The following is a 57671-nucleotide window of genomic DNA, read 5'->3' on the forward strand; positions in this document are numbered from 1 at the left end:
CGATTGTAGAAGGTCCGAAAAGGATCGATCCCGATCCTTTCACGACTTCGATTCTTTCCATACGATCGATGTTAGGCGTGTAATATTGTTCCGGCGCGGAGTAGGGATTGAGAGAAGTAAAGATTCCGTCTTCTAAAATGAGTACTTTTCTTCCGAGATCGTTATTTACTCCTCGAAAGCCTATATTTAAAATCAAACCCGTATCTTGATAGCGGATCGAAGCTCCGGGAACTCTTCTCAAGACTTCCATGGAATCGACCGGTTTGGTCTGTTCCAAAAATTCCTTTTCAATGATGGTCGCCGAGCCTGGAATTCTTTTGAGGTCGATTTTTCGTCTCCCTATTACCGAGATAACGCCTTTCCCTTCTTTATCGGCGTCTTCTCCGTTGGAGGGCTGTTTGTCTTTTTCGGGCGGATTTTCCTGTGATTGTGCGGGAACTCCCCAAAAAAACAGAAAAAGGAGAAAAATGCAAAAAGGCAGAATTGATTTTTGATTCATTTTGGTTTTTAATTTTGAAAATGATTCTCAATATTTGTCGGTCATCTTTGGAGTCAAGGGAGAATGATGTGAAAAGGTTCCCTTGGAGAGAAAAATTCCGAGGTGTAGTAAGGCGACTTCGAGAGAGTCACTTGTTGAACGAGCGATGTAAGGAGAGATGACACATCACCTTGGATACGAGAAGAACACCTCGTCTGGTAATAACTCAGGTAATTCGCGAAATGGAAAAAGTAGCAAAAGGGGGGTTGTATCTTCAATATTGAAGATACAGGTCAACCTGACATCTGACCCTATCCACTGATCACTAATATATGAGTTGCAATGTGTTAAATGTTTCCTAAATTTTCCCGTGATGGCAGGAAAGTTGTTTTTGATAGGCTCCAACGTACTTTTAACCGGAGTTCCGATCGCCAACGAATTGCATGAACATTACAGCGCTTCCCTGCTTTTGAGCGGAGGAAAACCCTTTCGTTTTAGAACTGAATCTACGGATTGGATTCAATCCAAGGCGATTTTCGTACGTCCTAACGCGGAACAACAGCTCGAAGCTCCTAACGAAGACATATTCATATTTCATTTTGATCCCGACAGTGTTCGTATTCAAGGACCGATCTTGGATTTTGATTCCGAGTATTTGGAATTGAAACCGGAAATATATGCAAAAATTATAAAGTTTTTAACTCCCCCTTCGACTTCCGAAGAAGCCGTCCTTCTCTGGAAAAGGATTCTGGACGAACTCGATCCAAATAGGAACTTCCGAAAACAAAGGGATTCCAGAATCGAACGGGTCGTCCAAAAAATCACCCAGTCCATTCCTGAAAATCTTCCTTTGGAAGAACTGACCCTTTCCACCGGTTTATCCGAAAGTAGATTAATGCATTTGTTTAAGGAAGAGGTTGGAATTCCGATGAGAAAATACGTTCAGTGGCTCAGAATCAAAACCTGCGTGTTTGCCCTTTCCAAAGGAAATTCTTTGACGGTTGCCGCTCACGAAGCGGGTTTTGCGGATCAGGCTCATATGAGCCGAACTTTTCGAGAAATGTTCGGTTTAAAACCTTCTCTTTTTTTAAAAAATAGCAGTTCCGTTCAAGTAATCTTCTGCGAAATCGGGGACGATATGCGACTCTAAAAGAAAGTCGAAGAGCGACTTAAATCTACGATGAAAGGAGTGGATATGAAAACGATCGAAGAATGGCTGAACGAATACGCGGAGAGTCATCAGAATAGGGTCAATAAGAGAATTCACTGGATCGCAGTGCCGACCATTATGTTTACGTTGCTCGGAATGCTTTGGTCCATTCCTTCCGGAAGTATTCAAAGTATCGTTCCCGAATCGTTAGGACAGGCGCGACTTTTTTTAAACTGGGCTACGATCTTCGTTTTGATCGCGGGTATTTTTTACCTCAGACTTTCCGTGGTTATGTTTATCGGAATGATGACAATGGTTGCGGTGATGCTCGCGGGTGTTTATTATATTTCCCTTTCGGGAGTTTCCACTTTGATTGCCGTGTCCGTAGGCGTGTTTATCGTGGCTTGGGTTTTTCAGTTTATCGGTCATAAGATAGAAGGTAAGAAACCCTCCTTCTTTAAGGATATTCAGTTTTTATTGATCGGTCCGGCTTGGTGCCTCAGTTATTTCTATAAAAAAGTGGGAATCTCTTATTAGTACTAGGAATCAGTGCATAGATGTTAGGGATTAGAGGGATTTTTCCTAATAGATGGAATGGACTTTATCAAAGTATGATTTTTCTATTCTGTAAAATCTCTGAAATCTGATTCCTAACCGCTTCCACTATTGGTACGCCAATAGAAGCGAGAACAAATACTTGGATCGTAAGATAAATCTGTCGGAATTACGACAATCCTCCGTGAAAAGCTCTGCGTTGTACCTGTAATTCATTGAAAATCATAAGAAGAGAATTTGACATGCAAAAACTGAACATGAACAGAAAAGAATTTCTGAAATCTTCCGTAAAATTTTTCGTCTTTGCAGGCGCGGGCGGCGCGCTTCTCCCGACCGTTGCGGGATGTAACTCCGACCCCAAGGGAGCCGTGAACAAAAACCTATCTTTTGTTTCCCTTTCCCAGGTTTTGAACGAATTGGAAACATTCAAAAAATTGAATTCAATTCAGGGATACGGAAACTGGGACGCGGGTAAGGTATTTCTTCACTGCGCTCAGTCGATCGAATATTCGATCCAAGGTTATCCGGAAAATAAAAGCGCGTTTTTTCAGAATACGATCGGAAAGCTCGTCTTCTTAAAGTTCGCATTCTCCCGAAAAATGTCGCACGATCTCGAGGCTCCGATTCCGGGTGCGACGGAAATACAAACCGATACGAACTGGAAGGAAAGCCTTTTGGTTTTACGGGAAACGGTTCTTAAGTTTCAAACTTACGACGGAGAACTAAAACCTCATTTCGCTTACGGAAGTTTGTCCAAAGAAGAATACGATCTGGCGCACGCGATGCATATCGCCAATCACTTCAGTTTTTTGAAGTTTCAGTCTTAAGAAAAATAAATTTCGATTTTACGCTTCGGATAAAAAATCTTTTTCCTTTGGTATTTCTCCAATAGAGTTAGTTGTTGAAAAATTAATTCTTCATCTAGTTTCCGTTTTATTGAAACGGGCGATGGAAGCTGTTTTGTTAATCTAAACTATGGAATTTTTCAACAACTCTAGTGAGAAGAATTCCCAACGCTTAGATTTCAACGGGGAATTTTAGAAATTAGAATTTGAAAATGAACTTCCGAGGTAAGGAATCTTCTTTACGAATTATACGGGAAACAAATTCTGGAAAGCGACCGCGAACGGGGGATTAGCTCAGCTGGTTAGAGCGCTACCTTGACATGGTAGAGGTCACTGGTTCGATCCCAGTATCTCCCACCACCCTTCCGCGCAAGGGTAAGTTTTGATCCTGTTCTTTCTCTTACCAAAAGGTCGAACTCGAAAGTTTCGTTCTTTATGTCCAATCCGATTTGGGTATTTTTTGTCAGAACCGCGGATCGTTTAGGAAAAGGAATTAGGACGGCTGCGAGGGACGCTCTTCTTTCGGACGAAACCACGATCGACAATAAGGGTGCGGTTTTCGGTTTTCATAGATCCATGGATACGTTAGGCGCCGTACTCGGACCGGTTTGTGCGCTCGTATTTCTTTACTTTTATCCGGGGAGATACAAGGAATTATTTCTTCTAGCGTTTATACCGGGATGCCTTGCCATACTATTCACATTTACGCATTCGTATATTTTGGAATGGGATTCGGCGAATCCTACTGGGTTCTTTGGATTTCGTTTGCGGGTTACGGGATTTTTGCTTCGTCCACGGAAGGAATCTCGAAAGCCTGGATCAGCAATTTAGTTTCTAAAACGGAAACCGCGACTGCATTAGGAACGTTTAATGCATTTCAAAGCATTTGTATGATTCTAGCGAGTTCGATCACGGGATATTTATGGGTTCGTTGGAACTCTCGCGCGGCATTGGTCGTTTCGGGAGCGGCGGCTTTGATCGCGGGAATTTATCTTTTTTTCTTGGAAGAGTCCAAACAACAAAAAAGCTCCTGAACTTCTTCAGGAGCTTTCCAATTACCGCCGGTTTGGTTTTTCTTTTTTAATTAGCCGTTTATCTTAAAATTCATTCTTATTCCGCAAGAATCACGGAAATCGTGGGCAGTTTAAAACCGAGAACGGACGCCAAATCCTTGCGAATCTGATCTCGAACGTGTTGTTTGTCTTCGACTAAAAGGGCCTGGCGCAGATAGTACTCCGCCGCTTTCAAATCGACTTCACCGAGAGCCATAGAAACACGATAACGGACGGAGGCACTATCGCTCTTGAGCATATCGCAGAGAGTGTAAAAACTTTTATCGGCAACTCTCATGATGTTAACGATGGAATTGAGAAGGGCGGCCTTTGTGAAATCGTTCTTTTCCTTTTCCAAGGTGGAAACGAGAAAGTTTACGGTTTCCTTACGATTCATATATTTCAAACCGTCCGCGGCGGAAGCGCGGATATAATAATTCGGATGACTGAGAGCGCTGATGAGAACGTCTTCGGATTCTTTCGCATAAGGATAACATCCGATGGTTCTTAAAATCTCACCGACTGCGATCACCATCGTATAATCCTCTTTCGAAGTGAAAAAAGGTTCGTCCTTCTCTTGGATGGTGGATTCCAATTTTTTATACTCTTCAATGGTCGGTTTGATGGCGACTTCCAGATCGATTACGGAGAGGGCTTGAGCGATCGTAAATTTGAGATAAGGATGATTTTCAAGAGATTTAGGAACCTTCGGATTTCCTCGAAGTGCGTTTAAAAGAGGACGGACCGCAAGTTTGTTGCTAACGAATTTGAGATAATCGGCGGCGTCTAATTTTTCTTCGTAAGAACCGGATTCGAGTTTTCGGATCTGTTCGAAATACGCTCTATCGGCGTATTCTACCGCCTTATCGGAGGAGAATAAAGGCGAAACACCGAAAGAAAACAGAATGATAGAGATCGAAATATTCTTAAACATGAAATTCCCTCTCCTGTAATATCGGTTTTTGAAATCTTCAGCTTAAAGTTTCAGGCTTCCTTTTCTTTTACACTTTCCGCAATTTTGCGGATTTTTTCGGAAAGGTCTTCCAGAGGAAGATCGGTTTCGGCGGATTCTTCCAGCTCTTTACCGATCTTTTTGAGGTCTTCTTGAATTCTGAGTTTGTTTTCGGAGGCTCTGGTCGCCATATGCGTAAGAAGATCGTCTCTGTATTCCGTCGCCATTTCGAGTTTGAGTTCGCCTAACGAAATCATGGATTGGAGAATTTTTTCCAAACGATCCCGAGTCAGATAACTCGCGCCGATTCCGCCTAACACCAATCTGCCGAACAGGGAGCTAATGTCCTTCCCGGTTTCTCGGATCAGAGCCGAAAGCATGAAGTTTGAAAACTCTTCGTTTCTTTGTCCTAAGGAAACTTTGAGAAAAGTTTGTCCGAGAATTTTCGGAGTGATATCCGAACCGGACATATTGTCGATCACGCGAATTTCCTCTCCGTGGATAATCATCTCCGCGACGTCTTCGAGAGTAATCGTCTTGCTCGTTTCGGGATCGTAGAGCCTTCGATTCGCGTATCGTTTTAGAAGTTTCATTTTAATTGGTTGCGTCTTTTGCGCGTCGCACAATTCTAGAATTCGCCGGAAAAGCCTTCGGTCAAGCAAAATACCCATGACAAGCCTACTGTTCGATTGCCTCTTCCTAAACGGGCTTACAAAAAAGGAAGAAAAACTGCTGTTCTCACTTTTGGATTGGAAAGAAATTTCAATCCGGGAATGGGCGGGAGCCGAAAGATTTCCGGAATCAAAACCGGGACAAATCGTAGTTCGGAAAACGATCGAAACCGATTCGTTACAAACCGCAATCGATTGGTCCAAGCAGCCTTTACTCATCGGGAGAATGGAATCCTCTCTTTTAACGAATCTATTTCAACAAGGTCTAAATTACTTTTTAGATCTTCAAACATCTCGGATCATCGATATCCCCTTGGAAAACGTTCCTCGAAAAAAAGGATTGAATTCGATCGTGATCGGACCCGACCCGCTTTTGTTCCAAAGAATCCGGGCGCACCTTAAAGTTTTAGGATGGGAAACGGTTCCTTGCAGAGAGTTATCCGCGCTCAAGGAAAAATTTAAAGAATACGAACCCGGATTGTTTTTTGTGGATTGGGAAAGACTGAATGTAAAAGAGACTGTGGACCAATTGAAAAATCTTCCCCCGAGAGCGATCGTTCCGCCCGTGATCGGAATCAGGGACGTAAAACGGGAGAATCTTTTTCAGGATCTTACCGCCGGGATCAGGGATTTTTGCGGGGAATTATATTCAGAAAAACAAATATTCGAAATTTTGAATCATTCTATACCGGATTTGGACCACGGGTCCGAAAACGGCAGGCGATTGGTTTTTGAGTTCAGAACCGGAATCCGACCCACCGGAATTCGGGTCGAAAAAATCGAACGGACTTCCGATTCGAATTTGGAAAAAATCAAACTGAAAAAAGTACTCGATTGGATGGGTGAATTACTCTGAAAGGGTTGCGCATAAAGGGACAAAGGCGGGGGCGATTCGCTCGCAAAATACGATCGTATTCAAGGCGAGCGACCGCGCTTTCCGCTCCAATTCCCGCGGCGTTTCCGATCAAAACAAATCTTACTCGGAACAAACAAACGAGCATTTTAATTCGGCGGAAATTTCCGCTGCAATCGCTATCGCAGGGACTGTCGATGATTACGAAGAAAGAATCGTTTTGTTTTGAACGAGTTTTTCGGCGAGTTCAATTTCCACCGGATGAGAGTAGTAATAACCTTGTCCGAAATCGCAATTGAGTTCTTTAAGAAGATTGTGTTGTGTTTCATTTTCCACACCTTCCACAATGATCGCCTTACCCATCGCTTGCACCAAATTTACCATGGAAGTAATCACCGCGCGAGTGGAAGTCTGGAAGTAATTAAAAAGAAATATCTTGTCCAGTTTGATGTAATCAATCGGAAGATGAATGAGCCTTCCTAAAGAAGAATAACCCTTTCCGAAATCGTCGATTGCGAACTTAAATCCGTAATCCTTAAGGGAGGTAATGACCTTGCTGATTTGAGATTCTCTCGAATCGAAAGAATCCTCCACGATTTCCAAAATGATATGGTTCGGTTGAATTTTATAATAATCGCTCGCCTCTTTGAGAAGAGGGAAGATGTTCTTGTCTCCGAGTTGTTTCGGGGATATGTTCAGGGAAAGGGAAATATTCTCGGATTTTAATATTGAATTTTCGTAATATCTAAACGTTTCCCAGATCATCCATTCTCCGATACTTTTGATAAAGCTGGAACTTTCCGCGATGGAAATAAAACTTCCGGGAAGAAGTTTTCCTCTTTCCGGATGATTCCAACGTACCAAGGTTTCCATGGAAAAAAAACGATTTTCCTTTAAATCGATGATCGGTTGAAAATGGATTTCCAGTTCGTTTCGGCTTAATACTTTTCTCAGGTCGATTTCGATTCTGGCTTTTTCGAAACTAGTGGCGATCGCGTTTTGATCGTAGTAAAACAAAGAATTAGGACCGATCAAACAGGATTGATGGAGCGCCTCTTTTAAAATTCCCAACGCGTTCATATCCGAGCCCGATTCCGAATCGAACTTCGTATAACCGACGTTCACGTTGAGATGAAATTCCCTATCTTCGTAAGTGAAAGGAAACTCGAAAAGCATTCGGATACATTCCGCAAGCCATTCCGCTTTGGCTTCGGAATCCACTTGTGCGGATGAAATTAAAAATTTGTCGTTTTCGATTCTGAACAGATGATCGTTTCGATCCAGATATTTTTTCAATCGATCGGCCACTTTGACGAGGATGGATTCGAAGTAAGAATTGTTTTCTTTGGATAGGATCGAATCGGGATTGGATACGGAAATCAAAAACGAAAAATGTTCGTCAAGAGCGGACTCGTCTTCGGATATTTGATTTCCGAAATGATTTAAAAAATATTTTTGATTGGGAAGATTCGTGCTTCGATCCCAATGACCCGTTTCGTATTCTTTTTTAGGAAGAGAGGTCGGTTGGGGTTTAAACCGAATCATATAAGAATCTTCGAAATCGTGGATACTGAGTTGCAGTTGGAAATTCGTTTCGCCTAAAAATGAATCTTCGGGATCTTCGATTTCCTGAAGAAGATGGGACAGGTTCGTTTCCCTTCCTAAACCTTGTTTTTCTTTGGATTTAAGAAGGGGTATTATCTTTTCATAAAGCACTTGGAAGTTGGGGAAGGACCAAAAATTTTGGAATTTATGATTCGCATACACGGTCTTCCAATCGCGATCTACAACAACGATTCCTTCCGTCGACTGATCCGAAAAATACAATAACGATTTCTGCAAGGACGGAGATAGATTCTCTATTTGGGATCCCATACATAGAATTTTAGCGTCAAATCGTTATAATGAAATCTGTACTATAATTCAAAACGTTTTCTATTATAAATTTACATAGAAAGACAAATCCTTCTTTGAAATGGTTCCTATGGAAAAATTATTTCCGTTTGTTTTCCTTATAAAATGAATTCATTGAATTGAAAAGAATTTTGATCCGAATGAAAAAACTTTCTCTATCAAGATGTTAATTCATTTATCTTCGTTTTTAATGGCGAATCGTTGAAAGATTTCGGTTTGAACACGAAAAAGGAATAAGAAGGCTACGACTAAAAATTCTTTCTTGAAATCCTATTGAAATATATGCCGAATCGTTTTTCCTAAAATGAAACGCTTTTCCGGTTTGTTTTAGGCTCCTATTTTCGCATACGAATTTCGAATCTAAAACAAATTAATCACTTGGCCGCAGGATGGTTTTCTTCTTTTTGGAGTTAAGGCTTTTTATCTTTCGGTTTATTTCGGACGGGTTGTAGAAAAAGATTTTCTAAATACAAGGACAAGGTTTTGAACATAGAGTTCTATAAGGTTCAGTACGCCGAAATTCAGAAACTACTGAACGATATCGAAAAAAGATTACTCGGAGAAATTTCCGAAGACGTGGACGAACTTCTACACGAACTTGCCAGTTTTTCGGCGAGGTTGAAACTTCATCTTAACCTGGAGGAGAACTTGATCTATCCCAAGATCAAAAGTTTGCAGATCGAAAATACTTCCTCCCTTGCCGAAGATTTTAAAGGTCGTACGATCGATCTTAAAAACTCCTTTAAAAAATACTATTGCAACTGGCTGCTTCCTTCCTCCATTTTGAAAAACGAAAGTCAGTTCCGGGAAGAAACGGAAAAACTGATTTTTAATTTGAGGAATCGGATTCGAAAGGAAGAAATCGAAATCTACGTTCTCTTTTAAAGACGCCTAACGTTTCTCCATTCGGGAAATACAATCCCTTAAAAGATTTTGCATCGTATCGTATTCCTTGTTTACCGGATATCCGTGTCCCGGCAAAATCCATTCGAAAGAATAATCGTTCAACTTTTTCATGGAGTTGATTTGTTCCGGCCACGAGTACCAACAAACGTTCCTGAACGCGATGAGACGATTCTTTTGCGGATCATAAGCGAGATGATCCCCCGTAAAAAGAAATCGATCTTCCAACAGCAAAACGGCGTGACCTTTCGTATGTCCCGGAGTGGGAATGATTTTAATATCGTTTCCGAGTTTAAATACTTCGTCGGCCTTTAGGATGATTTCGGCGGAAGGAACCGATCTTTGATCGTATTCGTGGATGATTCGATCGCATCCGAATCGTTCCTTAAATTTCTGATGATCGGCGACGTCGTCTTGATGAGTTAAAAAGTGATAACGGACTCCTCCCAGAGATTCCATCTTATCCGCAAGAGAAGGAACGAATCGGGGAGAATCCACCAGCACGTTTCCATTCTCCCTAAGAATCAGGTAAGAAAAGGCGCCGTAGGAATCTTTCGAATGATAACCGCAGTAATATACGTTTGCCTCGATCTTGGACGGAAACGTTTCCTTGGCTTCCTTTAAATCCGTTCTTTCTTCGGTCCCGATGGAAGTGGTGGGACAGGATAATAACGCTCGAAGGGCTTCCACCTTTTCGGATTCCGTTTCCGGTTGTTTCCAAACATAAGAAGCCCCGTTTTTTTCGGAGAACGTGGACGGAGCTATGATTCTACAAGTTTCACAATCGATGCAGGTCGAATCCACGTAGAAGTTGCCTTCCCGATTCTCCGAACGCTTTTTGAGCCGACTTGCCATGTCCTTTAGACGTCGATTTTGCAACGTGATATCTGTGGGAACTACCACATTTTAGGGTCAGATTTTAGAAGTTCGAAATAGGACTTTCAATGAAGGTCCTTTCGCAAATCCGGGATTTGTAATCAAATTGAAACAATTCCCTCATCTGATTGTAATGCAAATGAAATATAGATTTCGATGGAATTACAAAAAGCTAAAGCAGAGAAAGGGGAAGGTTGTAAACCTGCATTTTGAAATGGAAAAGAAAGAGAAACTTAATCAAATAAGTAGAAAGTTACAAATCGGTTTTCAGATTTTTAGTTTAATTATATTCGCGGGAACCGGATTATTTGCGCAGGATAAACCCGTCCCGGTGGATTCCAAATCTACTGAAAAACCGAAAAAGGAATTCTATGAAGACAATGACACGGGCTTGATTTATACGAAGCCGGGTCCGAATCGTACGAAGATCGATTCTTTCGATAAGGAAAGTTTTCCGGAACGCAAGGACATGCAGCTTCCGAATCACTTCAGACATAGACCCGAGAATTTGAACGAAGAGAAACTCGTGATTGCCGCAAGAACTCAGTTCCGAGGAGTCAGCGGGGACCGCAATTCCCCCTTTTCAGGCAACGAAGACTTTCATACCGCCGATGCAAACTTTCGAAGGCTTCGTCTCGGTTTCTTTTATCAAGGAGCGAAATGGTGGGGGTTTGCGACTCAACTTCGTTTGGAAAACGCAATCAACAGTCAGTTTTTAAGAGTCACAAAAAATAAAACCACGGAGACGTTCAGGACGTTACTCTCAACGATTCGCGGGGTTTGATCCACGAGGCCGTGGTTTGGATGAACATTCCCTTTCTCCATTCTCGAGTTACTTTGGGTCAGATCAACGTTCCGTTTAACAGAGAGTATATTCAAAGTTCCGCAAATTTTATTTCCTTGGAAAGATCGATCATTACGAACATGCTTCCCCAGTTCGATACGGGCGCGATGATCGCCATTCATCCTCTCGAAGCGGTCGATAAAAAATATAGGAGATATTTATCCTTTCACGGTTTTATCGGAAACGGTCACGGCGGCGGCGGCGATTACGGTTACGGTAGAAGACAAGACAATACCGCCGCGCGTCAAAATCTTCCGCAGTTGCTCGCTCCGATGTATTACGGAAGGGTTCAATACAACGTCTTCGGCGGTTTGAATAAAAGGGACAATGACATCGGATGGGTGGAAGGCGACGAGATATTCCAGAACGACGCCAAATTGTCGTTTGGCGGCGCGTTCGCTCAGACGACTCAACTCAAAACGTCTCAGCCGGTTCCCGTCGAGTTTCTTCTCAAGGATCAAACTCCTACGAGACTTGCGATTCAACAAACCACTCCTACGGGAGGTATCGATCCGACGGGACTGAAATCCGATTATCTCGCGGATCGAACGATCACAACTCCGGGTCGTCCGAACTTCGGTATCGTCGGTCATACTTACGATATGACTTTTACTTGGAAGGGTTTTTACTTAAACGGGGCTTGGAGTAGGTTTTCGGGTTCGGCCGCCAATCAAGTGATGGGTTATCACGGTACGATCGGTTATAACATTCATCTTGACGGTTCGAAATATATCATGCCCGTTCTCAAGGCCGAATTTATGAAAGGGGATTGGAATCAGAATCAGATGTTCGATCCCGGAGAAGCATATTACATCTACTGGGCCGGAGTAAACTTGTTAGGCGATTATCATCTTTATAAGGTTCAACTTTTTTATCAGGTCATTCATACGAATACCGCAAAGAATTACTTTTGGAATACGACCGACAATCGGGATGCAAGAACGGTTTATCTTCAGTTCCAAGCGAATTTTTGGACGGGAACTTCTTCTCCTGAAAATATTTCCGGCGGAGCGATTTACAGACAGGATTATTGAGCTTAAGAAAACATTGGGCGAATCGCTCCCGATCGCGCTTGAACCCAATGTTGCTTTAGTATTTTTTAATATGCAATTTACGTAAATTCGGTTACGAGTAGGAATCGGTCGTAGAGTTTAAGAATCGATCCGATTTCTATGCTTCCGTTATTGGTGCAGAAAAATGAATAAGCCTGATTGATCGTAAAACCTTCGATTAGATATTTAAAGATCATAAAAATCTCATCCTTATCAAAATCATTCCGAATGTAATTCAAGGTTTGCGCGCATTTTACGATTTTAAGATGGTATTTCCGGTACAATCGGTTGTAGTAGTCGATTTTTTTTTGAAGTTTCTCTTTCGTTAATATTTCGTTCGTAAGAAACTGATAACAAACTCGGTTGAGTTCTTTTTTGGAATGGATCTCCAAAAGAATCGGTTTCAAATATTCTTTCCGAATGGCGACGGAGCTGGTACATTTTCGAAAGAGCGCGCGGGTCGTTTCCAGATTTTTACGGGCCGCGTAATCGATCAAAATGTAGATCAGGTCCTCTTTACTGCTGAAGTATTCGTAAAACGTGCCTTTGGCGAATCCTGCTTGAGAGGTGATGTCTTCCACTCTCGCTTCGTGAAATCCCTTACTTCCGAATACCGTAAGAGTCGCTTCCAATAGTTTATCTCGCGTCTCCGAGGATTTTCTGGATTCTTTTCCGGAAGGGGGGTTATAAATCCCCAATCCGGAACTATTGTCCTTTTTCCCGGATTCGGTTTGACGTTCTACTTTAACGTTTGCAGTCAAAGTTTTTGCTTCTTCTTGGCTTTTTTTCCGTTAAATTTCATCATCAGATCGTTGAACACCGATAAGGTGACCGGAACATACAAAAGACTTCCTAACGTTCCGAATCCCAGTCCCCAACCTAAGGCGAGAGTCATAGGAATCAGAACGGGATCGGAACCTCCGAGGCTATAGGCGGTCGGCAACAGACCCGCGACTGTGGTCAGGGTCGTCAAAAGAATCGGTCTGAATCTTCTTTGGCTCGCTTCGATTAGGATTTCGTCCATACTTGCCTTGGAATCTTTTCGAATGGAATCGATACAATCCACAAGAACGATGGATGCGTTTACGAGAACTCCCGCGAGCCCGATGATTCCTATCATCGCCAAAAAGCTGATGGATTTTCCCGAAAGAGGAAAACCGATTACGATTCCTATAATCCCCAATGGAATCGTGCTGAGAATCAACACGGGTTTCCAAAAACTTCTAATCGTAAGCGCGAGAATTCCGAAAATGCCGAAGATCGCTATAAGACCGGCTTTTGCGAGGGAAGCCATCGATCTTTGAGTGTCTTTTTCTTCTCCGCCAAAGGTAATCGATATTCCGGGATACTGTCTTTCGATCAAAGGTTTAAATTCCGTCGCGACTCTTTGATTTGCGTCGTGCGCCGTGATTTCGTCTAACTTAACGTCGCCGTTTACGGTGATGGCGCGTTCGAAGTCCTTGTGCGCGAGCAGTTCCGGAGATTCGATCAAGTCCATCTTGGAAATCTTTGCAAGATTCGTAATATTCCCGGCCTTGTTTCTAAGAGGAATCGATTTGATTTCGTTCGGATTTTTGCGAAAGTCCTTATCGTAGAGAACTCTTAAATATATTTTCGTCCTTCCCTTGCGGACGGTCCCCGCTCTTTCTCCGTCGTAAGCCGCCCTCAAACCGTTCGCGGCGGATAACGTGGACACTCCCGTAAAACTTTCCAGTCCTTCGTCGAGCTGAATGTACATCTGCTTACGGCCGTAACGATAGTCGTCTCGAACGGAAAAAACTCCGGGAATCGATTTTAAAAAAGTCTGAAGTTCGTTGGAAATCTTCTTTAGAGTTTCGTAATCTTTTCCCTGGATCGATATCGTGATCGGAGCTCCGATCGGAGGAGCGTTTCCGAATTCCTCCAAAAAGATTTCGCTTATCCCCGGCGTTTTTCTCAGATCCGCTTCGATTGAACGAAGAATTTCAGACGCTTTCCTTTCCCGCTTCACTTCGGGAGTGAGATAGATTAGAATCACCGCGAGATTCTCGCCGAAACGGGATAAAGGATCGTCCGGATCGGTTTGTTGTACTCCGATCTTAGTCGAATAACTGACCAATTCTTCCTTGGGAATTTTTTGAACGATACGTTCCATATACTTCATCTTTTCCCTGGTTTGGAAAATTCTGGAAGTGGGGGAGAATTCCGCCTTGATCATGATAATCTCGATGTCTTCCTTCGGAAAAAGAATGAAATCCATTTGAGATATGGCTCCGCAGGATCCGAAAACCAATAAGAGTATGATCGCGAACGAAGACTTCTTGTGTTGAATGTTAAACGAAACGAATTTTGAAAAATTCGTTTCGATGGAGTGGAAGATCGAATCCATCTTGAGCCGGAATCTGCCTTTGATTTTCATCTGATCGGGAGTTTTTGCGAACGCCGCGATCCTTGCGGGCAAGAATAAGAAGGACTCTATCAAACTTGCCGTAAGAGCCACGATTACAACCAAAGGAATTTCCCAGATGAATTTTCCCATGATTCCCGTCATAAACAACATCGGTAGAAAGGCGGTTACCGTCGTGAGATAAGATCCGAAAATCGGAACGATCATCTCCACGGTTCCGCGTAACGATGCCGTGAACGAGTCGTTCTTTTCGGCGAGATACGTGTAAATATTTTCCGAGATTACGATCGAGTTGTCCACGAGCATTCCTAACGAAATGATCAGGCCCATCATCGAGATCATGTTAAACGATACGTCGAAAAACGGAAGGACCGAAAACGTCATCAACATCGAAAACGGCAACGAAAGGGAAGTAAGTGTCGCCGTTCTAAAATCCAAAAACAGGAACAGAATTCCGAAAACGATCGCAAATCCGATCAAGGCGTTGGAAGAAACTACGTTGAGTCGATTTTTCGTTCTTTTGGCTTCGTCGTTTAATATGAAGGTTTTCATTCCGGAAGGATATGTTTTGGACAGTTCGTTTAATCTGGAATGAACGTTAGCCGCAACCTCGATCGCATCCGCTCTTTCTTTTTTGATTACCGAAAGGATCAGTCCTTGTTTTCCGTTTGCAATCGCAAGAAATCTAGGATATTCGAATGTGTCTTCCACTCTCGCGATATCTCCGAGTTTTACGGCGGAGAAAATTTCGTTGGTTCTGGTCGGGATTTTAGCGATTTCGGACGGATCTTTGAATTCTCCGTCGATTCTTAAATCGAATGCGGTTTCCGAATCCACGGAACCGGCGGGAAGATTGATGTTTCTGTTCCGGATCGTATTGATGATGTCGTTCAGATCCAGAGAATACTGCTTTAGTTTATTAGCATTTACTAAAATATGCCATTCTCTATCCCTTTTGCCGAATACGTCCACTCTTGCCACGCCTTGAATTTTTTCAAGTTCTCGTTCTATGAACTCGGCGGTAGTATGGAGTTCGATTTCATCCTTTCCTCCGAATATGGAAAATTCGAGAATCGGAAACGATCCTGATTTTCGTTCGGTCATCTTCGGTTTTTCCGTTACTTGAACCGGGAACTCGGATATTGCGTTGTCCACGGCTCTTCGGATTTCGTTTAATACTTTTTCCGGATCTTTTTCCTCCAAGCTGACTCGGACGTCTATGTCCGAGACTGAGTTTCGCGAAAAGGAACGAATCTCGTCGATTCCGTCGATTTCTTTGAGTTTTTCCTCGATAGGGTATGTGACCCGAAGTTCCACATCCGCGGGAGAGGCGCCCGGAAATTTTGTGGAGATAACCATTTGTTTCAGATCCACGTTGGGGAAGGCGTCTCTTCGTAGGCCTATGAGCGAAACGAGTCCTGATAGTAGGATGAAGATCATTCCCAAATAGAGGAAAAGACGGTTTCTAATGAAGGATTCTATTAGTGATCTCATTTTATTTCTGACTGGCTGGTCAGTTTTTAAAAGCTGAGTTTGCCGTCAAACTTAAAATGCGGGAACTCCCCGCGTTTTATTACGAGCTTATCGAAGATTTTAGCCGGGTTTTGTAAGTAATTTCGGAAACCTATGGGAGTTCCCGCAATTTTGCGATATCGGGGTTCAGGCAGGATCTTTCGAGAGACATAGTCTCTTACACTTCTGTTGAGTTTTTCAGTGTGGACGGATCTCTCTTCCGATTTGGGCTCCTTATATAAAAGTCCAAAGAACTTATTTTTAACAGCGCTGAACCTTTTTGGTTCCCGGCACGGAAATTTTTTTTTCGAAACCCGCAAGCGACACGAAGGGCTTTGGTCCGAGCGTCGTCTCGTTCGAAACAATAACGAAAATAGCCGCCAAACGCGAAGGACCGAGCGGGAAGCCGCGAGCCCGGAGTCGGCGCGGTCCGTAAAAGCGAACTCTCTATCCCATTTCTGTATCAATTTACAATTTTGCCGCTTTTGCGGATGCGGCCAAAAATGGATCTGTGAGAAACTCCTGTAATTTAAAAAGTGAGTTCGGTATTACAAATGCGAAAGCGATTATATGTTGCGACCTATCGAACGACCCATAGGGAGTGAGATTGAGTTCAGAGAGCAACATTGAGTTAAATTCCGAAGGAATTGGAACGAAAAGCCTCTCAATTTCCCAAATTCATGAGAGGAACCAAAGATTACGCTCCGCTATGAAATTTGCGAGCGATTCGCCCAGATATTTTCCTATGCCGAGTCCCGTAATCTAAAAGCTCTAACAAAACTTAGTCATTCGCTACTTGAAATGCGGGAACTCCACAAAAATCTCATTTGACACGGCTCACAGGGAAGAATCTGATCTCAAGAGTGGAAAGAAACCGCCTAGCATTAGCAATCACATTCGTATTAACCACTTTGTCCGTATTGATCGGACTTGTGAATATCTCTTTAGCGACTACAACTTCGAAATATTCTCGCACTACGGGGGGAACCTTTTTCACTACGGCCCCGATCGGCGCGGCGCTGATCAAGGTGGAAGGAGAAATCCACTCGGGACATTCGACCTTCGAATCGACGGGATCCGAAAGTATTCTGCAAAAGCTGAGAGATATAGAACAAAATCCGAATATTAAAGGAATCTTAATCGAAATCAATTCACCCGGCGGAACGGTCGGGGCTTCTCAGGAAGTTTATAACGAATTAATGCGCCTGCGAAAAACAAGAAAGATCGTAGTATCGATGAAGGATATGGCAGCTTCCGGAGGATATTATATCGCTTCGGCGGCGGATAAAATTTTCGCGTTGTCCGGAACGATTACGGGATCGATAGGGGTGATCGCGATGGCTCCGAATATCAAAGGACTTTTGGATCGTTACGGAGTGAAGATGAGGACGTATAAGGAAGGAAAATATAAGGATTCCTTATCTTTATTTCGAGACTCGACTCCCGAAGAAGACGAAATGATTCAGAAGATGCTCTCCGATACTTATAACGAATTCATTCAGGACGTCGCGAAAGGAAGAAACCAAACCGTGAAGTCGGTTCAGAATCTTGCGGAAGGAAGAATTTATTCCGGGCAAGACGCGTTTAGAAATAAACTCGTGGACGAAATCGGCGGAAGAAAAGAAGCCCTTGAGGAGTTATCCAGGCTCTGTCAGTACGAAGGAGAGATTCCTCTTTACGAGGAAGAAGAATCTCCGTTCGACAGATTGTTTATGATGTTGGGTTCTAAAATGGATTCTTTTTCGAGTGAAAGAATTTTTTTCAAAGAATTTAAAAATTCACCGGTGCTCGTAATTCTTCCTCAGGCAATCAGGTAGGAATTTCATTGAAAGATTTATTAAATTCCATTCTCGAGTTATTGGAAGCCGCTCTTTACGAACCGATTCGATTGGAGACGGCGCTTGCAAATCTTTCCGAGAAAAATTTGAATTTGTATTCTTGGATCGTTTTAATTCCGGGCGCTTTGAGCATCTCCGTCGGAGCTACTTATCTTTCACCCCCTTATACCGGAAGTTCAATGAAAATGATCGGGCTGGCGTTTCTTGCAAATTTGTCCATGATTTCGATTCTTCCCACGATCTTAGGGGCGATGATCGATTTTTACGCGCAAAAAAAACAAAGAACGGGTAACGTTCGTTATTCCTACAATCTATGTCGTTTCGGTATGGCGGTATTTATTTTTTTTACTCCTCTTTCCATTTTGTTTCGCGAGATCGGTTTGACCGGTGGAATCGGTTATTTTTTGATTCTTATTTTTTTGATCGGTTACTACGTCGCGATTGTTTCGAAGGGGATTCAGTTCATTTACGATTTAAAAACTTCGGATGCGATTCGTTTTTCCCTAACCGCCGTATTGATTTCCGGCGCATTTCCTTTCGTATTCTATTTTTATATTTCCGGTTCCATCCTTCATTTGATTTTATGAATATTTTAATTACGAACGATGACGGAATCGCCTCTTTCGGCATCAAGGCTCTCGAAGCGGTCCTTCAGAAAGAACATAACACATTCTTAATCGCTCCTTTGCGTGAAAGATCCGCGACCTCCATGGCCTTATCGATTTACGATTCTATGAGAGTAGAAAGAATCAACGACAATCATTATATCGTCGACGGTTATCCCGCCGATTGCGTGAACATCGGTTTGCACGGAGATATTTTTCCAAAGATCGATTTCGTTTTATCCGGCGTCAATCGCGGCGTGAATATGGGTCACGACGTTCATTACTCGGGAACGGTCGGCGCCGCTAGGCACGGAGCGATTCACAATCGACTTTCTTTGGCCGTAAGCTCGGGTAACGTTACTAAAGATTATGATTATATTCGAGAAGCTGAATTCGTTCGAAGTTTCATCAATGAATATTCTTCCCTTTTAAAAGTAGGGGTCGTTTACAACATGAATATTCCGTCCGATTTCGTTTCTTCTTTGGAGAATTTAAAAATTACAAAACTCGGCAAACGTACTTATGAGGATACTTACTCTAAAAAAAATATCATTGGAGGAATCGCGGATTTTTATCTCGGCGGCTCAGAATTAGGTCATTCTGCGGAAGATGGAACGGACTTTACCGCTTTCTTTTCCGGTAATATTTCCTTAACTCCTTTGTCCCTCGATCAAACCGATTCCTCGCTTTTATACGAACTTTCCGCTTCTTTGATTAAGAGTTCGTCCTAAAAATTTAAAGAAATATGCAAATGTGTGGAGTTCCCGCGTTTCAAGGTGCGGGTGGTTAGGGCTTTTAACTCCTGAATTTGTTCATCAAGCAGTACGATTTCTGTGGGAACTCCAGCAAGTTTTTTGGGACAAGTTCTAAAGAAAAGTGCGGGAACTCCCATTTTTTAGCGAATCGTGGGTTTCGTTCAGGTTTTCCTGCGGGCGAGGGCTCTTCGTCTTTGACAAATTGATCGCCAATTTATCTTATAGGTAAGAGTAAAAGGAAAAAAATTAGAGGAAACGTTTGAATTACAAAAGAACTGGGCAAGTTTTGGAGCCTATGTAAAATAACCTATGTAACGTGAGTTTGGTATAACCAAATGCGAACGCGATTATATGTTGCGATCATAGAGCGTTTCACTGAGTTCGGAGAGCGATCAATTGAAAAGCTCTGTGTTTTAGTTTCACTGATTTTGGATGCTGAGAAATAAAACCCAATTTCGCTCCCTACGGGTCGCGAAATAGGTGCCTCATTCTCTATGGATCGGAGTCCGTAGCACTCGAATTTCTTATTCGTACAAGCTTTCTCCATGAATTCGCATTAGGTAGGTTTTGGGGTAATTTTAATCATGTCCAATAAGGATAAAAATAAAAAATCCTTTTCCTCTAAGAAGAGGATTCTACAGGAAATCAATAAGGAAAATTTTCTTTTCGCTCTTACCCTGATCGATCGTGAAATTTCTTCAGGCAACGAAGATCCCGAACTATATTACAATTTTGCAATTTGTTGCGCGAGAACCGATAACTATAAAAAGTGCGTTTCTATTCTTGAAAACCTTCTTGAAAAATTTCCCCGATTCGGAGAACGGGAAAATTCCATTCTTATGATTGTATATTCCTTAATTCAAAATAAAGAATATTCTAAAGCTTTGGAAAAATGTGAGGAACGTCTTAAGGTTCAAGTGGACGATCTGAGAATTCTTTCCATGAAAGCATTTGCTCTTGAAAAGTCGGGTCTAATTGCGGAAGCAATTGAACTTCATAAAAGAATTCTTAGATTGCGTCCTGATTATAAAAATAGCTTGAATTCTCTCGGTTACTTGCTTTTGAATCAGAGAGAGCCAAGTCCGGAAGAATGGAAGTTGGCAGCGGAGTGTCTCAAATCAGTTCTTAAAAATGAACCGGAAAATCCGGCCTACTTGGATTCTTTCGGTGTCCTTCTTTACAAGAGCGGTAAGAAAGAAGAAGCGATTTTAGCATTCCGAAAAGCTCTTTTGAAAGTCCCCACTCATCCTGAGATATTACGCCACATTGAAAAAGTTGTAGACTCTACTTGACAGTGCAGCTGTTTTTAAAAGCATGGAGTCGGAAACGGGATGTAGCGCAGGGGTAGCGCATCTGCCTTGGGAGCAGAGGGTCGTAGGTTCAAATCCTATCATCCCGATTTTCCAATCCTCCAAAGACTCGGTAGCTCAGTTGGATAGAGCAACTGCCTTCTAAGCAGTGGGTCGGGGGTTCGAATCCCTCTCGGGTCACCAAAGGACAAACAGAGATGGAGAACGTAGCTCAGTTGGTAGAGCTCCAGTTTGTGGTACTGGCTGTCGCGGGTTCGATCCCCGTCGTTCTCCCCAGTTTTTGCGGGAACTCCAGCGTTTTTTTGTGAAATCGTGAGTTTATTCTTCGCTCAGCCATATATCTTCCAAACAAAACCCTTTTCTTACATTTGGATTGTTCGGATTTTCTGTAATCCAGGTCCCACTGACCGTCCAGATAAACATTTTCTGCGGGAACTCCAAACTTATTTCCGGTTGATAGTAGGATTTTAAGGGAATCTTAAAATATTTTGATTCTGAAAAACTCAAAACTCTTTCACCTAAAATTCTATCCTTAGGCAACCTAAGTTCTTTATCCATATCGATCGATTCCCTCAGGATTAAACCGAGCTTTAATTTTTCTAGAGTTTGTTTGCAACCTACAACATGAAGAGTTTTCCATTCTGAAATTTTAGGAGTCTTCTTTTTAAGATGATGCGTTTGTCTTAATTCTAATAAAAAATCTTCTTTACCATTTGAATTACGAAGTTTAGTCCATGTTGTATTAGGATTTCGATCCAATAGATGGCCGATCCTGGAATCGCTATTTGAAAGGTAAGAATTCGTAAAATCAAAGGATAAAAATGGAGGTTGGATCGTAAATGCATCGATCTTATTCTTCGTAGTATTGAAAAGATACAGATTTCCGATTATGATTGCGGTTGGAAAAATCCAAGCTAAAATCTTTGATAGTAGGTTTGTGGGAATCATAAAAGCAAAATGCGGGAACTCCGACCTTTGGGCAATCAGGATTCTGGTATTTACTGCCTCCGAAAAAAGAAGTAAAGGTTATTAGTGATGAATATAGGAATTGCCGGTGGAACCGGATTGATAGGAAGAGCTCTTGCACTTCGCTTGCTTGAAATGGGTTTTTCGGTAAGAATTTTTAGTCGCTCCTCCAACATTCCCGTACTTCTTCGAGGTAAGAAAAATTTGGAGATTGTCAGAGGAGATTTTCCAAAATCTGAGAATTTGGAAGGGTTAGATGGTATAGTGAATTTTGCAGGATCACCCATCGCTGGAGTTAGATGGACTCAGAAAGTAAAAGATGAGATTCGTTTTTCCAGGGTGAATTATACCGAAAATTTGGTTTCTTCTATTTCTAAAATTGCGGGAACTCCACCAAAAGTTTTGATTCAAGGATCTGCTATTGGGTATTACGGTTCTTTTGAAAATGATACCGCAAATTTCACGGAAGATTCTTCTCCTGGTCAAGATTATCTCGCATCTTTATGTGTTGATTGGGAAGCTGCCGCCGAGCCGGTTACAAAATTTGGTATAAGATTGATTCAAGCCAGGACTGGAATTGTTTTAAGTCTTTTTGGGGGAGCGCTAAAAAGTATGCTTCCTTCCTTTCGGTTTGGTTTTGGCGGTCCGATTGGTTCTGGAAAACAAATCTTAAGTTGGATTCATATCGACGATTTAGTTGGTTCTATTGTTCAATTAATTGAAAATCATAAACTTTCCGGTCCATTCAATCTTGTCGCGCCGAATCCGTTAAGCAATGAAATATTTTCAAAAACTCTTGCTCAAATATTGAAGCGTCCTGCATTCTTTAGAGTTCCTGCAACATTGCTAAAGTCCCTCTTTGGAGATGGTGCAAATATAATCGTAAAGGGTCAGAGAGTAATACCGGAGAAATTGCAAAAGTCAGGATTCTCTTTTTTATATCCAAGACTTGATGAAGCACTGCGGGATCTCCTAATATCAAGTTCGTAATTTCATAGGATTTTAATGTTGTTGTTTGCGTTTTTTTACAAAATTTACAAAAAAACATTAAATTTTATTCTTACATCGCTCCACGCTGAACTATTGAAGAACCGTAGTAGGGTGTGGTAAACAAAAAACTTAAAAACGAAACATTATCATCGCAAGGGACGCGTAAAATTACTTGTTCCTTTTTGGTTCCTAAGAACTTTTATAAAAGACTTGGGTTGAAAAATCAGAAACAAATCGGAAAAAATTTAGAATTTCTTTTAAAGAAATATAGAACAAAAATACTGAAAAGCCAAAGGATTCATAATAAAACATTTACTTCTTTATATCAAAAAAAAGGGAATGATTTGATAAAACTGAATGTAAGAGTCAATGGTTTCAATTGGGAAGAATTAACCCTACTTTCTCGTTCCCATGGGGTATCAAATTGTTATCTCTACACTCTTTTATTGAATTGGGAATATTTTATCGATTCTCAAAATCCATTTTTAAATGAATTAAATAAATTCAAGAATCCAAAAATTGCATTAGTTTGGTATCTGGATTTGAATTTTGGACTTTCTCAAAGATTGGTTCATATCTTAAAACGATTTCCCGAAAAAATAGAATAATATATTTTTATAATATATCAAGAGTTTGACGTAACAAAATGCGCATGAATTTAATAACTCCTTTATTCCGATTTTTAATTCTGTGAACTCAATGTTGTTCTCTATGTATCGCAACATAATAATCGTTTTCGCATCTTTTATATCGAACACACGTTAATATAATTTGTAATGAACTTCTGTAATAACGGGTATGTTTAATATACTTTTTATGAATTGATTTTTCAAATATATTTAGAGCTTGTCCAGAGCCTTAGAAATGTGGGAACTCCCTTGCTTTTCTTTTCAAGTTTTGGAACAAGCACTGATATTAAAAATTAGTCTGAAACTCTTAAATTCAGCGGCTACTCGTAGATACGGGAAAGAGGATGATGTTTAAGGACAAATTCTAAATCCAAAAATAACAAATAATTTGGTAAAATTTCCGCTTAAGCTTCCGATGAATAAGCTTGTCCAAGTTTATAATTCATTTTTTAAGGGAGTTCCCACAAAACTTTGATCAAAGAAAGAATTCTTCTCGAATAACGGGATGATTCTTGAGAGTATCCAATGCTCTTTGTATCAATTTTTTGCCAATCTCCGTATGATTCCATACGTTCAGCCCCGACGGATGCGGTAACGGGACCCAATCGAGTCGGATTCCGTAGAGTTCACGCGAAAAACTCCTACCGATCACGTCCTCAAGTTTGTACTTCCCGCACTCAAACAACTGATCAATCGCGAGTTTCCCGATCGGAATCAAAAGTTCCGGCTTATGAAAACGAACTTCGAATTCGAGAAACTCGGAACAGTTCTTTACTTCTTCCGCATCCGGTTTACGATCACCGCTCTTCGCTTTACCGGGAAAACATCTACATACCGCGGACATGTTCACTTTACTTCGAAAGACTTCCTCTTCGATTCCGATCTTATTGAACCAGCCGAAAAGTGTTTTACCCGCCGTGTAGGCAAAGGGTCTGCCGAATCTTTCTTCGTGAACACCGGGAGCCTGGCCTAAACTGATGATCCTTGAGGACGGAACACAGCCGTGAACCGGGTTGCCTACCATTTTCGGACATTTCTCGCAGCTCAAAAGACGAGCAATATGATTTGAATATTCTAATTTTCTACTTTTCATTCGACGTAAAATTGAATTGAACGAGATACGGATCGCGTATGTAAACGCGCCTATCGACTCGGATCAAAGATTTTAAAATTCTTTAACTCCGTCGGAGATACGAAACGAGTATAATTCCGGTTCGTTTTCAAATTGTTTAAAGTAACGAATTTTTATTTTATCAAACAAAGTATTCTTTCTACCTACTTTGTCCAGTACCAAAACACAACCGCCAAAACCTCCTCCGATCATTCTTGCACCCGGAGTTCCTTCTAATCTAAGCTCTTCGACTATAAAATCCGTTTCTTCGCAAGAAACTTCGTAATCTTTGGAAAGGGAAAGATGGCATTCGAAAAGGATTTCGCCCACCGCTTTCGCATTACCGCTTTTTAAATTCTCGATCAAATTAAAAGTTCTAAGTCTTTCTCCGATAACGTGTCTTGCCCTTTTTTGTTCGATTTCGGAAAGGCCGAACGAAACGTTTTCCAAATCTTCTAATTCGGCTTGATAAAGAGTTTGGAGGGAGGGTTTGTATTTTTTGATTTTTTGAAACGCGGATTCCACCTCTTTTCTGCGACGATTGTAAGCGCTGTCCTTAAGCGAATGTTTTACCTTCGAATCAATCAGATAAAATTCGTGACCTTCCAAATCCATCTGGTGAAAATCATACCGTAGACTTTCCGTATCGAGAGCGATACAAAATCCTTCCTTTGCGGTGGAGATAACGAATTGATCCATAATTCCGCAATTGACTCCGACAAAGTGATTTTCTGCGTTTTGACTTAACAAAGCGATCTCTTCTCTGGAAAGTTTCCAGTCGTGAATTTCGGAAAGAGCGAATGCGATCGCGACTTCGAATGCGGCGGAAGAAGAAAGTCCGGCGCCTTGCGGAATATTGCCCCAGACGACTAAGTCGAAAAAATCCGAAATGAAACCGAGTTTTCTAAATTCTTCGATCACTCCATAGACATAGTTTACCCAGTGATGATTGGAATCATAAACGATCGATTCTGTTTCGATTTTTTCTCCGGAAGAAATGGAATAAATTCCGAATTTTCGTACCTTATTTTTACGAATTGCGATTCGGATCGAAAAGTCGATCGCAGCGGGAAGAACGATTCCACCCACGTAATCCACATGTTCGCCGATGATGTTGATTCTACCCGGAGCGGAGAAAAAGCGAATGTTTTCCTCGTTTGCAGGAAACTCGCTTTTCAGGATTTTTGTTAATTCATCTTGATTCATTCAATGGCTGATTTGGAAAATCTCGGAAACATTGTCGAAAGGATTGATTCTCGTCAATCCTTCTCCATTTTAGAGTTTGTAAGATCTTACTTTTAAAATAGCGCGGTTTGTGGAGAAAGTTCGGGCGAATAAGAAACTCAAGTCGACTTCCTAAGGGGCGTGTGGCAGGTCGCGAATTTCATAGCAAAAATGCGACCGACCGCGCTTGAACTCAATGTTTCTCCCTACGGGTAGAAACATAATGCTCCAATCAACAAATTGATAGATCGCTCTCAAAGAGAAACTCTTTCGTCATTCCAATTTGTTGATTCCGTTTCAATCGCTTTCGCATTGGTTATATCAAATTCACGTTAAAATACGGGCGCCTCCTTCCGATCTGTGATCACGACGCCGTGGACCCGTAGCGGGAGGGTTTGGCAATAAGAAACATAGGAGGAGTGAGCGAAGTTTGAGTTTTAGGACCGAGCTTTTTTTCGTAACTTCGCCTAACGGTGTTAAAAAACGGAAAGAACTTGTTGTAGTTCCCGCATTTTAGGGTCTGAATTCAGACATTAGCGGACAAGTAAGATTAGTCGAGATGTGAAGCCCTAACTCCCTCGTTACTCGAAACGCGGGAACTCCAGCAAAATTCTAGATCTTCTGTAAAAATCCCCGCAGGCTGCACATGGTTGCGACCCTAAGGAGCAAAATTGAATTCAACGCTGAAAGTAACATGGACTGCATCAAAGCGGATTTTTCTTGCCCGTCGATTTCGTTTTTTCAAACTGTTCAAGCGTTCTCTTTTGGGGAGAATTTGGAACTGCTTTCGCGACAGAAATGTGAAAAGGGAATTTCGTAATAAATTATGATTCGATTAGAAACCAGGTTCGCCACTTCTTTCATACATTCCCGAAAATTCGAATCCTTTTTGACGGAAGCGGAAGCCGCTCGACGTACACTTCATTCTTTCCAAGGAAAAGGAAACGAATATTTAGGATGGTTGAATCTTCCCAAAGAAATGGAAGAATTGGAAATCGAAAGAATCATCCAAGTTGCCCAACGATTGCGGGCCGCATCCGAAGTAATCGTTGTGATCGGAATCGGAGGATCTTATCTCGGATCCCGCGCCGTATTGGAGGCTACTCTTCCGTTTTTCAGAAAATCCTCCAAAGGAAATCCGGAAGTCATTTTTGCGGGACATCATCTCGAATCCAGATATTTGTCCGAGCTGATGGAATATCTCGAAGATCGGGATTTTTCTGTGAACGTCATCTCAAAGTCGGGAACGACCACCGAACCCGCGATCGCGTTTCGTCTATTTTGGGAACTTCTTCGAAAAAAATACGGAACCTCCGCGGCTTCCAGAGTTGTCGCGACTACCGATGTTTCGAAAGGCGCCCTGAAAACGTTTGCGGATGCGGAAGGATTCGATACGTTTACAATTCCGGATAACGTGGGAGGAAGGTATTCCGTTTTGACTCCCGTAGGATTGTTTCCGTTGGCGGCGGCCGGGATTTCGATTCGCAAATTCATATTAGGATTTCAGAATATTCTGAACGATCTTCACACCGAGGCCGATCCGGTGCGGAATCCGGCCGTATATTATTCCGCGTTAAGGAACTATTTCTTATCCGAGGGACGATACGTAGAAGTATTAGCGAACTTTAATCCTTCACTCCGATATATTTCCGAGTGGTGGAAACAACTGTTCGGGGAAAGCGAAGGAAAAGAGAATAAGGGAATTTTTCCCGCCTCCATGGATTTTACGACCGATCTTCATTCTCTCGGACAATACGTTCAGGAGGGAAAACGAATATTATTCGAAACGGTCCTAAGTCCGTCCGAGGTTCGTTCGAACCTGACTTTGAAGCCGACTCCCGATAATTTGGATTCTCTCAATTTCCTATCGGGGAATACGCTCGGGTACGTGAACGAACAAGCCAGACTCGGAACCATGCTCGCACATGCCGACGGAGGAGTTCCCTGTTTGGAACTTGTCTTTCCGGATATATCGCTCGAATCTCTGGGAGAAGTGATGTATTTTTTTGAATATTCCTGTGCGATTTCCGGTTACGTTTTAGGCGTCAATCCCTTTGACCAACCCGGAGTGGAAGCGTATAAAAAGAATATGTTCGCCCTTTTGAATAAGGCCGGTTTTGAAAAAGAAGGGGAGTCCCTTCGGAAAAGAATTTTGGGAAACTAAAGACCTTCTTAAAATCTGTCGAGCGCCAATAGAAGCGAGACACTTTAGTTTCACAAGTGTGGGAACTCCTGCAAATTTCCCTCACAAACTCTAAAAAACTTCGAGCCGTTAGGCGATATGATTTCGGACAAATAGAAACTTCGGAAAAGAATTATGGGTGACTAAATGTTCATTTTGTCTAAGGACAAAATCTGAAAATTCATTTTCCTGCTTGACATCTTTTAAAATAAAAAGCCGGATGAAGGCGTGAAGGGACGCAGAAACAAAATCGGCTTTCAACTAACGATTTTTATCCTGGCGTTTTTGTTTCTATCCATTTCAGTCGTTCCTTCCGGCAATCTTCCCGGGAAGTTGCATCCCCACAAACAAACAATAGACGGGGTCGAATCCGAATACAAAGAGCCGGTTCAGTTGGAGGAAGAGTTTGAATTCCTACTTAGTTTCCTCTCTTTAACCCATAAAAATATCCTATTCGTATTCAAAGGCAAAGTAACTTCCCTCCAGGATAGGTTCCAATTCCATTTCTGTAACTTCCAAACTCTAAATCTGCTGAATTTACCTCCTCCTTCTCTCGCCTAACTAGTCTTAGTTTCTAGTTTTGTCCTTGCGGGGGAAATATGTCTTACAAAACGTTTTTAGCCGTTTCCGTGATATTCAATGCGCGTCGTTGGGACTTTTAATCCGTGCCTTCGTCGCCGTTGAATTTTAGTTATGTTCTTACACTGTTTGCAACTTACGGATCTCCAAATTTTGCCAATCCCGATCTTTTGAGAATTTACTCGTAGGTCGGGGTTGGCATATTTTTTTTCGTCGAGTCGAATTTACGACGGGGCTTCGAAAGAAATAGATTTCTTAAATTCTAAAGTTCGCATATACCTTTTCTTTTTCCAAAGCGAGCTAAAAATGGGTTTTCTTTCCCGAAAAACTCAGATAGTTTTACTTGAGAATTTTTTCTCAAGAAAAATGGACCAAGAATTTAAAAGATGGACCCGTCTTCTCAGGGCGATCGAAACCGGAACGCGGATCGAACTCACGGGATATGTACTCAACGATTCTTTTCGACGGAATCTGGAAAAGTTCCTAAAACTCTGCCTCGAAAACTACAACAAAAGCGATCTGGCTCCGGTCGTTTATTCGGTAATTCAGGAAATGCTTTTACACGGCGCGATGTCCAACCTGAGGGAATACTTTTATCAGGAGGAGGGGATCGATTTTTTGGATCAAAACGCGTTCGAAACCAGCGAGGAAGAATTTAGAAAGTTCTTAAATACCTTCGACTCAAACGCCGTGCGAAACGCGTTAAAGACGAAAGGTTTGTTTTTGAAAGTGATCATTCGTCATAATCATACGGGGATCGCCGCCGAAGTATTAAATAATTCTAAAGTGATTCCTTTTATTGAAGAACGCCTTAGAAAATATCTCGCATCCGCGATGGAATATAAGGATTTAATGGATTACTATGATTCTTATCCCGAAGACGAGGACGGCAGGGATATAGGACTTGCGTTTTCGATCCTTATTCTTCGGGAAACCGGACTAAAGCCCGAGTTGCTCCGAATCAGTGTCGGAGAAAAAGTCCATACTTCCAGATTGGAGGTGCCCTTCGGAGAGGAATATAGAAGTATTCGTAAAAAAAATCGGAACTACGAGGGGGTTTTATCCTTTCCGAAAGAAAGTCACGAACAGGAAACCGAACTTCCTTGGAAAACAAATCGTTGCAGTTATTGCGGAAGAACCGTGGACGATCGGATTTTTTTTTCCAAAATCCCGGACGATGTTCCGATCAAAGGGATTCCCGAACCGGTTCGAGCGGGAAACGGGATCTGCGCTTGGTGTCTTTCCTCTTATCTCTGAGTAGGAAGTCGGCAAAGTTCCAAAAATTCTTTCCAACGGGAACCTAAACGTTCCGAAAAATTTTCTTCCTTTAGAGAAAGATAATATTCCTTTTCTCCCAAGTCGACCGCTTCTCCCGGAAACAATTCTCCGGCTAACATTTGTTTGGCGGAAAGTTCCTTAAAGATATGGGAAAGATCGAAGTAGGTTTCCGGTTGAATTCCTTCCAGAACTCGGCTGTTCAACACTGCAATACCTATGTAAAATAGATTTCCCTTCGTGAAAAAGACCTTTTTGTCGGTAAGACCTAGTCCCGTATAACCCGCGGACTCCGGTTGAGGCAAAAGATACAATAGGCAATCGTTTTCCGAAAGGGAGTTCGGCATTTGGAAACGGTTTTCCGGAAAGTAGAGAAAGTCCGGATTGATGATCCCGATCGTTTCTCCCATCCAACCCGCTTTTTCCAAACCGGTTCTGATTCCGCCCGCAGTTCCTAAAATTTCTTTTTTTTCCTCCGAGAAGATCAAAGGGAAGAGGGAAAATGTTTCGAGTTCTTTACGGATTTTTTCCCCCAGATAATGGGTGTTAACGACCGCACCTTCCGCGTTTTGTTTCCAAGCTTGAAATAAGGAATAATATACGAGAGGAATTCCGTTTAACGGAAGCAAAGGTTTCGGAACGTCTTTGGTGAGTTCCTTCATTCTGGTTCCGAAACCCGCCGCGGGAATAAAAAATTTCAAAACGAATCCTTTGGAGTTTTCATCGTTTGATTCCTTTCATAAAGGAGGAGTTGGATAAGAGTTCTTCCTTTAAGAGATAAAAGAACACGTAGAGTTGATCCGGAAACAAACCAGCCTGAACGATTTCCAAAAGATTATCGAGTGCGTTAAGAAGGCTTTCCCTGTACTTATCCATTTTTTTGTCGGCTACCAAATAAAAGTAAGAACCGAGCGCCTTGTAAGAACGTTGAAGACACTGGATGTAGTGGCATTCCTTGGATCTCGGAAAATTCTGCTCGCTGAGTTTTAGAAAAAGCTGATATAGTCCCTGTCTCATTCCGAACGGAATCGGCCTATAGGCGTCGTAAAGAATACTTGCAAGATCGTAAAACGGAGTTCCCATCCTAGCGTCCTGAAAATCGATCATACAAATTTGATTTTCCGAATTGATCAAAAGATTTCTTCCGTGAAAATCCCTGTGACAAAAAACTTTCACGGGGTATTCGGCCAGAAAGGCGGAACATTCCTCGATGAAAATCATCACTTCGCTTCGTAATTGGGTTTTGAGGCGGAACTCTTTTTGGAGCTTTAAATAATTAGAATATGTGAATGTACTTTCGAAATCGAACTTTTCCAAGTCGAATTCTCTCGAACTTACGGGAGGGATCGGATTTGTCCTCTGCAATTTGACCAGGATTTCGATCGATTTTACGAGCCATTCCCTATATTCCAAATCGTCGGCGATCGAGGTTAGATCCTTTTCTCCGCCGTCGGTCATTAGGATCAAAAAATGAATCAGATCTTTTTTGAGAATTTCGGGAACTACGAATTGTTCGTGACTTAGGAAATCCGCGATTTCGACGAAGTCGTGTTGAAAACGAACGTCCTTACAAAGAACGAGGGTTCGGTCGGGATAAACGACACGAAAGTATTTTCGATCCGAGGCTTCTACGGTGATGGGGTAGATTTTCTGAGGAAGTTTTCCGGAAAACTCCAGAAATTTCAATTCCTGATCCGTTAACGAGACGGAAGAGTTCATCATGTCGTTCATACCTTGTCCGGAAAAACCAAACGGAATTCCGATCCTGAATTAAGCTCCGATTCGATTTCGATTTTGATTCCGCGTTGATCCGCGATTTCCTTAGCGACGAACATTCCGAGTCCCGTTCCTTTTCCGATTCCCTTTGTAGTAAAATAAGGCTGATAAATTTTTCGAATCACTTCTTCGTTCATTCCGATTCCGTTGTCCAAAATGGAAACGACCGGATGATGATTTCTCGTATATATGGAAATTTGAATGTTTCCTTGATTGCCGGTTGCGTCGGCGGAATTTAAAATGATATTGGAAAGTAAAAGTGCAAGTTGGTCCTGGTCCGATTCCACCATCACCGGAGTCGGCTCCGGTTTAAAATGGATTCGGCAATTTTTGAGTCTGGAGGTTTTTTGAAAAACGTCGATCACACTTTCCACACATTCGTTTAGATTGATCGATTCCGAGGACTTCCTCAAACTTTCGCCGGGTTTTCCCAATTGTAAAAGATTGTTTGTGAGAGTTTTTAACTTAATCAATTGGCTCCAGGTGATCTGAATCGTTTTTTGACGGATTTGTTCCGTTGCGTCCGGAAGTTTTGCGATTTCGATATGGCCTTGAATCGCGGTCAAAGAATTGTTGATCTCGTGTCCGATACTCGAAGCGAGAATGGAAAGAAACGCTCGCCTTTCCGCGTCTATGAGTTTTTCCGAAATTAAAAGTTTGTTCGTGATGTCCCTTGCGATTCCGGTGTAATAAGTCTGGCCTTCGATGTCGTAATAACAAACGGAGATTTCGTAGGTTCTCACGTCTCCGTTTTTGCTTTTCAGATCCGCGCGATTCATCCTCGCAATTTGTCTTTTGTTTTTTCTTTTTAAGAGTCGAACCACCCTGTCCATGTAAAGCGTTTCTTGTCCGGGAGGACTCAGAACGTTGAAGGATTTTCCGACGATTTCCTCTTCGGTATATCCGAACGCGTCCAAAGCGGCCCGGTTTAAACCGGAGAATCTAAGATCCCGATCCAGAGTGATCACGCAGTCGCTCGTTGCATTTAGTATATTATAATTTTGTAAATAAAGATCTTTGGCTCTTTGCGCCAGTTTGGTGTTTTCCGTTTCCGATTTGATCAGGTTTTCCGCGCGTTTGTCGCGGGTTTCCTTTTCTATTTTAGCTTTTTCTATAACTTCCAGAATACTTTTACGACGGATCGGTTTGGAGATATAATCGAACGCGCGATTGCGAACCGCCTCTTCGGCGGTGGTGAGATCCGGGTTTCCGGTCATTAGGATAACGGGAATGTTTTCGTTGATTTTACGGATTTCTTTCGTGACTTCGATGCCGTTTTTACCGTTCATAACGATATCCGAAATGACCACGTCTATCTTTTGGTTTCGGATGATTTCAAGAGCGGAATCGGAATCCTTGGCCGATAACACGCGATATCCTTCTCTGGAAATGACCCTTTCCAGAACCGTACGAATTTCGGATTCGTCGTCGATAACGAGTACTGAAGTAGATTTTGATTCCATAAACTAACGCCAAACACTATTTTACCACAAAAACCTTCCTATATAGGAAGGCGAATCAAAACCCTAGTTCCGTTTCCGGGTGAAGATTCCAGGAAGATCGTTCCGTCGTGTTCGGAAATGATCCTTTGGGAAATGGCAAGGCCCAAACCGGTTCCTTGTTTTCCTCTTCGGGTGGTAAAAAGAGGAAGAAAGGCCTTATCCAAAACGTCTTTTGTCATTCCGGGACCGTTGTCTAAAATTGTAAAAAGAATCGAGTCCCGGTTCAAATGAAATTCTTTCCGAACCGTAATCGAAATTTTCGGAAATGCAGGTTTGACTTCCATTTCGGAGATCGCATTGATCGCGTTCACCAAACAATTGATCAGAACTTGTTCGATTTCCTGCCAGGCCACTCGAATTTTAGGAAGATCGGGATTTGCGATCCGTTTAAGTTCGATTCCGTTCTTTTTGCAGGAAACTTCGATCAACTCGCAGGCTCTGAGAAGAATGTAATAAGGAGACACGAGTTCTTTTTCTCTCGCGACGGTTCTTCCTAAATCCAGGAGGGACTTGATGAGATCCCGGATTCGAACGCTCGCCGCTTCGATTCTTTTATAAATTTTCAGTCTTTCCGCAGGATCGGATTCCTCCGTTTCGATGAGTTCTTCGAGGTAGAGTAGGCTGGCTTGAAGCGGATTGTTCACTTCGTGCGCGATTCCGGCGGCGAGTTCTCCTATGGAGGCGAATCTGGCAGTTTCGTAGAGTTGTTTGTCCAAAAGTTTGGTCTGGGTGATGTCCGAAAAGATCAACATCACGGCCTCGCCGTTCTCCCTATATTTTTTAAGAGGAAGAATTTTGATCGAAAAGAAATTTTCCTCCTCTTCGATGAACTGAATCGGAAGATCCAGAAATACGGCTCTGTGGGATTCGAGGCAGTTTTTGATTCCCGTCTTGATTTCTTCGGAAACTTTCGGGGCAAAGAGCGGAAATAAATTCTCCCCCGGATTTACATTCAAAATTTGGAATAAAAGAAATTTGAGAATCGGAGCCACTTCCAGAACGATTCCTTCCGGGGTGAGGATTACGATTCCGTTGTTCATAGCGGAGAATAGGTTTCTGAGTTTGATTTCGGAGGACCGGATCAGCTCCTCGTTTTTTTTCTGCTCGGTGATGTCGAGCAGAAGGAGGATCGTTCCGATCGAGTTTCCGTATTCGTCCCTGATCGTCGAAGAGGCGAGGAGCATCGGGACCTCTACGTCTGGAAAAACTTTCATTTTGATTTCGGTTCTGAATTCTTCCTTGGAGAGTTTGTCTAAAATCGCGGGGCTCAGATTTAGGAATTTTGCGATCGGAAGGTCTATGAAATCTTCTTTATAAACTCCTAATATTCTTTCAAGGCTTTTATTTCCGTAGGTGATATAACCTTCGTCGTCGGTGGAAATGAGTGGAACCTCGATGGAATTGAGAAGCGCTCCTTGGAACTGCAGTTTTTTGGAGTTTTCGATTCTTGTTCTTTCGGTTTTTGCGTTTTGAAGGGAACTGTGGACGTCCGCGATGATTTCTTCGTAGAGAAAATTTTCCCCGGAATCGAAGGCCATTCCTTCCAAGGATAGGATTTCGATTCCTCCCAGGAGTTTTTCCTTTTCCCGGATTCCGATCGAAAGACTTCTACGGAATTTATGATCCGCAAAAACAGATTCCCATTCGGGATATTTTCCGTTTCCGAATTCGTAAATGACGAAATTATCCTTCGTGTCGATCAGATTCCTCATCGGGAATGGAATATTAGAAGAAATGAATGAATGAATTTTGAGTTTTAAGTCCGGATTCATATCCTTTTGTCCCAGCACCTGAAGCTCTCCGTCTTTGAAAAAAAAGGCCCAGACTAAAAAGTAATGCGGATTTTCCTTGAGAGTATCGCATAGTTTTTGAAAGACGGAACTTTCCGAAGTCAAGTATCTCAGATTTTGCCTTAAAAGTCTTAAGGTTCTTAAGATACTTTGCATATAGTAAAGTCTGAGTTCCGTTTGTTGAATTTCGGACTGATCGGTGAAATAAAATAACAGCAAGTCCTGTCCGGCAAAGTTGGTTGTATTGATCGTAAAATTGACGAGTTTTCTTTCCCCGCTTTTATACCGGAGTTGCCAATAGACTTTTAAGGGTTCGTTGCGTTTGATAGTAATCGCTTCCCTCGGATATGTGGAACTGGAAAGAATGACGTCGATCGATTTGCCTTCGAGTTCTTCGGCGGGATAACCTAAAATATTTTCAAGAGCCGGATTCAGATAAAGGATGGTTTCCGTTGCCATGTCTAAGGCGAGAACTCCTTCCTGAATCGGATGGAAGAACGAATAGAGAACGGAAAGTAAAGAGTCTGGCATCCTGATCCCGGGTAAAACCTTAAGTGAGTTTCGACTTACTTTCCATTCTTTGCAAGAACTAATTCCGGATCTTGTTTTTACCGGTTCCGGAAAAACGTTCTCGGTCAAAAATCCTTTGAAACTGCACGTGCGATTTCAGTCTTGATAGGATTCGGGTAAGTTGTCGATCATCCGAAATACTCTTTCGGATTCCGGTTCGCTAAGTTTTGAGACGGATAAATCCGGTTTTACAAAAAGTTAGAACAAAACGAAATAGAGAATCTGCACTTATGAAGTCGATGTACGGATTATTCCTGAATTACTATCAATGGAAAAAGAAAAAATATATGAAAGAGATTCTCGGGTTTCGAGATCTCGAAGTGGACACCGGAGGGAATTCGATTTATTTTTTGGAAAAAAATCCCGAAAAAAATAAAACCATTCTTTTGATCCACGGTCTTTTGGATTCCGCAACGGGGCTTAGAAAAGTGGCTCCTAAAATCCGACAGGACTACCGGGTTTTGATTCCTGATATTCCCGGATTCGGAAAGAGCAAACTTCCGCCGCTGAAATATCTGTACCAAGTGGACGTATTCGGAGATTTGATCTACGAAGCCGTTCGTAAACTGAATCTCACCAAACTCGTATTAGGCGGTCATTCGATGGGAGCCTTGATCGCGATGCATATCGCGCTCCGAGATCGGGAAAAAAGAATTTCCAAGTTGGTTCTCGTATCCCCCGGAGGAATTCCTCATCGCCAAAGGGACGAGATGAAGGAACTTCTGTTCCCTAAAAACGAAGACGGTCTTTTGAAACTCATCGAAGCGTTGTATTACGAAACTCCGGAGCTGCCCGGAAAAATCGCAAGAAAGGCTCTGATTCAAGCTTGGAACGAGCTTCCGAATCAATTTTTGACGATCAATACGTTGGAAAGAGAGGAGGAGATTTTTCTCGGAAAAAAACTGGGGGGAATTAAGATTCCGGCCTTGATCGTTTCCGGTAAGGAAGATCCGATCACGGACGCGGCGATGACGAAGGAACTCCATTCTTATCTGAAAAAGAGCAAACTCGTTCTGATTCCCGGTGCGAAACACGCGATTCACATGGAAAAACCGGAAGAGCTTTCTTTGGAAATCAATCGTTATTTGGATTGAAAGTGGAGTTCGTATTAGGGGCCAGCATATTAGATGTTAGTGGATAGAGGTCAGATATCAGGGTTAAAATTTTTCCGATTGGATCCGTAACGGTATGGAAAAGATCCGGGTTTTGCGGTAAAGCTTAGAAAAGCTTCGATAAAGCCCCGCGCGAAGGATACGAAGGGTTTGGTCCGTTAAAAGGAAAATATCTCTTCTTTTTAAGGAAGAAATCGGACCGGAGCGAAGCGGAGCCCGAAGTAGCCTGACCCGAGGTCTTCCGATCTCATTTTGAAGTCTCTGAATTTCCGAGGGGCGCGCCCGTTTCGAAAGCGATCAAAGCCCGTTGAAAATTTCTTTGACCGCTTTGATTACGTCCTGAACGTCTTCGTCCTTCATACCCGGAAAAAGAGGGATCGAAAGGGATCTGGAATACATCGCGTTTGCGTTGGGAAAAAGTTCTTTCTTAAATCCGAAACGAGAATCGTAAAACGGATGTTCGTAAAGAGGAATAAAATGAAGGCTGGAACCTATATTCCGTTTTTTTAATTCGGATGCGAAGATGTCCCGATCCATTTTGGAAGAAGCTCGATCCACTTCCACTCTGAAGAGATGCCAGGAATGTTCTCCGTCCGGCGCGTTAAGAGGAAGGTGTAAAAACGGAAGGTCGGAGAATTCTTTTTTGTATAACTCGGCAATTGAAATTCTTCGTTTCCAAAGTTCGTCCGCTTCGGAAAGTTGAACGATTCCGAGAGCCGCGGCGATGTCCGTCATATTGTATTTGAAACCGGGAGAGACCACTTCGTAATACCAGCCGGGACGATCGTAGGTTTCCCGATTGATTCCGTGCAGACGCATGAGTTTGATTCTTTCGGCAAAGTGCGAATGGTTGGTCGTCACCATTCCGCCTTCTCCGGTTGTGATTCCCTTGGTGGCGTAAAAACTGAAAACCGTAAAATCTCCGAAGGTTCCGATCTTTTTTCCTTTGTGAACGGCCGGGAACGCGTGAGCCGCGTCTTCTATTACGTAAAGATGATATTCTTTAGCGATTTCTAATATACCTTCCATGTCGCAAACGACTCCAGCGAGATGAACGGGTAAGATCGCTCTTACGGTTTTTCCGGTCTTTTTGTGGAACAGAGTTCCGTTCCGATAAATACATTCTCTTTCGATCGTAGTGCGAAGAGTTTCGGGGGTCATCAGGTTGAAGATGGGGTCCACGTCGGTGAGAATCGGCTCCGCGTCGAAGTAGCAGATCACTTCCGCGGTTGCGGTGAACGTCACGGCGGGACAGATGGCCGCGTCCGCACGACTCATTCCGATCGCTTCCAGGGCCAAGTGAAGTCCTGCGGTCGCGGAGTTCAAAGCGAGAGCGTAGTCTGCTCCGGTGTAACGCGCAAATTCCTCCTCGAACTCTTTTACTTTCGGTCCCGAAGTGATCCACCCGGAACGAAGGACGGAGGAGACTTCTTCGATGGCTCTTTCGGATATACAAGGTAAGGCGAAAGGAAGAAAGGTTTTGCGTGTTGTGATCATATCGGACATAACCCCCGGTGCTCTTTTAAACTTCGGCAGATTGTCGTTTTTCCTGAGCGCTAAATCGGTGAGAAGTGCGGAAGCCGCCGCAAAAATTTTTACGGCCGCATCCCGCGAGGAGATCCGATAGTGGCAAAACGTTTTAGTTTTTCGGCGCGGGACCGCGCCACTCCGGGCTCGCGGAGTCCCGCTCGGTCCTTAAAGCGGTTTGTGAAACCGAAATGTCCTTGAGTTACCGGACCAAGCCCTGCGTGTCGCTTGCGGTGCGGGAACTCCCGCATTTTTTTAAACGAACGATAAAACTCGGATCTCTTCCGTGCCGTTACGATAAAATCGGAAAAGTTTTAACCTGACATCTGACCCCTATCCACTGACCCCTAGTACGAACTCCCCGTTTTGAATCAGAATTGAAATCTTTTCCTCGAAAATATATCTTGTCTTGGTGGCTTTAACTTTTGGAGAGATTCTAGACAGAATTCGGATCATCGATCGGGATGTAACCGAACTGAGCCGGTTGAAGTCTAGACTTCCCGCAGATCGGCCCTATTCGTCTTCCTTACAAATTTCTTTCGATAAACAGATCAACGAACTCTTGAACGAAAGAGTGGGTTTGATGGAACTCGAAATTTTGGACCCTCCGGCCTGGATTCTAGGAGTTCCCACAACAGGAATCCCACAGGAAACGCCGGTTCCGATCAAAGGGCTTTTTCCCTCCGGGGATCTTTCCAAGGAAAAACCGGACGATCAAGACGTAATCAACTTCCTCCGGGAACTACCCAAGACCGAAATTCACCTCCATCTCGAAGCTTGCGTCAACAAAGACACGATGAAACAGTTGATGGCAAAGAACGGGATCGGCATATCGGACGAAGAGTTCGAAGCTAAGTTCAACTTCAAAGATCTCAACGGATTTATTCAGGTATTTTTTTTCATTCAATCACTCGTAAAAGAACCCTCCGACTTTTCATTCTTTGTGGGAAGTCTCGCGGAATACATGAGAGCCAACAACATCGTCTACAGCGAAGTGTTTTTTGCTCCGTCGAAGTTCATCCAGAACGGACTCGATTTCGAAGAGATGACGAACTTTCTCGTAAATCGAATCCGGGAGGAAAAGGAAAACGACGGAATCACCATACGCTTGTTAGTCGACGTGTCCCGTTCTTTCGGGCCGGAAAACGCGATGAAAAACCTCGACCGGGTTTTAAAACTGAGACATCCGGAAGTGATCGGGATCGGACTCGGAGGCGCGGAACTCATGGGACCGGCGAGAGATTACCAGGCCGTTTTTCAAAAGGCGAGAGAAGCCGGTCTCAGAGTGGTGGCACATTCCGGAGAAGACGACGGTCCTTGGGCGATCTGGGAAGCGGTGGAACTTCTCAAAGCCGAAAGAATCGGACACGGAACCTCCGCAATCCAAGACCCCGAGCTGGTAAAATATCTAAGGGAGAATCGTATCCCGATCGAGATCTGTGTGACGTCTAACGTGTTTACGGGAAAATACGTTCGTAAGGAACAGAATCATCCGGTTCGTTATTATTACGATCAGGGGCTTCCGCTCAGCATCAACACGGACGATCCCGAAATATTCAACGTAAATCTTACATACGAATATTATAAACTATGGAGATTCCTGGATTTCTCCCTGGATGAGATCGTAGATCTGATTCGTCAGGGAGTTTTCGCGTCCTTTCATCCGAACAAAGAATCGCTTTGGAACGAAATGGAAAAGAAGATTCATCTCGTAAAAGCAAGATACGGCCTGAAACGATAAAATTTTTAACCGAAGTTTTCGAATGTTTTAACCGAATGTTCAATGAGCGAAGTTTTTGAAAACGTTCGATTGGATTCCTTGGAACGTCCGAATTTCTTTTCTATCGAACCGAATTTTACTTTTCGAAACGTTCGATTGCGGGAATCTGAGTTAAAAACTTTTTATATTGACTCTCCTTACTTATTCATATAAGGTAAGGATATGAAATTAAGATCCAAAATCACTTCCAAATATCAAATAACGATTCCGAAGGAAGTTCGGGAATCCTTAAAACTTTCCATGGAGGACGTCATCGAATGGTCTATCGACGAACAAGGGATTCGTATAGAACCGGCTAATAAACCCTTTCTTAAATATAAAGGTTTTCTTACCGAAGGCGCGGCGGATATAAAATCGGATATTCAAAAGGCTTGGAAAACTCGCGCGGAAAGATATTCGAAATGAGATTGATCTTGGACACGAATTGTTATATATCGTTTTTGAATCGAAGAAATCCGCAACAACACGATAAGATGGTTTCACTCTGGGAAAAGGTTTCTCGTTTGGAATACGAAGTGATGCTTACATCCCACAATATTACGGAAATCGTATTTGTTTTCAAAACCGTATATTCCGTCGAACAAGGTAAAATCAATCGAATCATTAAAGACTTAATGATAAATCCGGGAGTCGGTTATGATTCGGCTTATTTTCCCGAATTCATTTTACAATTATGGCCCAAACATATCAAGGATTACGGAGACGCAGTTTTAGCGGCCGCTTGCCGGTTTTTAGAGGCGCAAATGGTGACCTTTGATCGGGATTTTTCTAAATCGCTGAGAAAACTCGGCTTCTCCGTTCTGAATCTTTAATGTTATGTTTATTCCCTATCGAACCGAATTTTACTTTTCGAAACGTTCGATTGCGGGAATCTGAGTTCCATGCAACCACGAATCAATATGATTACTCTCGGCGTTAAGAACTTGGAAGAGACGGTTCGTTTTTACGAGGAAGGTCTCGGATTTCCTAAAATGAAATTCGAGGGAAACATCGCCTTTTTTACGTTAAACGGAACTTGGTTCGCTTTGTATCCTTGGGAGGAACTTGCGGCGGATGTGGGCGTTTCCGATAAAGGAAACGGTTTCAGAGGATTTACTTTCTCTTACAACGGACAATCCAAAGAGGAGGTGGATCAAGTGATCGCCAAGGCGGAACTTGCGGGAGCGAAAATCGTTAAACGACCTCGGGACGTTTTTTGGGGAGGTTACTCCGGTTACTTTGAAGATCCGGAAGGATATTATTGGGAAGTCGCTTGGAATCCGGCTTTTTACCCGGGCCCCAAAGACTCTTGATCGACATCGACGTTTTCTTTTTTGCAGAACACTTGGACCGTTCTTCGAGTATAAATTCCGCCGATCGTCCAGTGGATGACGTTGTCCCAAAAGTTCCTTCGGATTAAAATCTCGGGTTCCCCTTCGGCGCATTGGATTTTCGGAGTTTCAAATGCGTCGATTAAACCGAACAAATAACCGCCCTGTTTGAACGTTTGATTGGGCTCCGATTCCGCCGAAATTGAACTCGACGTATTATGAATTTGTAATGTGGTATTGTAACAAACCGTCGTGGTCGAGGTTATAAAAACTAGAAAAACTATTTTAAAAAATTTCACGGTTAAAACTCAATTATAACAGATTAGATTTAAGGTTCTCGGAGAATACATTCCGAGAGTCAATTGTTCATAGAGAGAATCTAAGAAAGTTGAATATTGAAGAGTTTCCTTGATTCCGTTCGGACAATAGACGGCCATATCGACTTGCCGATCTTCCGGAACCATCCCCCAAAAATAAAAAGGCTGAGGGACCACGTGTACCCGAGGAGGTTGCGCGTTGAGCCTGGTCCTTTCCTCCCTATCGTTTTGACACTGTCTCCTAAGAATAGGCGGTCGACAGGACACGGGAGGATTTTGGGGAAAACTCACCCGTACGTTCTGGCAGTCCGGATATAAACTCAAAATCAAAAATAGGATCGAGATCTTAACGATTGAATTGTGTTTCGACATTTACATAACCCTTTCCGAATATTCCTACAAAAAGATTGAAATTGGATTCGTTCGTATTCGTGTTTTTATATACGACCGGTTGGTAGCGGCCCTTTTCCAAGGATTGAATTTCGATCTTGCAGGAATATGTGTTTCCTAAGCGCGTATTCGTACATTCCCTCTTCGAGTCGAAAAGTATCCCTTTTTTTATTAGGCGGACCCTCAGATCTGGATCGGTGGAATCGACTTGAACGATTCCCAACACATTTTCGGACTGTTTAAGAGTAAATTCATAATTTTGAATGCTCTTTTGCGGATCGATTCTCCCATAAACGACGGACTGAAGGCGAACTCTTCCGTTTTTTTCGTTTTGAATAAAAACGAGTCTTTCGGAATTTCCGTTTTTCCGACAGGAAACAAATACGGCGAACATACAAGTCGTTATCCCGAAGAGGGTTATTAATAAATTTTGCATATTATTGATTCTGTTGTCTGTAAACTTTGACGGGTCGACCTTTTTTACCGGCGCTTACATAGACGTAGTCCGCGTCTGAACTTTTTACGGAGATACCCGAATAGATCTCTTGATTGGTTGTGTCTCCTAAGCCGTTCCCTCCCACCGGTTCCCAAACGTTCGAAGCGCTTCCCGGATTTTGAAGATTGGTTCTCCAGATTTGGATTCCGTTTTCGTTGTCAAACCCTACGTAGAGATAAGATCCGCTCGCCACCAACATCGTCATACTGTGGTTGGAAACGTCTCCGAAATTCGTAAACCCGTTTCCGTCGTCTCCAACAACGGACCAATCGTCGGCGTCGCAAGCGGTTTTGTTTCCGCTTAGAGCCGGATCGCATTTCCAAAGTTGAGGTCTTCGATTCGTATAACTTCCGTCCGTACAGCCCTCGACGGTTTCTAATTTTTTTCTGAGCCCGGAGTTGTCCTCAGGTGTCACACAGATCGTTCTTGTAAGGTACATTTTTCCGTTAAACTCCGCTCCTTGCGAGAACGCCTTATCGGCGGGTACCAAATCGCTATAATTGACGAGTTCAAGAGAAAACCAATTGTTATGGGGAGAGTTATGCCATTTCGGATTGGATCTGGGCGCGATGTCTTCCCAGTCGGAACACTGATCGGTTTGCTCGCAAGGAGCCGGGTTGTCGCTCGTGGAACGTATTATACTTCCGTTATGTAATGAATTTGGAAACCCTCCGTTTGCGGCGTAAAGTTTTTCGTTAAACACGAAGAGAGAGTCCACTCCCACGTAAAAACCCCAGTTGATGGACGAGTTGTTGAGTTTATTCAGTCTATTAACTTTTTTCTCAACTTGAGTCTTGCCGACGGGAGCTAAGCCCAGACTCATTCGAGGGAGACGTTTTATATTCGCATTATTAGGAGTGAAGTCCAAGCTCATTCGAGGGAGAGGTTTTATATTCGCATTATTAGGAGTGAAGTCCAGGCTCCCTCCGCCGAAATAAGGCATTCTATCGATTCTAAAACGATGTCCGCGATAACCGTCGTACGTGTCGCAATTGTTCCCGATTTTACATCGAGTCGAATCGGAAGTATTGAACGTGATTTTACCGAAATCGGGTGCGTTAGAATGATCGTTTTTCTTGGCAAAACCGACGTAAACTCGATCGTTGAAAAGGGCGATGGAGGAAGTTCCCGCGGTCGCTCCCCCCGTGATCGTTGCCATATCGATGTATTTAAAATCAAGACCGGCGTCGGTGTTCGAAGAATAGTAGAGATAGTCGAAACCGTTGATGGATTTGGAACCCGCTATGAACATATGAGGTGTTTTGCCTAACGATCCCGTTGCAAACACGCCTCGTCCGTTTTCGTTATCGGGACCGCATCCGGTCGTTATGTCCGAACTGTTGGGAACACATCCCGTATGACCGATCGTAGCGTAAGGAGGAGAATCGAATCTCACGTTTATCGACGAGTTGGAGGAGATCTGCGGATTTTTAGGATCATCGAAAAAGGATCCCTTCGCAATTTTGCTTAGGTCGGTTGTGTCCTTGGTAAAAGTGAAAAAAACCGATTCCGGTTGAGCGCCGTCGTAATTAAAACGAATCGCTTGGTTTCCGTTCGCGTTCGGACCGAGATAGATGCGGTCGTTATAATCCGTGAGGGAACCGAAAGAGGAATCGTCCCCGAAAGGATTTGTCGCAACGGGGCCGTCCGTAAAGTTTACGGGAGAATCTCCGCATCCTATAAAGTTCGTTCTATCTTTCGGAGAGGATTGTAAATCCTCCTGATCGGACCAGTCGCGGATCGCTCCCCAAGAATTGTCGTCAAAACCGTCTCCGTCCGAACGGTTCGCGGCGATCACGGTGTATTGACCGCCCGACTGAAGAAGCGTGTGCGTTAGGCACACTTTGGAATGATCCGCGGGTGCTCCGTCGCAAACGATTCCGTCCAAAATTTTCGCACTCGTAATCTTTCCCAAAGAGGAAACTCCCGCGAATTTATATCTCGATTCGCATTGCGACGGGTTCGAACATTCCACGGACTTGGAGATATCCATTCCGTCGTACAAAGGTTTTGAAAAAGAAACGATCACTCGGTTTACGGAATTACAAACCGCTCCCGTAAGTTTGAGTTGTTCCTTTCCCCTAAAATTCGCATTATTCGGACAACTTAAAGTATTCGATGTAAACAAACGGTCGTGAATCCCCGTTTTGTTTACTACGAGAGTGTAAGCTTTGTCGGCGATCTGCGAATGCGAAAGTGTGATCGTAAAAAGATTCTGGTTTTCGCTTATACTACTCAGGGAAAAATCTCCGGTTTGAGAATTGTCGTCGAAGTTCGTGTTATCGGAACAGTTTCCGCTCAAAGAGGAAGTATCCACGACCTTGTAGTTGGATAGAGTCAACGCTTCCTTATTGTTTACGAATTTCGAATATATGATATGAATCGTTGTGGGCGATAAGGACCAAACCCAGGCTATTTTCGGAGGGATCGTTTCGCTCTTGTTTATCGTAAGATTCGTGTTTCCCGATACGGAGCCGTAAGTAGCGACGATCTTCGAAGTTCCCGCTAAAATTCCGGTAACCAATCCTTTTGTTCCCGATGCGTTACTCACCGTTGCCTGTGACGGATTGGAACTGGACCAAGTAACCGAAGAAGTAAGATCCTTCTTGATGCCGTCCAAATACGTTCCTATCGCGAAGAATTGTTTTGTCGAGGTCGTGTCGACGGTCGAATTGGTGGGAGATACCGCGATTGAAGATAGGGGCGCCGCGCCGACGTTTACGTTGGTACTTCCGGTAACGGATCCGAATCTGGCCGAGATCGTATATGTTCCGATTTTCCAGGCTCTCGCCAATCCGTTGGATACGGTCGTCCTGTTGTAAACAAAAACGGATAGGAAATCGGAACTGCTCCAACTGACCGAATCGGTGATATCTTGAACGGAACCGTCCGAATAAACGCCCGATGCGGTGTATTGTTGAAAAAATCCTTTGATAATCGTGCCGTCCGCGGGACTTAGTTGAATGGAAACTAACGTGGCCGGACTTACGTTAAAGCGGATCGGTTTACTGTTGACGGAATTATAAACCGCCGAAATATCCGAGTGCCCTCGGAAAGAGCCTTTACTAAACCCTTTTTACCGTCCGCGTTACCGACGGGAGCGATTTTAGAATCCGAGGAATACCAGGTTGCAAGATCGGTAAGGTCTTGTCTTGAATTGTCCGTAAAAAGCCCCTCGGCGACGAACTGTTGAGAAAGACCTTTTGCTTTCGACGTAAGGTCGGGGGTAATGACGATCCTTTCCAATTCGGCGGCGGTAACCTCCATCGGAGTCGGAGCGCTCCGAATAGAATTGTAGAATGCCGTAATATTCGAATTTCCTAAAGTGGAGGCGAATGCGATCCCTTTTTGACCGGCTTCGTTTTCGATCGCGACCTTGGAGGGATCGGAGGAAACCCAGGTTGCAACCGAAGTCAAATCTTGTGTGGAGTTGTCGGAATAGATTCCGGTCGCTGCAAATCGTTTTGTGAGACCTTTGGCGACGGAGGAAAGGCTCGGAGTCACTTCGATAGAGGTAAGAATCGCGGAAGTCACATTCAAAGCGGAAGAACCGGAAATGGCGCCTAACGTTGCAGTAATGTTCGTGTTTCCGGCGGAGATTGCGGTCGTCAAACCTTCCGAGTTTGCCGCGCTGCTAACGGCCGCTTTTCCGGGATTGGAAGAAGACCAGGAAACCAAATTCGTAACGTCCTGGGTGGAATGATCGGTGTATGTTCCCGTTGCCTGAAACCGTTGTTTTAAACCTTTCGCAACGGAGGCACCGTTCGGAGTCACTGCGATCGAAACGAGTTGTGCCGGAGTTACTGTAAAGGCGACGCTCGGACTTGTAATCGAACCTAGGGCGGCGGAGACGTCGCTGGATCCTGCGGCAAGCGAGTTTGCAACCCCCTTGTTTCCGACTGCGTTGACAATTTCTGCTACTGCCGTATCGGAGGAACTCCAAGTGACATGTTCCGTAAGATCCTGGGTTGAGTTGTCAGTAAAAACGCCGGTAGCCTTAAAATTCTCCTTAAGGCCTTTCGCTTTGGAGGAGGAAGATGGGGTGATTCCGATCGAAACCAGTTCCGCTGCGGTTACGGATAACGTGGATATCGCGCTGCCGATGTTTCCCAATGTCGCTTTAATATTCGTGGTTCCGATCGTGTTTCCAGAGGCGACCCCTTTACTATCTACCGCGTTGGAGATTGCGGAAACGGAAGAATCGGATGAAAACCAGGTCACGGACGAAGTGATATCTGAATTGGAATGGTCCGAGTAGATTCCCGTGGCGGAAAATTTTTTCCTTAAACCTTTTGCGAGAGAAGGGTTGATCGGGCCGATCTGAATCGAAGTGAGAATTGCCGGAGTTACGGTTAACGTTGTATTCCCGGAAACCCTTCCCAAGGTCGCCGTAACGGTCGTATCTCCTATCGAAAGAGTTTTCCCCAAACCTTCGTTTCCGGATACGTTAGACACGCTTGCCGCTCCGGAAGAGGAAGCCCATGTGACCGAGGAAGTGATATCCCGTTTGGAATGATCCGTAAAAGTTCCAGTCGCCGTAAATTGTTCGGTTAATCCTTTCGCTTTGGAAGGAAGGACCGGAGTGACGGAGATTGAAACCAGGGTCGCCGGAGTGACGGAGAAGTCCGTAAAACCTTCAATGCCGCCGACGGAAGCGGTAACCGTAACCGCACCCTGATTGACGGCAGAAGCTAAACCGTGACTTCCGCTTGCGTTGGAAACGACGAGGATGTTTGTGTCCGAAGAAGTCCATGTAACCTGATCCGTGATATCTGAATTAGAATTATCGGAAAAAATGCCGGTCGCGATAAAAGGCTGATTTAATCCTTTGGCCGCGGAAGAATTTACGGGAGAGACCGAGATGGAAACCAAGGACGCGGGTGTTACGGTTAACTTTGTCGAACCGACCTTGGAACCGAAGGAAGCCGAAACGACGACGGGACCCACATTAATAGTTTCTAATAAACCTTGAGGTTGTATCGAAGCGATCGTATGATCCGAAATGTTCCAGACGACCGAAGCGGAAATGTCCCTATTTGAGTTATCGGAATAGATTCCGGTGGCGGTCAATTGCTGATTTTTTCCTAAAGGAAGATTGGGATCGGCGGGAGTAACTTGAATCGAAGAAAGAGTCGCCGCCGATACGGTCAAGGAAGAGGAGCCTTGTTTGGAACCGAAGGATGCATGAATATGAGCAATTCCTAAATTAATACCCGAGACCGCGCCGGATGCGTTTACACGCGCCAAAGACGAATCGTTGGTCGACCAAATCGTCAGCGGATCGTTGGAAATATCTTGATGAGAACCGTCGGAAAAAATACCGATTGCGGAGAACTGACGATTCGAACCTTTCGGTAAGGGTCCGGAAACCAAACTGTCGACTTGGATCGAATTTAAAACCGCAGGCGTCACTTCGATTTTAAGCTGAGTATATAAACCATTGTACTCGACTTGAAGCAGTGAGAAACCCGGAGAAATTCCCCTGACTCTGTTTTCCTGAATCGTAGCGACGGATTGAACTTCGGAAATGACGGAAGCGGAACTCGTAATATCGCTGTTTGTTCCGTTATCATAGATCGCGGTAACTTGAAAAGCCGCGCTCATACCTCGAGCGATGGAAGTATCTTGGGAACTGAGTTCGATTCGAGTGATTACTGGATCGGAACTGCGTAAGAAAAGCGGAAGGAGTGAAACACTATCGCCTTTTTTGCCGACGGCCAAACCTAACGTTCCGGTTAAAAGGGGCCAAGCCGTACAACTTTGAAAAAATAGGGAAAGAAAGATCGAAATGGAAAGGATATTCTTCATGAACTCGCCTTACTGTATTTATTCTTTTTGAAGTTTCCATTTTCGTATATCCAACATTCTGCTTCTTTTGAAGTTAAATTGAGGTTGATAAGAGAGACGACTTTGTAAAGAAAAATTTTAAAACAAAATATATTTTCTTTAATATAATAAATATTGAATACTTAAGTAACGTTATTTTAGTGCAGGGGCTTCGGGAGAATAAGACGCTAAACGTCGTTGTCTGCCGAGCGATCCACGGAAATTGATACATCTTAACTCTTGTGTCACTCTAAACTCAGAGGAACACTTTCTAAGTGACGCTGTTTCTTAGTTTCGTTAAGATCCAATCGCTTTCGCATTTGTTACACAGAATTCACGTAAAAGAAGATCCGTAGTTTGACTTTCCCTATAACCGATTGAATTTTAAAATTATAGCGGTCGATACAAGAAACTTGATGGGATTTTAATGAGAAGTAGGGAGCGGCGACGTCATGATGTTCGGAGCGTACGGATTTGTAGGTCGTTATGTATCGAGTCGAACAATTGAAAGATATGTGAACTTCTTAAGAATAGAATTGTTGAAAAATTCAATAGTCTCGATTAACAAAACTGCGTCAATCGTCCATTTCAATGAAACAGAAACAAATGGAGAATTAATTTTTCAACAACTCTGGTAAAGAACCGTCGGCGGATACAATGGCAGATAACGTGTACTTCTAAAGTAACGCGCTACTCAAAAGTTTTTTACAGCCCAAACGCCGACGAACGCAAATCCGATTCCGCCGAGGATACTCAAACCGACATATCCTGAAAATAAAATGAAATGACCGGATCTTAACATTTGAAACGTTTCGTATGAAAAGGTCGAAAAGGTTGTGAATCCTCCGCAAAGTCCGGAGGCGAGCAAAAACTTCCATTGCGGGTCTAAAATCGGAAACCGATCGAAAAGCGCATATACGATTCCGATTATAAAGGAGCCGAGTAAATTTGCGGTTAAAGTTCCCCAGGGCAGAGTGAGCCCGAGGAAGTTTCCGAACCAATATTGCAACAAGTAGCGGAATATACTTCCGATCGCGCCGCCCAGGCCGATCAAGAGAAGTGTTCTTTCAAAATTCATAATATAATGTCTTTTTAATCCTATTTTGGCGTTCTTTCGGAATTTTCAAAGGCATCCTTCGAATGGTCCGGTTTGACGGAGTCGGGAGTTTTTGAGGAATTTCTTTCCTTAAAGTAACGATAGATCTGATAGACTCCGACGCCTAACGTAACGATGGAATCGTCCACGGGTCCGGGCAGAAGGTTGGGTGCGATCCAATAAAGGAGAATGACGAGAACGGGCCAAAAGATTCTCAGAGTTTCGACCGGCTTTGAATCCTTGATTCCGAACGCCATACCGACGAGCAACGCGATAATGACGCTGATCGCTATTCCTGCAAAAAGAAGAACGTGTTTTCCCACGAGCAAGCCCCAATCCGCGACTGAATGTGCGTTTCCGTAGTCGTCTTTTAAAAGTAAAACTGTCACACCGACGGAAGCAAAAAACGTAAAAAAGGGAATCAGCATTCCCCATAAACAACCGTATTTGATTTTGCCGGAAATGATGGACATATTCAACTCTCCTAATGTTTAAATATTCGTATGGTCTTCATAAACTCTCAAAAAATAAGAAAATAAATTCATACGAAAAACGACAAGTCTCGGGACGACTTCCGATATGGCGCAGGCTTCAAGAAAATATCGAACTCGTCAAAGATAATAAAAAACGGTCACCGGATGAAATTATCCATTTGTCTCCAATGGGTTTCGTTTAGAAATCCGAAAATCTGATGGTTTGCATAAGGGATGGGAATGAATTTTGCGTTGGGAAAACTTTTGCTGAGTTTTTCACCCATGAAATAAGGAACGGATGTATCTTTTTTTCCATGAACGATATAAGAACGGAAACGCCCATTTCGAAAAGTTTCGCTCCTATATGAGACATTCCTTATATCGTTCCGTGTTGCCCGTGAAAAACGACCGCAAGTTTAGGTCCGTTTTGACTGAAGTAAGAATAAACGATTCTGCCCTCGTTCGGAATTTCCAGAAGACGACCCTTATAAGACGGAAGAGTATCTTTTCCTCTGGGCATGAAGATCAGCTTTCGAGAGACAAAACAACCGAAAGACTCCAGTAAAATGCAGACAATGCATAAGCACTTTAGGAATTTATACATTAAGAAATCTTTATTGGATAATGATCTTAAAGCGTTTTCAAATAAGCAAGGATGAAAGGTTCGATTTCTCCGTCCATCACCGCGGCGACGTTTCCGGTTTCATGATCCGTTCTGTGATCTTTTACGAGATTGTAAGGATGGAAAACGTAACTTCGAATCTGAGAGCCCCAAGAGATGTCTTTTTTCTCTCCGGATTTTTTTTCCAATTCTTCTTTTGCTTTTTCCTGTTCCATCTCATAGAGTCTCGCTTTTAACATCTTAAACGCGGTGTCTCTGTTTTTGATCTGTGATCTTTCGTTCTGACACGCGACTACGATTCCGGAAGGCATGTGCGTGATTCGAACCGCGGAGTCTGTGGTGTTGACGTGCTGACCGCCGGCACCGGAGGAACGATAAACGTCCACTCGGATGTCTTTCTCTTCGATCTTGATGTCGATATCGTCGTCTATCTCCGGGCTTACGTGAACCGAAACGAAGGAAGTATGTCTTCTTTTGTTTGCGTCAAAGGGAGAAATTCTCACGAGTCTGTGAACCCCATTCTCACCTTTCAAAAATCCGAAAGCAAAGTCCCCGACTACGTGTATCGTTGCGTTCTTAATTCCGGCGCCGTCTCCGGCTTGAATGTCCACTAATGAATACTGATATCCTTTCTTTTCAAAGAATCTCATATACATTCGGAGAAGCATCTCTGCCCAGTCTTGGCTTTCGGTTCCACCCGCTCCGGGATGGATGTTGATGAACGCGGGTTTTATATCTTCCGGATTTTTAAGAGCGCCCAGCAATTCCAGTTCTTCGAACTTTTCTTGAAGACGATTGTATTCCGTCGATAATTCTCCGACTCCGTTCTCTCCCTTTTCGTCGAGAGTAAGATCCACTAAATCAGGAAAATCTAATATATCTTGCTGAATTGTAAACCAAGGAGTGAGTTTTTTTTCCAACTCGTTCTTTTTTTGGCTTACGATTCTCGCCTCCTCCGGATTGTTCCAAAGGTCCGGATCTTCCGCCTTTTCGCTAAGCGCCTTGAGACGGTCTTTTTCTTGTTCCAAATTCAAGAGTTTCCAACGATTCAGAAAATTTTCCTGTAATTCTTTGGAGACTCTTTTAAGTTCTTTTGCTGACTTTACTTCCATAATATTTGCTTTCGATTGATTTGATGAATTTCCAAACGTTAGACTCGCTTGGATTTATTGAAAAAGAAAGTCTTCTTTGCTTTCTCTTTCTTGTTCCCAGGAAAACACGGTATCCCTGAGTTGCGGAGTATTTCCTTCCACAGTGGCGACTAAAATGTATTCTTCTTTTTTTCTGAATTCTTCCGGATTCTTTTTTAAGATCAGTTTGCCCGAACGGATCAAGTCGAGAATATGCAACAAAAACGGATCCTTTTCCGTTCTGGAAAGTTCTTTCATTGCGGAATAAAACGGAGTGATTCCTTTGTGGAACCAATCCACGATTTCATTTTTACCGGTGGGCCAGAGTTGGCTCAGTTGAATCGTTTCTTCTCGAAGGAGGGATTTTCCTTGAAACGGTTTTTGAAGATGTCTGCACTGGAAATAGAGTTCGTGATTGATTTCTCTCGGAAACGTTTTTCCGTAACCGGAGCCGATCCATTCGATCCACGCTTTTTTTTCTTTGGCGGGAAGGGAAGGTATGAGTGCGAATAGATAATTCTGATTTTTGAATATTCTAGAAGTGGAAAGATGATCCAAAACTTCGTAAGGAATCATATATTGACCCCTTTGCCATTCCAAAACCAGCGGAATTTTTTCCACTTCAAGATATTCCGCGGGAGTTTCCGCGCTGACTACGTCTCCGAATTGAGTCAGAATGTAGATGAAGGAAAGAAGTTCTTGACGATTCATCTTTCGGATCAGCGCATCCGGATCCAAATTGCGATGTAGAGCGTGTCTTAGCAGATTGTATTGTTCGACGGGAAATTGAACCGGAGAAAGAATAATTCCGAGAAATTTTTCCATTTTCTTGAGGCTACGTCTCTCCACGAGATCCAGATTTCCAGAAATCAAAAATGGCATAGGTTTAAAGGGCTCTGTGTCCGATGTCTTTTCTATAAAACGTTTTGGGAGCCTGGATTTTTTCCAGGAAGGAATAAGCTTGGTTGACCGAACTCTTTAGGTCGGCGCCTTGAGCTACTACACCGAGAATTCTTCCCCCGGATGAAAAAACTTTTCCATCTTTTTTTAGAGTTCCCGCATGAAAAAGATAAGTGTTTTGACCAGACGTTTCCGGAAGGTTCAAAGGAATATTTTTTTCATAAGAATCGGGATATCCTTGCGCAGCAAGGACGACAACGGTCGCCGCGCCTTTTTTAACGGATGTTTGTACGTCAGAAATCTTACTCGTGGAAGCCGTATAAAGAAGTTCTAATAGATCCCCGTCCAACATCGCAAGCACACATTGTGTTTCCGGATCGCCGAATCTACAATTGAACTCTACGACTCTCGGTTCTCCATCCGAAGAAATCATAAGACCGGCATAGAGTAGTCCTCGATACGGATGTCCTTTTTTACGAAATACTTCAAACATCCGATCAAAGACTCTTTCTTTCACTTTTTCTAATATAGAATTTGTCACCACAGGAGCCGGGCAATACGCACCCATTCCTCCGGTATTCGGCCCGTTGTCTCCGTCATACGCTCTTTTATGATCCTGCGCCGCGGGAAGAAGGAAATAAGATTCTCCGTCGGAAACGGCGAAGATGGAAGCTTCTTGTCCGTCCATAAATTCTTCGATGACCACTCGGTTGCCGCTTTCTCCGAATTTTTTATCTTCGAAGATTTCTTTTAAGGCTTGGATCGCCATTTCTTTCGTGGTCGCGACCGTCACACCTTTTCCGGCGGCGAGTCCGTCGGCTTTGATTACGATCGGGATTGATTGTGACTCTAAATACTTTAAAGAAGATGAATATTCGGTAAACGTTGCATATTTTGCGGTGGGGACGTTCGCTTCCACCATCAAGGACTTTGCAAAATCCTTGGAGCCTTCCACTTGGGCGCAATAGGAATCGGGTCCAAACGTGGGAATTTTGAGTTCCGCCGCCCAATCCGCAAACCCCGCGACGAGAGGATCTTCCGGACCGACAACGATAAAGTCGAAAGGATTTTGTTTTAAAAAGGATTGAACCGATTCTTTGGACAAAACATTCAATACATCGGCCGGAAGGATTTCGTGATCGGGAAAACCGCCGTTTCCGGGGAATACTTTCAATTCGTTTAACAACGGAGATTTACGAAGATGAAACGCGATCGCGCTTTCTCTTCCACCCGAGCCGATGAGAAGAACTTTCAACTTAGCCTGCAAGATTCTGAATTCCCTTTTTGAGACTTTCCACTTTGTCGATGAGGTTCTTTAGTTTTTCTCTTTCTTTTTCCACTACGTCCGCAGCGGCTTTGGAAAGAAATCCGGGGTTTGCAAGTTTCGTTTCCAGTTTTTCTTTTTCGATTTCCGATTTTTGAAGTTCTTTGTCCAAACGCGCTTTTTCTTTTTCAACGTCGATCAGACCTTCCAAAGGAAGAATGATTTCTCCTTTGGTAAAATGAGAAACGGAATCCGTTTTCTGAATTTCATACGCGGCGTCCGTTTTGATAGACTCTAAACGAGCGAGTTGTAAGAGAGAAACTTCGTTTTCTGCGATCGCGGAACGAGCGAGGTCGTCCGAAGATTTTACGATCGCCTTACACTTCTTATCCGGTGTTACTCCGTTTTCGGAGCGCATAACGCGAATTTTTGTGACGATTTCCTGCAGTAGATTGAGTTTTTGAACTCCGAGTGCGTCAGACGAAATCGGATACGCTTTCGGATAGGGAGTCGTAGCGATGTACTGATCCGAAAAAACGGAATGAACCTCTTCCGTTAAGAACGGCATAAAAGGATGCAAAAGTCCTAATGCACGAGTCAACACGTCCGAGAGAACTTGTTTTGCCACTTCCGCGGAGCGCGGAGAAACTTTTCCATAAGCTCTCGGTTTTACGAGTTCGATATACCAGTCGCAAAAGTCGCCCCAGATGAATTCGTAGATCGCCGCGGTCATTTCGTAAAAATGAAATTTAGAATGTGCCTTGTCGTATTCTTCCAAACAATGATTGAATCTGGAAAGAATCCACTGATCCATCGGTTCCAGATCTTTTTCAATTTCCGGAGTGATTCCGGTCGGAACGAAGGATTCTTCCAAGTTCATAAAAATGAACCGGGAAGAATTCCAGATCTTATTACAAAAAGAACGATAACCGTCCAGACGAGATTCGTCGAAAAGAATGTCCTTTCCTTCCGGAAGAGTCGCAGCAAGGAAAAATCTAAAAGAATCGGTTCCGTATTTTTCCATCATAACGAGCGGATCGATTACGTTTCCGACCGACTTGGAGAATTTCTTTCCATCCTTGTCTCTTACCAAACCGTGTATGAGTACTTTATGAAATGGTGGAACTTGCATGAACTTCATACCCATCATGATCATCCTGGAAACCCAGAAGAAGATGATGTCGAAGCCCGTAACAAGAACGGAAGTCGGATAGTATTTCTTTAGATCTTCCGTTTGTTCCGGCCAACCCATCGTAGAGAACGGCCAGAGTTGGGATGAAAACCAAGTGTCTAAAACGTCCGGATCGGGTTCCACTTCCTTGGAACCGCAGGAAGGACAAGTAGTCACGGAAGTTTCGGAAACTTCCACGTGTTTACAGGTTTTACAATGATACGCGGGAATTCTATGACCCCACCAGAGTTGTCTGGAAATACACCAATCCCGAATGTTGTTCATCCATTCGAAAAAAGTTTTTTCCCACATCTTCGGAACAAATTCGACCTGACCGGTTTGAACAGCTTGCACCGCGAGGTCCGCAAGAGGTTTGATTTTTACAAACCATTGAGTGGAAAGATAGGGTTCGATTACCGCTCCGCCTCTCGAGTTGTGACCGACCGCGTGAACGTGATCTTCGATCTTTTCGATCAATCCTTTGGTTTCCAGATCCGCGACCACTTTCTTACGAGCCACAAAACGATCCAAACCTTGATAGGCTCCGGCGTTTTCGTTCATCGTTCCGTCCGGATTCATGACAAGAAGCGGCTTGAGTCCGAGTCTTTGTCCCGCTTCGAAGTCGTTCGCGTCGTGTGCGGGAGTGATCTTAACAAGACCGGAGCCGAATTCTTTATCCACGAAAGAATCGAAGAGAAGAGGAATTTGTCTGTTTGTAAGAGGTAATTCTAAGATAACGTCCTTCAAAGACGCATAACGTGCGTCTTCCGGATTGGCGCAGACCGCGACGTCGCCGAGCATCGTCTCGGGTCTCGTCGTAGCTACGACTAAGAATTGATCCTTCTTGCCGTGAATCGGATATTTGATATGATAGAGTTTTCCTTTTGTTTCGCGGAACTCGACTTCGAGATCGGAGATCGCGGTTTGAGAAGCGGGACACCAGTTGATGATTCTTTCTCCGCGATAGATCAAACCTTCGTCGTAAAGAGATTTAAAAACTTTGAATACGGCTTTGGAAAGACCTTCGTCGAAAGTAAATCTTTCTCTGGACCAATCCACCGATTCTCCCAAAAGTTTTTGTTGACGGGTGATCATTCCACCGGAGTGGTCCTTCCATTCCCAGACCTTGTTTACGAATTCTTCTCTTGTAAAATCGGTTCTCTTCTTTCCTTCTTTCGCGAGTTCTCTTTCTACGACCATCTGAGTCGCAATGCCGGCGTGATCCATACCGGGCAGCCAAAGAGTGGACTTTCCTTTTTTACGTTCGATCCGGATGAGAATGTCTTGAATGGTATGATTGAGTGCGTGACCGATATGCAACGATCCCGTTACGTTCGGAGGAGGGATGACGATGGAGAAAAATTCTTTGGAATTAGAATTCGGTACAAAGGACTTTTTCTCGTCCCAGAGTGAAATCCATTTACTCTCGACTTCTTTGGGTTCGTAACGATCGCCTATCTGCTTTTTCATGGCCGTAAAAAAACAGGTTTTCCTGCTTTTTCCCGGGGTCAATTGGTTTCTTTTAGGATACGATTCTTGTTAGAATTTCCTCAACTTCAGTCCGTTCGAAAATCGAATCGGACTCCAAACGTCTTGGGCGACCACTCTTTGAATGGAATTAAAATCTCGTTTGCATCTTTTTAGGAGGATCTTGAATTTTTTTTGGAGGATTTCTTTTCGCCATCCGACTTCGTTTTAGATTTCAAAATCGATCGAATGGAATTTTCAACTTCCTTACAGGGAAAAGGCTCCTTATCGGCAAAGTTCATACGAGCCTTGTCGTCTACGAGGGATGGAAATTTATTTCTGATTATTTTTAGAGATCCGGATTGGCAGAGATAAATCGAGAGACTGTTTTTTTGAAAACCGATTGCCACCCAGTTTCCGTTTAAATGATATGTGGGCCTTTTTGATTGCATCGATTCCAGAATTTCGGGAAAGGATTCCACGATCCAGGAACGAAGAGCGAGCATTCTTTGCCTTCTAATTTCCGGTTGAGAATAGAAAAAGCGGTGAATTTCCGAAGACATAATGAACGTGGGAACCGGGATAAAGGAAAAGAGATACATATGCGATTCGGTTAAAAATAAAATTTCGAAAGAATTCTATTTCGCCTTTCCTCCGTTTGAAGACTCAAGAGAATTCTGTTTCATGCAGCTTTTGCTTGGATTTTGTTTTTCAAATTCTAAGGAGAACTTTCGAAAATTTTCGACGGAAGACTGTATTTCTTCCTTCGAAAACGAAAATTCGAACGGATCTTTGATTTCGAGTATGGATGAAAAAAGAGAATAAGAATTCTTTTTGTTCTCATAAATCAAATTCGGATCCATATCGTCGTTCATACCGAGAGTATAAAGCGCAAATCTTTCGTTTTGAACGTTGCACATCGCCACGATCGATTCCGCTAAAAATTCGGAGGGCAACATGGTCAAAAATGATCCGTCGTTTTTTCCTTCCGTGATGAGTTCTCTCAAAAAGGTTATATCCCTTTTGGAAATTTCTCTTTCGAGTTTCGCTTTGAGAGAGCAGTTTTCCGGGAGATAGATTGCCTTCAAAAAGAAGAACATCGTCTCGGGATTTTTTTTGACCCTGTCGAAATGAAGCTCATGAACTATTTTAAGTTTATCTAATGTATTTTTCGGATTTCTTACTTCCACTGCCGTGAACATTTCGCGGGTCATTTCGTCCGACATGGACTTGATTAACTCCATTAGAAGTTCTTCTTTGGAATTGAAGTGGTGATAAAAAGTTCCTTTAGCGATTCCGAGTTTGCCTATGATATCGTGGATGGAAGTCGTGTCGTAACCCTTGGTAAAGAAAAAGCGGCTTGCGCAGTTTAGGATGTCTTCTCTTCGTTCCCTTCCTTTTTGTTTGTTGAGATTTTGTTTTTCCATTGCCAAAACCGACCATTGGTCGGTTTATTTTTCATGTTTTTGATTGAATCGGTCAATCAGAATTTTTTTCCGGGGGATTGAAGAAATTTCAAGATTTTTTGGTGTTCATAAAGAAAATTTGATCTGCAATTTCCAGTTTAAAAATGTGGGAACTCCCATTCTAATGGATAGATTTCAGGGATCAGATTTCAGTAAATTTACAGAAGAGGAAAATTAAC

The 57671-nt window shown here is 43.1% G+C and carries 47 protein-coding genes, 4 tRNA genes and 4 pseudogenes; 27 read left to right on the top strand and 28 right to left on the bottom strand.

The features are described from left to right. A partial coding sequence (locus tag LEP1GSC194_RS10535) for a TonB-dependent receptor plug domain-containing protein (protein ID WP_020773589.1) occupies positions 1-499 on the bottom strand: 499 nt, incomplete at its 3' end. Positions 500-623: 124 nt separating this feature from the next. Between LEP1GSC194_RS10535 and LEP1GSC194_RS23595 the strand changes: the two are divergent. The 7 genes and pseudogenes from LEP1GSC194_RS23595 to LEP1GSC194_RS23030 all read left to right on the top strand — a co-directional run. Beyond that, positions 624-740, top strand: a pseudogene (locus tag LEP1GSC194_RS23595) (transposase); the annotation flags it as partial. A 129-nt stretch (positions 741-869) separates the two neighbouring features. Beyond that, complete coding sequence (locus LEP1GSC194_RS10540; protein ID WP_020773608.1) at positions 870-1628, top strand: helix-turn-helix transcriptional regulator; 759 nt, start codon at positions 870-872, stop codon at positions 1626-1628. Between the two features lie 45 nt (positions 1629-1673). Then, entirely contained in the window at positions 1674-2165 is a 492-nt protein-coding gene (locus LEP1GSC194_RS10545) for an Mpo1 family 2-hydroxy fatty acid dioxygenase (RefSeq protein ID WP_020773583.1), read from the top strand. 260 nt (positions 2166-2425) lie between these two features. Then, positions 2426-3010 carry a DUF1569 domain-containing protein gene (locus tag LEP1GSC194_RS10550; RefSeq protein ID WP_020773600.1) on the top strand — a complete coding sequence of 195 codons (585 nt, stop codon included), beginning with the start codon at positions 2426-2428 and terminating at the stop codon, positions 3008-3010. A gap of 301 nt (positions 3011-3311) precedes the next feature. Further along, positions 3312-3388 (top strand) — tRNA-Val (locus LEP1GSC194_RS10555). 75 nt (positions 3389-3463) lie between these two features. Next, positions 3464-3859, top strand: a complete 396-nt coding sequence (locus LEP1GSC194_RS23025; RefSeq protein WP_020773618.1) for an MFS transporter — start codon at positions 3464-3466, stop codon at positions 3857-3859. Beyond that, positions 3754-4062: an MFS transporter gene (locus LEP1GSC194_RS23030; RefSeq protein WP_231384475.1), complete on the top strand. Its 309-nt coding sequence runs from the start codon at positions 3754-3756 to the stop codon at positions 4060-4062. Before LEP1GSC194_RS23025 ends, LEP1GSC194_RS23030 begins: the two co-directional genes overlap by 106 nt. A gap of 76 nt (positions 4063-4138) precedes the next feature. Here the strand turns inward: LEP1GSC194_RS23030 and LEP1GSC194_RS10565 are convergent, their stop codons facing one another. Continuing rightward, complete coding sequence (locus LEP1GSC194_RS10565) at positions 4139-5014, bottom strand: HEAT repeat domain-containing protein (RefSeq protein WP_020773597.1); 876 nt, start codon at positions 5012-5014, stop codon at positions 4139-4141. A 50-nt stretch (positions 5015-5064) separates the two neighbouring features. Beyond that, positions 5065-5625, bottom strand: a complete 561-nt coding sequence (locus tag LEP1GSC194_RS10570) for a polyhydroxyalkanoate synthesis regulator DNA-binding domain-containing protein (RefSeq protein WP_017809811.1) — start codon at positions 5623-5625, stop codon at positions 5065-5067. Positions 5626-5701: 76 nt separating this feature from the next. Between LEP1GSC194_RS10570 and LEP1GSC194_RS10575 the strand changes: the two genes are divergently transcribed. Continuing rightward, entirely contained in the window at positions 5702-6559 is an 858-nt protein-coding gene (locus tag LEP1GSC194_RS10575; protein WP_017809810.1) for a hypothetical protein, read from the top strand. Between the two features lie 198 nt (positions 6560-6757). Here LEP1GSC194_RS10575 and LEP1GSC194_RS10585 read toward each other — a convergent pair whose 3' ends face one another. Beyond that, positions 6758-8431, bottom strand: a complete 1674-nt coding sequence (locus LEP1GSC194_RS10585) for a GGDEF domain-containing phosphodiesterase (RefSeq protein WP_017809808.1) — start codon at positions 8429-8431, stop codon at positions 6758-6760. Between the two features lie 522 nt (positions 8432-8953). Between LEP1GSC194_RS10585 and LEP1GSC194_RS10590 the strand changes: the two genes are divergently transcribed. Continuing rightward, on the top strand, positions 8954-9355 hold the full coding sequence (locus tag LEP1GSC194_RS10590; protein ID WP_017809807.1) for a hemerythrin domain-containing protein: 402 nt from the start codon (positions 8954-8956) through the stop codon (positions 9353-9355). A 6-nt stretch (positions 9356-9361) separates the two neighbouring features. Here LEP1GSC194_RS10590 and LEP1GSC194_RS10595 read toward each other — a convergent pair whose 3' ends face one another. Continuing rightward, entirely contained in the window at positions 9362-10228 is an 867-nt protein-coding gene (locus LEP1GSC194_RS10595; RefSeq protein WP_021064453.1) for an MBL fold metallo-hydrolase, read from the bottom strand. Positions 10229-10463: 235 nt separating this feature from the next. On the opposite strand from LEP1GSC194_RS10595, the pseudogene LEP1GSC194_RS10600 reads away from it, so the two are divergent. Next, positions 10464-12127, top strand: a pseudogene (locus LEP1GSC194_RS10600) (hypothetical protein). Between the two features lie 77 nt (positions 12128-12204). On the opposite strand, the gene LEP1GSC194_RS20850 reads toward LEP1GSC194_RS10600, so the two are convergent. Together LEP1GSC194_RS20850 and LEP1GSC194_RS10610 are read right to left on the bottom strand one after the other, a co-directional pair. Further along, positions 12205-12906 (bottom strand): TetR/AcrR family transcriptional regulator, encoded by a 702-nt coding sequence (locus LEP1GSC194_RS20850; RefSeq protein WP_020773627.1) that lies wholly within the window; start codon positions 12904-12906, stop codon positions 12205-12207. Then, positions 12903-16025: an efflux RND transporter permease subunit gene (locus LEP1GSC194_RS10610; protein ID WP_036042262.1), complete on the bottom strand. Its 3123-nt coding sequence runs from the start codon at positions 16023-16025 to the stop codon at positions 12903-12905. Before LEP1GSC194_RS10610 ends, LEP1GSC194_RS20850 begins: the two co-directional genes overlap by 4 nt. Positions 16026-16906: 881 nt before the next feature. Here LEP1GSC194_RS10610 and sppA point away from each other — a divergent pair. The 7 genes from sppA (at position 16907) to LEP1GSC194_RS10650 (ending at position 20827) form a co-directional block, all read left to right on the top strand. Then, complete coding sequence (sppA, locus tag LEP1GSC194_RS10620; RefSeq protein ID WP_036042265.1) at positions 16907-17860, top strand: signal peptide peptidase SppA; 954 nt, start codon at positions 16907-16909, stop codon at positions 17858-17860. A gap of 8 nt (positions 17861-17868) precedes the next feature. After that, entirely contained in the window at positions 17869-18468 is a 600-nt protein-coding gene (locus LEP1GSC194_RS10625) for a hypothetical protein (protein ID WP_020773616.1), read from the top strand. Then, on the top strand, positions 18465-19217 hold the full coding sequence (surE, locus tag LEP1GSC194_RS10630; RefSeq protein ID WP_020773594.1) for a 5'/3'-nucleotidase SurE: 753 nt from the start codon (positions 18465-18467) through the stop codon (positions 19215-19217). Before LEP1GSC194_RS10625 ends, surE begins: the two co-directional genes overlap by 4 nt. 608 nt (positions 19218-19825) lie before the next feature. Then, positions 19826-20533: a tetratricopeptide repeat protein gene (locus LEP1GSC194_RS10635; protein ID WP_020773605.1), complete on the top strand. Its 708-nt coding sequence runs from the start codon at positions 19826-19828 to the stop codon at positions 20531-20533. Between the two features lie 35 nt (positions 20534-20568). Continuing rightward, positions 20569-20640: transfer RNA gene (locus tag LEP1GSC194_RS10640), tRNA-Pro, on the top strand. A gap of 17 nt (positions 20641-20657) precedes the next feature. Continuing rightward, a tRNA-Arg gene (locus LEP1GSC194_RS10645) sits at positions 20658-20734 on the top strand. A 17-nt stretch (positions 20735-20751) separates the two neighbouring features. Continuing rightward, positions 20752-20827 (top strand) — tRNA-His (locus tag LEP1GSC194_RS10650). Positions 20828-20869: 42 nt separating this feature from the next. Here LEP1GSC194_RS10650 and LEP1GSC194_RS10655 read toward each other — a convergent pair. Next, positions 20870-21499, bottom strand: coding sequence for a hypothetical protein (locus LEP1GSC194_RS10655; protein WP_020773617.1), 630 nt, complete (start codon positions 21497-21499; stop codon positions 20870-20872). Between the two features lie 87 nt (positions 21500-21586). On the opposite strand from LEP1GSC194_RS10655, the gene LEP1GSC194_RS10660 reads away from it, so the two are divergent. Together LEP1GSC194_RS10660 and LEP1GSC194_RS10665 are read left to right on the top strand one after the other, a co-directional pair. Next, the gene (locus tag LEP1GSC194_RS10660; protein ID WP_020773582.1) at positions 21587-22507 is read left to right on the top strand and encodes a TIGR01777 family oxidoreductase; all 921 of its coding nucleotides are present in this window, start codon (positions 21587-21589) and stop codon (positions 22505-22507) included. Positions 22508-22620: 113 nt separating this feature from the next. After that, a complete protein-coding gene (locus tag LEP1GSC194_RS10665; protein WP_020773629.1) occupies positions 22621-23115 on the top strand; it encodes a DUF1564 family protein in 495 nt (164 codons plus the stop codon). Between the two features lie 496 nt (positions 23116-23611). On the opposite strand, the gene LEP1GSC194_RS10670 is transcribed toward LEP1GSC194_RS10665, so the two are convergent. Together LEP1GSC194_RS10670 and galK are read right to left on the bottom strand one after the other, a co-directional pair. Continuing rightward, positions 23612-24229, bottom strand: coding sequence for a uracil-DNA glycosylase family protein (locus tag LEP1GSC194_RS10670; RefSeq protein ID WP_017808234.1), 618 nt, complete (start codon positions 24227-24229; stop codon positions 23612-23614). 72 nt (positions 24230-24301) lie between these two features. Next, a complete protein-coding gene (gene galK / locus LEP1GSC194_RS10675; RefSeq protein WP_020773619.1) occupies positions 24302-25453 on the bottom strand; it encodes a galactokinase in 1152 nt (383 codons plus the stop codon). An 844-nt stretch (positions 25454-26297) separates the two neighbouring features. Between galK and LEP1GSC194_RS10680 the strand changes: the two genes are divergently transcribed. From LEP1GSC194_RS10680 to LEP1GSC194_RS10690, 3 genes are all read left to right on the top strand, one after another. Continuing rightward, complete coding sequence (locus LEP1GSC194_RS10680; RefSeq protein WP_020773599.1) at positions 26298-27635, top strand: glucose-6-phosphate isomerase; 1338 nt, start codon at positions 26298-26300, stop codon at positions 27633-27635. A gap of 246 nt (positions 27636-27881) precedes the next feature. Then, positions 27882-28214: a hypothetical protein gene (locus LEP1GSC194_RS10685; RefSeq protein WP_017807653.1), complete on the top strand. Its 333-nt coding sequence runs from the start codon at positions 27882-27884 to the stop codon at positions 28212-28214. Positions 28215-28598: 384 nt separating this feature from the next. Further along, the gene (locus tag LEP1GSC194_RS10690) at positions 28599-29489 is read left to right on the top strand and encodes a hypothetical protein (protein ID WP_036042279.1); all 891 of its coding nucleotides are present in this window, start codon (positions 28599-28601) and stop codon (positions 29487-29489) included. Here the strand turns inward: LEP1GSC194_RS10690 and LEP1GSC194_RS10695 are convergent. The 4 genes from LEP1GSC194_RS10695 to LEP1GSC194_RS10710 are packed head-to-tail and all read right to left on the bottom strand — an operon-like array spanning position 29480 to position 35106. Then, complete coding sequence (locus LEP1GSC194_RS10695) at positions 29480-30208, bottom strand: sugar phosphate nucleotidyltransferase (RefSeq protein ID WP_020773607.1); 729 nt, start codon at positions 30206-30208, stop codon at positions 29480-29482. The genes LEP1GSC194_RS10690 and LEP1GSC194_RS10695 overlap by 10 nt on opposite strands. A gap of 19 nt (positions 30209-30227) precedes the next feature. Beyond that, on the bottom strand, positions 30228-31226 hold the full coding sequence (locus tag LEP1GSC194_RS10700; protein ID WP_036042281.1) for an aminoglycoside phosphotransferase family protein: 999 nt from the start codon (positions 31224-31226) through the stop codon (positions 30228-30230). Between the two features lie 8 nt (positions 31227-31234). Next, the gene (locus LEP1GSC194_RS10705; RefSeq protein WP_020773612.1) at positions 31235-32746 is read right to left on the bottom strand and encodes a hybrid sensor histidine kinase/response regulator; all 1512 of its coding nucleotides are present in this window, start codon (positions 32744-32746) and stop codon (positions 31235-31237) included. Between the two features lie 38 nt (positions 32747-32784). After that, positions 32785-35106: an ATP-binding protein gene (locus tag LEP1GSC194_RS10710; protein ID WP_036042286.1), complete on the bottom strand. Its 2322-nt coding sequence runs from the start codon at positions 35104-35106 to the stop codon at positions 32785-32787. Between the two features lie 269 nt (positions 35107-35375). On the opposite strand from LEP1GSC194_RS10710, the gene LEP1GSC194_RS10715 reads away from it, so the two are divergent. Continuing rightward, positions 35376-36239, top strand: a complete 864-nt coding sequence (locus tag LEP1GSC194_RS10715) for an alpha/beta fold hydrolase (protein ID WP_020773624.1) — start codon at positions 35376-35378, stop codon at positions 36237-36239. 315 nt (positions 36240-36554) lie between these two features. Here the strand turns inward: LEP1GSC194_RS10715 and LEP1GSC194_RS10720 are convergent, their stop codons facing one another. Continuing rightward, positions 36555-37763 carry a DegT/DnrJ/EryC1/StrS family aminotransferase gene (locus LEP1GSC194_RS10720; RefSeq protein WP_020773626.1) on the bottom strand — a complete coding sequence of 403 codons (1209 nt, stop codon included), beginning with the start codon at positions 37761-37763 and terminating at the stop codon, positions 36555-36557. Between the two features lie 433 nt (positions 37764-38196). On the opposite strand from LEP1GSC194_RS10720, the gene add reads away from it, so the two are divergent. The 4 genes from add (at position 38197) to LEP1GSC194_RS10740 (ending at position 40856) form a co-directional block, all read left to right on the top strand. After that, entirely contained in the window at positions 38197-39525 is a 1329-nt protein-coding gene (gene add, locus LEP1GSC194_RS10725; RefSeq protein ID WP_036042289.1) for an adenosine deaminase, read from the top strand. Positions 39526-39726: 201 nt separating this feature from the next. Further along, complete coding sequence (locus LEP1GSC194_RS10730) at positions 39727-39969, top strand: AbrB/MazE/SpoVT family DNA-binding domain-containing protein (protein ID WP_017808730.1); 243 nt, start codon at positions 39727-39729, stop codon at positions 39967-39969. Beyond that, positions 39966-40376 (top strand): type II toxin-antitoxin system VapC family toxin, encoded by a 411-nt coding sequence (locus tag LEP1GSC194_RS10735; protein ID WP_020773603.1) that lies wholly within the window; start codon positions 39966-39968, stop codon positions 40374-40376. Before LEP1GSC194_RS10730 ends, LEP1GSC194_RS10735 begins: the two co-directional genes overlap by 4 nt. 69 nt (positions 40377-40445) lie before the next feature. Next, on the top strand, positions 40446-40856 hold the full coding sequence (locus tag LEP1GSC194_RS10740) for a VOC family protein (RefSeq protein WP_036042270.1): 411 nt from the start codon (positions 40446-40448) through the stop codon (positions 40854-40856). Here LEP1GSC194_RS10740 and LEP1GSC194_RS10745 read toward each other — a convergent pair. From LEP1GSC194_RS10745 to LEP1GSC194_RS20855, 13 genes and pseudogenes are all read right to left on the bottom strand, one after another. Continuing rightward, a complete protein-coding gene (locus LEP1GSC194_RS10745; protein ID WP_017808732.1) occupies positions 40832-41173 on the bottom strand; it encodes an LA_3781 family PerA/PerB upregulated protein in 342 nt (113 codons plus the stop codon). The two genes, LEP1GSC194_RS10740 and LEP1GSC194_RS10745, sit on opposite strands and share 25 nt — an antisense overlap. A gap of 9 nt (positions 41174-41182) precedes the next feature. Further along, positions 41183-41563 carry a Bor/Iss family lipoprotein gene (locus LEP1GSC194_RS10750; RefSeq protein WP_020773598.1) on the bottom strand — a complete coding sequence of 127 codons (381 nt, stop codon included), beginning with the start codon at positions 41561-41563 and terminating at the stop codon, positions 41183-41185. After that, positions 41538-41975 (bottom strand): LIC_10463 family lipoprotein, encoded by a 438-nt coding sequence (locus tag LEP1GSC194_RS10755; protein WP_020773611.1) that lies wholly within the window; start codon positions 41973-41975, stop codon positions 41538-41540. The genes LEP1GSC194_RS10750 and LEP1GSC194_RS10755 overlap by 26 nt, the downstream gene beginning before the upstream one ends. A 43-nt stretch (positions 41976-42018) precedes the next feature. Further along, a pseudogene (locus LEP1GSC194_RS22640) lies at positions 42019-47885 on the bottom strand (Ig-like domain-containing protein). A gap of 712 nt (positions 47886-48597) precedes the next feature. Beyond that, positions 48598-48981 carry a fluoride efflux transporter CrcB gene (gene crcB / locus LEP1GSC194_RS10765; protein WP_017809602.1) on the bottom strand — a complete coding sequence of 128 codons (384 nt, stop codon included), beginning with the start codon at positions 48979-48981 and terminating at the stop codon, positions 48598-48600. Between the two features lie 20 nt (positions 48982-49001). Continuing rightward, entirely contained in the window at positions 49002-49190 is a 189-nt protein-coding gene (locus tag LEP1GSC194_RS23035; protein ID WP_231384477.1) for a hypothetical protein, read from the bottom strand. A gap of 440 nt (positions 49191-49630) precedes the next feature. Continuing rightward, a pseudogene (locus LEP1GSC194_RS23040) lies at positions 49631-50076 on the bottom strand (hypothetical protein). A 26-nt stretch (positions 50077-50102) separates the two neighbouring features. Beyond that, positions 50103-51206, bottom strand: a complete 1104-nt coding sequence (gene prfB / locus LEP1GSC194_RS10785) for a peptide chain release factor 2 (RefSeq protein ID WP_020773592.1) — start codon at positions 51204-51206, stop codon at positions 50103-50105. 54 nt (positions 51207-51260) lie between these two features. Further along, on the bottom strand, positions 51261-52106 hold the full coding sequence (locus tag LEP1GSC194_RS10790) for a hypothetical protein (protein WP_020773609.1): 846 nt from the start codon (positions 52104-52106) through the stop codon (positions 51261-51263). Positions 52107-52110: 4 nt separating this feature from the next. Next, positions 52111-53391, bottom strand: coding sequence for a phosphoribosylamine--glycine ligase (purD, locus tag LEP1GSC194_RS10795; protein ID WP_020773596.1), 1281 nt, complete (start codon positions 53389-53391; stop codon positions 52111-52113). Continuing rightward, on the bottom strand, positions 53381-56029 hold the full coding sequence (locus LEP1GSC194_RS10800; RefSeq protein ID WP_036042301.1) for a valine--tRNA ligase: 2649 nt from the start codon (positions 56027-56029) through the stop codon (positions 53381-53383). The genes purD and LEP1GSC194_RS10800 overlap by 11 nt, the downstream gene beginning before the upstream one ends. 170 nt (positions 56030-56199) lie before the next feature. Then, positions 56200-56532 carry a DUF1801 domain-containing protein gene (locus LEP1GSC194_RS10805; RefSeq protein ID WP_232424461.1) on the bottom strand — a complete coding sequence of 111 codons (333 nt, stop codon included), beginning with the start codon at positions 56530-56532 and terminating at the stop codon, positions 56200-56202. Positions 56533-56664: 132 nt separating this feature from the next. Then, positions 56665-57453 carry a TetR/AcrR family transcriptional regulator gene (locus LEP1GSC194_RS20855; RefSeq protein ID WP_020773590.1) on the bottom strand — a complete coding sequence of 263 codons (789 nt, stop codon included), beginning with the start codon at positions 57451-57453 and terminating at the stop codon, positions 56665-56667. Positions 57454-57671: the final 218 nt, after the last annotated feature.

The organism is Leptospira alstonii serovar Sichuan str. 79601 (assembly GCF_000347175.1).
Taxonomy (GTDB): Bacteria; Spirochaetota; Leptospiria; order Leptospirales; family Leptospiraceae; genus Leptospira; species Leptospira alstonii.

Excerpts from the sequence above, each read along its gene's own strand:
- LEP1GSC194_RS10790 (WP_020773609.1), bottom strand. The coding sequence starts at position 52,106 with ATGCCATTTTTGATTTCTGGAAATCTGGATCTCGTGGAGAGACGTAGC.
- LEP1GSC194_RS10715 (WP_020773624.1), top strand. The coding sequence starts at position 35,376 with ATGAAGTCGATGTACGGATTATTCCTGAATTACTATCAATGGAAAAAG.
- galK (WP_020773619.1), bottom strand. The coding sequence starts at position 25,453 with ATGAATCAAGATGAATTAACAAAAATCCTGAAAAGCGAGTTTCCTGCA.
- surE (WP_020773594.1), top strand. The coding sequence starts at position 18,465 with ATGAATATTTTAATTACGAACGATGACGGAATCGCCTCTTTCGGCATC.
- LEP1GSC194_RS10690 (WP_036042279.1), top strand. The coding sequence starts at position 28,599 with ATGGACCAAGAATTTAAAAGATGGACCCGTCTTCTCAGGGCGATCGAA.
- LEP1GSC194_RS10755 (WP_020773611.1), bottom strand. The coding sequence starts at position 41,975 with ATGTTCGCCGTATTTGTTTCCTGTCGGAAAAACGGAAATTCCGAAAGA.
- LEP1GSC194_RS10800 (WP_036042301.1), bottom strand. The coding sequence starts at position 56,029 with ATGAAAAAGCAGATAGGCGATCGTTACGAACCCAAAGAAGTCGAGAGT.
- LEP1GSC194_RS10660 (WP_020773582.1), top strand. The coding sequence starts at position 21,587 with ATGAATATAGGAATTGCCGGTGGAACCGGATTGATAGGAAGAGCTCTT.
- LEP1GSC194_RS10720 (WP_020773626.1), bottom strand. The coding sequence starts at position 37,763 with ATGTCCGATATGATCACAACACGCAAAACCTTTCTTCCTTTCGCCTTA.
- LEP1GSC194_RS10730 (WP_017808730.1), top strand. The coding sequence starts at position 39,727 with ATGAAATTAAGATCCAAAATCACTTCCAAATATCAAATAACGATTCCG.
- LEP1GSC194_RS10610 (WP_036042262.1), bottom strand. The coding sequence starts at position 16,025 with ATGAGATCACTAATAGAATCCTTCATTAGAAACCGTCTTTTCCTCTAT.
- LEP1GSC194_RS10585 (WP_017809808.1), bottom strand. The coding sequence starts at position 8,431 with ATGGGATCCCAAATAGAGAATCTATCTCCGTCCTTGCAGAAATCGTTA.
- LEP1GSC194_RS10570 (WP_017809811.1), bottom strand. The coding sequence starts at position 5,625 with ATGAAACTTCTAAAACGATACGCGAATCGAAGGCTCTACGATCCCGAA.
- LEP1GSC194_RS10670 (WP_017808234.1), bottom strand. The coding sequence starts at position 24,229 with ATGAAAAGTAGAAAATTAGAATATTCAAATCATATTGCTCGTCTTTTG.
- LEP1GSC194_RS10740 (WP_036042270.1), top strand. The coding sequence starts at position 40,446 with ATGCAACCACGAATCAATATGATTACTCTCGGCGTTAAGAACTTGGAA.
- LEP1GSC194_RS23030 (WP_231384475.1), top strand. The coding sequence starts at position 3,754 with ATGGGATTCGGCGAATCCTACTGGGTTCTTTGGATTTCGTTTGCGGGT.
- LEP1GSC194_RS10805 (WP_232424461.1), bottom strand. The coding sequence starts at position 56,532 with ATGCTCGCTCTTCGTTCCTGGATCGTGGAATCCTTTCCCGAAATTCTG.
- LEP1GSC194_RS20855 (WP_020773590.1), bottom strand. The coding sequence starts at position 57,453 with ATGGAAAAACAAAATCTCAACAAACAAAAAGGAAGGGAACGAAGAGAA.
- crcB (WP_017809602.1), bottom strand. The coding sequence starts at position 48,981 with ATGAATTTTGAAAGAACACTTCTCTTGATCGGCCTGGGCGGCGCGATC.
- LEP1GSC194_RS10545 (WP_020773583.1), top strand. The coding sequence starts at position 1,674 with ATGAAAACGATCGAAGAATGGCTGAACGAATACGCGGAGAGTCATCAG.
- LEP1GSC194_RS10700 (WP_036042281.1), bottom strand. The coding sequence starts at position 31,226 with ATGAACTCTTCCGTCTCGTTAACGGATCAGGAATTGAAATTTCTGGAG.
- LEP1GSC194_RS10575 (WP_017809810.1), top strand. The coding sequence starts at position 5,702 with ATGACAAGCCTACTGTTCGATTGCCTCTTCCTAAACGGGCTTACAAAA.
- prfB (WP_020773592.1), bottom strand. The coding sequence starts at position 51,206 with ATGGAAGTAAAGTCAGCAAAAGAACTTAAAAGAGTCTCCAAAGAATTA.
- LEP1GSC194_RS10550 (WP_020773600.1), top strand. The coding sequence starts at position 2,426 with ATGCAAAAACTGAACATGAACAGAAAAGAATTTCTGAAATCTTCCGTA.
- LEP1GSC194_RS10655 (WP_020773617.1), bottom strand. The coding sequence starts at position 21,499 with ATGATTCCCACAAACCTACTATCAAAGATTTTAGCTTGGATTTTTCCA.
- LEP1GSC194_RS10565 (WP_020773597.1), bottom strand. The coding sequence starts at position 5,014 with ATGTTTAAGAATATTTCGATCTCTATCATTCTGTTTTCTTTCGGTGTT.
- LEP1GSC194_RS10705 (WP_020773612.1), bottom strand. The coding sequence starts at position 32,746 with ATGGAATCAAAATCTACTTCAGTACTCGTTATCGACGACGAATCCGAA.
- LEP1GSC194_RS10635 (WP_020773605.1), top strand. The coding sequence starts at position 19,826 with ATGTCCAATAAGGATAAAAATAAAAAATCCTTTTCCTCTAAGAAGAGG.
- LEP1GSC194_RS10680 (WP_020773599.1), top strand. The coding sequence starts at position 26,298 with ATGATTCGATTAGAAACCAGGTTCGCCACTTCTTTCATACATTCCCGA.
- LEP1GSC194_RS10710 (WP_036042286.1), bottom strand. The coding sequence starts at position 35,106 with ATGCCAGACTCTTTACTTTCCGTTCTCTATTCGTTCTTCCATCCGATT.
- LEP1GSC194_RS10735 (WP_020773603.1), top strand. The coding sequence starts at position 39,966 with ATGAGATTGATCTTGGACACGAATTGTTATATATCGTTTTTGAATCGA.
- LEP1GSC194_RS10750 (WP_020773598.1), bottom strand. The coding sequence starts at position 41,563 with ATGTCGAAACACAATTCAATCGTTAAGATCTCGATCCTATTTTTGATT.
- LEP1GSC194_RS23025 (WP_020773618.1), top strand. The coding sequence starts at position 3,464 with ATGTCCAATCCGATTTGGGTATTTTTTGTCAGAACCGCGGATCGTTTA.
- LEP1GSC194_RS10595 (WP_021064453.1), bottom strand. The coding sequence starts at position 10,228 with ATGGCAAGTCGGCTCAAAAAGCGTTCGGAGAATCGGGAAGGCAACTTC.